Here is a 55,621-nt window from a genome sequence, read left to right as displayed (position 1 = left end):
CCATTTCCTCCATCCGCTGCCGGTTGGCCGGGCTGTCCTGGAAGGCCCGCACCACGCCGTGCCAGCGCGCCACGATCTCGGCCGGCATCTGGCGCTGACCCGCAATCCCCAGCCAGCTGCCGGCGTTGAGTTCCGGGTAGCCCACTTCGGACAGCGCGGGCACGTTGGGCAGGGCGCGTGAACGGCCCTTGCTCGTGACCGCCAGGGCGCGGATGCGGCCCGCGTTCAGGAATTCCTGGGCGGGGGCGATGCCGATGATGCCCAGGTTGACCTGCCCACCGGAGAGGTCGGTCAGCGCGTTGGCGCCGCCCCGGTAGGGGATGTGGGTGATGTCCACGCCGTAGTGCGCCTTGATCATCTCGAAGGTGAGGTGCATCGAGGTGCCCATGCCCGGCGTCGCGTAGTTCAGCTTGCCGGGGTTTTTCTTGGCATAGGCCACCAGCTCGGCCATGCTGTGGATCGGCATGGCGGCGTTCACCAGCACCACGTGGGGCGTGATGCTGACCATGGAGATGGGTGAAAAGTCCTTGGTCACGTCGTAGCCCGGCTTGGCGTAGAGGGACTTCGCGATCGCGTGGTTGCCGCCCAGCACGAGCAAGGTGTAGCCGTCGGGCGCCGCGTTGGCGACCCGCGCCGCGCCGATGTTGCCGCCGCTGCCCGCCACGTTTTCAACCACCACCGGCTGCTGCAGTTCCGTGCTGGCGAACTGCGCCAGCATGCGCGCGACGATGTCGAATTGGCCGCCCGCGCTGAACGGGATGATGAGTTTGATGGGGCGGTCCGGGTAGCGCCCCTGGGCGTGCGCGGGCAGTCCCAGGGCCAGCAGTCCGCCGGCGAGGCCGCCCAGAAGAAGAGTGCGTTTGGTCAGCATGCGTGAGGTCTCCAGAGAATTTTGATCTGGCTCGATTCTCTGGCGCCAGGGCCCATGGCGCGATTCCGCGGCGGGCGATATCGATGCCCCAGCGGCATGAGCGCGGCCATTCCCGGCGGGCATCGGGATCGCTCGGGGCCTTATCGGTCGGGCCTGTGGCCGATCCTACGATCCGTTCACTTTCATTCTTTGCGAGGAATCCCCGTGAACCAAGGCCGATTTTTGACCCGCAGCGCCCGCTACTGGCCGCAGCGCCCCGCCATTCTTTTTCACGACCGGGTGATCACCTACCGCGAACTCGACGAGCGCTCCAGCCGGCTCGCCAACGCGCTGATCGCCCTGGGCGCGCAGAAGGGCGATCGGGTGCTCGTCCAGTCGTTCAACCGCCCGGAGCTGATCGAGTTCGAGTGCGCCATGTACAAGGCCGGTCTGGTGAAGGTTGCCCTCAATGCGCGCCTCTCGCCCGAAGAGATGGTGGAGTCCGCCAACAGCTCGCAGGCGAAGATCATGCTCGTCGGGCCCGAGCACGTGGCTTCGGTGGTGCAGCAGGCCGGCCGGTTGACGGACATCCGCACCCTGGTGGCGCTGGAGAACGGGCCGCAAGGCTTTCTGGACTACGAGGCGCTGCTGGCGGCAGCCTCGCCGGTGTCGCCCGACGTGGAGATGGAGGCCTCCGATCTCGCGGTGCTGCATTTCACCTCGGGCTCGACCGGCAAGGTCAAGGCCTCGATGCAGACGGTGGGCAACCGCCTGGCGTCGCTGCGCAAGGTCGTCATGGGCCGGCTGCGGGCCAAGCCCGGCGACGTGCTGGCGCTGGCCGGGCCCGTCACGCACGCCAGCGGCATGTTCATCCAGCCCTTCCTGTTCCAGGGCGGCACCATCCTGCTGCACGACCGCTTCGATGCCGAGGTGTTCATGGCCTCCGTGCAAAAGCACCGCGTGACCGCCTGCTTCCTGGTGCCGACCATGATCAACATGATCCTCGCGCACCCGCGCCTGAAGGCGTTCGACCTCAGCTCGCTGCGCGATGTCACCTACGGCTCGGCCCCGATCGCGCCCTCGCGCATCAAGGAGGCGTGGAAGGCCTTCGGGCCGGTCCTGTCGCAAGGTTATGGCGCGGGCGAGACCACGGGCGGGCTGGTGATCCTGACGGCGGAGGACCACCGCATCGCGATCGAAGAAGGCCGCGAAGAACTGCTGCTCTCCTGTGGCCGCGCGTTCGGTGAATCCCGTGTGCGCCTGGTGGACGACGCCGGTCAGGAGGTGCCGCTGGGCGAGGTTGGCGAGATCGTGATCCAGGGCCCCGATGTGTTCGCCGGCTACTGGCGCGAGCCCGAGATCACCGCCGACACCTTGAAGAACGGGTGGCTGCACACCGGGGACCTGGCCCGCATGGACGAACTCGGCTACCTCTCGATCGTCGATCGCAAGAAGGAGATGATCATCTCCGGCGGCTTCAACGTGTACCCCAGTGAAGTGGAGCTGGCCTTGTACCGGCACCCCGCGGTCTACGAAGTCTGCGTGGTGGGGGTGCCCGATGCCACCTGGGGCGAAGCGATCAAGGCGGTGGTCGTCAAGCGCGAGGGGCACGAGGTGACCGCCGACGAGCTGGTGGACCACTGCCGCCAGTTCCTGGCGGACTTCAAGAAGCCCCGTTCGGTCGACTTCGTGTCGGAGCTGCCCAAGAACGCGAACGGCAAGCTCTCGCGCAAGGAGCTGAAGGAGCGCTACTGGGATGGGCAGGCCCGGCGCGTCGCGTGATGCCGGCCGCGCAGATCGAGCGCGTGGCCGCGCTGGCCGAGCGCCACACGGTGGACGCCCTGGGCGTGCGCGTGTGCTGGCGCCGCTTCGGTCGCGGCGGCCCGCCGCTGGTCCTGCTGCATGGCGGATATGGGAACTGGATGCACTGGATCCGCAATGTGGAGGCGCTGTCGGCGGCGCACGAGCTGTGGGTGCCCGACATGCCGGGCTTCGGCGAATCCGGCGCCTTGCCGCCCGAGGTGCCGAGGGCCGCACGGCTGGAGGCGCTGGTGGTGCACCTGACGGCCGCCCTGGACGCCTTGCTCGGGCCGGAGGCCCGGTTCGGTCTCGCGGGGTTTTCGTTCGGGTCGCTGGTGCGCATGGGCGTGGCCGAGCGCACCGGGCGGGTCCGGCGCCTGGCGCTGGTGGGGCCAGCGGGCCATGGGTCCGGGCGCCAGCGCGAGATCAGGCTCGTGGACTGGCGCCAGGCGGACGGCGCGGCGCGCACCCGCGACCTGCTTTGGCGCAATCTGGCCGAACTCATGATCGCCCCGGCCAGCGACATCGACGCGATGGCCCTGGACATCCACGAGCGCGCCTGCAGGGCCGCGCGCTTTCAGAGCCGGCACTTCTCGCAGTCGGCGCACCTGCCCACCGCTCTGGCGGCCTTCGATGCGCCGGTGCTCGGCGTCTGGGGACGGAGGACGCGACCGGCCTGGCCGAGCGCGTGGCATCGACCCTGGGCCTGGGCACGGCCGAACGGCCCTGGGCCGTGGTGGAAGGGGCGGGCCACTGGGTGCAATACCAGCGGCCCGATGAGGTCAACGACCTGCTGCTGAACTGGTTTGCGCCTTCAGACCAGGCCTAGCGCGCCCAGCAAGCCGCCCGCGCCGATCATCCACAGCAGGTGCATCTTCGTGCGCCACACCAGCACGGTGGTGACGGCGGTGAGCAGCCACAGCGGCCAGTCGCGCGCGGGGTGCTCGTGCGAGCCGGTGAGCAGCCAGCCGGTGGCGATCAGCAGCGCGATCACGATCGGGGCCATGCCGGTCTTGAAGGCGCGCACCGCGCGCAGCTCGCGGTTCTGGTGCGCCCAGCGCGTGGCGGTGTAGGTCAGCACCGACGAAGGCAGCAGGATCGCCACCATGGTGACCAGCACGCCGAACAGGCCGAGGGCCCAGGCCAGCCAGCCGGCCGACGGGCCACCGCCCGCGTTGAGGCCCACGTTCCAGCCCAGCACGGCGACGAACAGCACGTTCGGTCCGGGCGCGGCCTGCGAGATGGCGATGGACGAGGTGAACTGCGCCTCGCTCAGCCAGCCGTTCTGCAGGACGAGGTAGCGGTGCATGTCGGGCGCGGTGGTGATCGCGCCGCCCACGGCCAGCAGCGAGAGCGAGGCAAAGTGGGTGAAGAGGTCGAGCCAGTTGGCCGGGGTGGGCAGCATCATGCTCAGGCGTCTCCCTTCCTGGCGCGGTCGGCGTCGACGTCGCTCAACACCCGGTAGGCCCACAGGCAGGCCCCCCCGCCGATGCTGAGCAGCACCCACAGCAGGGGCCAGCGCAGCAGCCCGATGGCGATGAAGGTGAGCACCGCCAGGAAGACGCACATGCCCATGCCCAGGGCGTTCTTGTTCAGCGCCCCGATGAGTTTGATGCCGGTGGCGGCGACCAGGCCGGCCGCCACCGCGCCCATGCCGCGCAGCGCGTTCTGCGCCACGGCGCTGTCGGCCACGCTGCCGTAGAGCGCGGCCAGCAGCAGCACCAGCACCATGGGCGCGGTCAACATGCCGGCCAGCGCCGCCAGGGCGCCCGGCAGGCCGAAATAGCGCCCGCCGATCATCATGGAGAGGTTGACCACGTTGGGGCCCGGCATGATCTGCGCGACGGCCCAGTCCTCCACGAACTGCTCGCGGCTCATCCAGCGCTTCTTCTCCACCAGCTCGCGCTGCACCACCGCCAGCACACCGCCAAAACCCTGCAGGGCCAACCAGGTGAAGGAGACGAACAGGTCGGTTTTCGACTGCGGGTGCTGGAGAGGGAGGGTGTCGGGGGCGGTCTGGGCGGGCGGCATGCCCGGATTATCGGGCCGCGGTGGCCCGGGCCAGGGGCAGGCAGATGTCGGTGAGCAGGTCGGCCGGCGCGGTGTCGCGCGGGTTGTTGAGGTACTCCTCGAACACCGGCGCGTCGCCCACCTCGTGGCCGCTGTTCACGAGCCAGTGGCCGTACAGCCACTGGTAGGCCGCGCGCATGGTGGCGTAGGGCCCGCGGTGGCGCAGCACGGCGCAGGGTCCGCCACCCACCTCGAAGGCGACGAGGGGCGGCACCACCTCGGCGCTGTCGGGCACGGACAGGCCGGCGCGCGAGCACAGCTGGCGCTCGGGCACCGAGGACGGGTCGTCGAAATACTCGGCGATCCAGCGCGAGGCTGGCCCCACCTGGCCGCGCGCGGCCAGTTGCACGTAGCTGCGCTCGAACGCCTTGCCGATGGCGATGTACGAGCCCTTGTGGTCCAGGCCGGCCAGGCGCACGCGCGGGATCTCCCGCACGCTCACCTCGTAGCCCGCGGGCGCGGCGCTCGCCGCCTGCGCCGTGCGAAAGGCCACGTGGTTGCCATGCTGGCGGTACTGCAGCGGGCTCATGCCGTAGGCCGTGCGGAAGGCGCGCGCGAAGGACTGGGCATTGGGGTAGCCGCAGCGGCGCGCGAGCTGCTCCACCGGCAGGCTGGTGTTGGCCAGGTAGCCCGTGGCCCAGTGCAGGCGCAGCCGCCGAACGGTGACCGCGATGGTCTCGCCGTGCAGCGCGTGGTAGACGCGGTGCCAGTGGTAGGGCGAGAGGTGCGCCACCTCGGCCAGCCGGTGCAGGTCGAGCGGCTCGTCCAGGTGGTCGTGCAGGTAGGCGATCACGCGGCCCAGGCGCTGCTGGTAGTCGGTCCAGCCGTGGCCCGGGTTCATGCGTTGGCGCCGTGCCGCAGGCCGATGAGGATGTCGATCTGCCCGTCGGCGCGGTAGCGTTCGCAGTCGGCCACGTAGGCCTTGGGCAGGTCGTCGCGCTGCCAGACCGCCTGCCACGCGGGGCCCACCTGGTCGAAGCGGCCCTGGGGCACGGGGAAGACCGCGCGCGGCGAGGCCGGCAGCACGGCGTGGCTCATGCCGGGTGGCACGGCCTGCGTGCTGCTCACCGGCGCGCCGATGATGAGCGAATAGACGCCCTCGTTGTTCACGCCCGCGTTCTCGAAGTGCGTGTAGACCGCGTACACCTCGTCGGAGAGCTTGCCCGGGATGCGCGCGAGCACGCCTTCCTCGGTGAAGCGCTGCCAGTGCGGCGGGATGGTCCGCATGGCCTCGTGGTTGTCGGTCCTGAGTTCGATGCCGATGATGCGCACGGCGCGGTCTTGCTGTTCGAGGTGCATGGAAGGCTCCTGAAAGGGATCGGGGTCGAGGCCTTCAATCTAGCCGCGCCGGGCTGACATTTCTTGCGGAGTTGCGCCGCAGGCCCTCACAGCGTCAATTCCCAGGTCTCGCCCACCAGGTCCTTGCCATAGCCGTGGTGCGCCTCGCTGTGCACCAGCGTGAAGCCGCGCCTGGCATAGATGGCGCGCGCGGCGCTCAGGATGCTGTTGGTCCACAGCACCATTTTGCGGTAGCCCTTGGCGCGCGCGAAGGCCAGGCATTCGTCGGTGAGGCGCCCGCCCAGGCCCAGGCCGCGCGCGGCGGGGCTCAGGATGAGCAGGCGCAGCTGGGCCTCGGTCTCGCTCTTGCGCACCACGAAGACCGAACCCACGCGCTCGCCGTCGAGCTCGGCGATCCAGCCGCGTTCCCAGGCCGGGTCGTGCCGGCGGATCATGCCCGCCGCGATCTCGGCGACCAGGGCCTCGAACTCGCTGTTCCAGCCGTACTCGCGGGCGTAGATCTCGCCGTGCTGCTGCACCACCCAGCCCATGTCGCCGGGGCGCACGTCGCGCAGCACGGCGGTGCGGGCGGCGGGGGCGCTGCCGGCGTCGAGCAGGCCTTGCGCGCGCGCGAGCGCGGCCATGAGCGCCTGGCGCTGATCGGGCGCCAGCGGGGCCAGCAGGTGGGCGGCCTCGTCGCGCGAACGTTGCTGCAGGGGCTCGAAGGCGGTGCGGCCCTCGGCGGTCAGGCTCAGCGCGTGCTGCCGGGCGTCGTTGGGCAGCGGGGTGCGCGTGATCCAGCCGGCGCTGGTGAAGCGGCGCACGATGCGGCTGAGGTAACCGGCGTCGAGCACCAGTCGGCGCCCGAGCTCGCTGGCGGTGCAGGGCGCGTGGTGCGCCAGCTCGTAAAGCACGCGCACCTCGGTGAGCGAGAACGCGCTGCCCAGGTAGGGGTCGAGCAGGCCGGTGCGCTGGGTGTAGAAGCGGTTGAAGGCGCGCAGCGCGCGCACCTGGGCGGGGTCAACGGGGGATGTCATGCCCCCGATTCTGGTTCAGTTATTTGACTTTGGCAAGAAACTATTTGACGGTGGCAATATCAACCCCGCTGCAGCATCTCCCGCACGCGCTCCCGGGTGAGCGGCTTGGTGACGAAGCCCTGGATCACCGGCATGCCGCTGGCGCGCAGGCGGTCCTGCGGTGCGTCGGACGAGGTGAGCATCATCACCAGCATGGTGGGTTTGTCCTGCAGCAGCGGCTGGGCCTGGCGCGCGAACTCGAAGCCGTCCATCTGCGGCATGTTGATGTCGAGAAACAGGCAGGTGGGCATGGCCAGCGGGTCGCTGCGCAGGAAGTCCAGCGCCTCGGCGCCGCTTTCGAACACCCGCACCTCGCCGGTGAAGCCGGCGCGGCGGATCATGATCTCGTGGTAGACGTTGTCGGCCTCGTTGTCGTCGACCAGGATGAAACGTTGTGGAATGGTCATGGGGCGCCTCGGGACGGCGTGCCGTGCGGCACCGGCAGGTGCAGCGTGAAGCGGCTGCCTTCACCCGGCACCGACTGCACCGAGAGGTGGCCGCCGTGCAGCGCCGCGATGCGCCGGCAGATCGGCAGGCCCAGGCCCGAGCCGGCGTGCGTCTTGCGCGGGTGCAGGCGCTTGAACATGTCGAAGATGCTGGCCTGATGCTCGGGGGCGATGCCCAGGCCGTTGTCGAGCACGTGGATCTGGTCGAAGCCATGCTCGCGCGTGGCGCTCACGCGCACGTGCGGCGGCACGCCGGGCCGCGCGAAGGCCAGGCCGTTGGCCACCAGGTTCTGCAGCGCGATGCGAAGCAGGGACGGATCGGCCTGCACGGTGGGCAGCGAATCGCATTGCAGTTGGCCCTGGGTCTTCGTCAGCGCGTCGCCGAGGTCGTCGCCCACCTGGCCGACCAGCACGGTCACGTCCACCGGCCCGCTGTCGAGCGGGTGGCGGTCCAGGCGCACGTACTTCAGCAGGCTGTCCAGCAGGCAGGCCATGTGCTGGCCGCCCGTGCGCACGAAGCCCAGGTAGCGCCGCGCATCGGGCGAGAGTTCGTGCTGGTGGTCGGCCTCCAGCAGCGAGGTGAAGTTGTTGATGGCGTTGATGGGCTCGCGCAGGTCGTGCGACAGGATGTGGATGAAGCGCTCCTGCTCCAGCGTCTTCTTCTCGAGCTGGACGATGGTTTCGCCGAGCTGGCGTTCCTTGTTCTTGAGTTCCTGGATGTCGCGCCCGCGCATGACCACGCCGCTGACCTTCCCGTCCGCGCCGCGCACGGGCAGCAGGGCGATCTCCATGTGGCGGTTGCCGGCGACCTTGAAATGCGAGACGCGCTGGTAGATCACGGTCTCGCCGGCCATGGCGCGCGCCATCTTGGAGCCGACCATGTTGTTGTAGGTCGCCTCACCCAGGCGGTCCTTCACGGCCACCCCGATGACTTCGCTGCGCGTGCTGCCGATGTAGTTCAGGTAGGTCTGGTTGACGTGGCGGTAGACGCCGTCGGCATCGATGTAGGCCTGCAGGTCCAGCCCGGCGGCGGCCATCGCGGTGAGCTCCTCGTGCGCCTGCTGGGCCTCGTTGGCGGAGCGCCGGGTCTCGAGCTGGCGCGCCCGCTCGTGTTCGAGCAGCGTGGCAACCAGGGCCGAGAGGCGGCTCAGGGCGCTGAGTTGCACCGAATGCAGCGTGCGCGCCATCTGGTCGATGACGCACACCGTGCCCAGCGCGAAGCCGTCGCTGGTGACGATGGGCGCACCGGCGTAGAAACGCACGTTGGTCGGGCCGGTCACCAGCGGGTTGCATTGGAAGCGCGTGTCCTGGCTCATGTCCTCGACCACCATGACGTGCTCCGGGTCGAGGATGGCATGAGAGCAGAACGCCACCTCGCGCGGGGTTTCGCTCACGTCAACGCCGACGCGGGACTTGAACCACTGGCGATCGCGGTCGATGAGGGTGATCAACGCCACCGGCGTGCCGCAGATCACCTGCGCCAGGGCGGAGATGTCGTCAAACGCTTTCTGGGGCAGGGTGTCGAGCACGCCCAGGCCCCGCAACCGGGCCAGGCGTTGTTCCTCGTTGGAGGGAAGGGGAGCAGTCTGCATGCGGGCCGGAACGGAACGGGACGGAGCGAGGCCCCGATGATTGCATACCCGCCAGGGATGTGAGCCGCCGGCAGGCGGCCTGCGGCGGCACTGGGGCAGTCCCGCACGTGATTTCGTCACGTTCCTGACGCAATTCGCCGCCAGACCAAAAAAACCAGGCGAACGGCGCCAGCCTCCAGAGCACGTGGCGGCGCAGGGCGGCTCCTCTACACCGACATGCCGCCCGAGACCTCGATCACGGCGCCGTTGATGTAGCTGGCTTCGTCGCTGGCCAGGAAGGCGTAGACGTTGGCGATCTCCTCCGGCCGGCCCAGGCGGTGCAGCGGCACGCGGTGCTCCATCTCGGCGATGACCTTGGCCGGGATGGTGTCCAGGATGGGCGTGGCGATGAAGCCGGGTGCCACCGCGTTCACGCGCACGCCCTTGGGGCCGAGTTCGCGGCTCCAGGTCTTGGTGAAGCCGATCACGCCGAACTTGCTCGCGGCGTAGTTGGTCTGCCCGAAGTTGCCATAGATGCCGACCACCGACGAGGCGTTGAGGATCACGCCACTGCCTTGCGCGGTCATGGTGTCGGCCACGGCCTGCGCGCAATGGAACACGCCGCGCAGGTTGACGTCGATCACGCGGTCGAACTGCTCGAGCGTCATCTTCTGCAGGCGCGCGTCCTGCGTGATGCCGGCGTTGTTCACCAACACGTCGATGCGGCCGAAGCGCGCCTTCACCTGGGCCACCACCGCGTCGACCATCTCGCGCTGGGTCACGTCCATCACCAAGCCCAGGGCGGTGGCGCCCAGCGCCTCGCACTGCCGCACGGCGCTGTCCACCGCGGCCTGCTTCACGTCGCACACGATGACGGTGGCGCCTTCCTGCGCGAACTTGAGCGCGGTGGCCAGGCCGATGCCTTGCGCCGCACCGGTGATGAGGCTGACTTTTCCTTCGAGTCGTTTCATGGGGAAGAGGGGGAGGGTGGTTCAAAAAAACGCCGGCGGGGTGGCCGCCGGCGCGTGGGAGCGGACGTGTTCAGTACACCGGCTGGTGCTGGCGGATCGCGTTCTTCGCCGCCTCGTCGAGCGCGAAGCCCGCGCCGTGGCGCGCCGCCAGCTCGGCGCAGCGCCGTTCGAAGGCCTCGATGCCCATGCCGTAGATGAACTGCAGCGCACCGCCCGTCCAGGCCGGGAAGCCGATGCCGAAGATCGAGCCGATGTTGCCGTCGTGCACGGTGGTGAGCACGCCTTCGGCGAGGCAACGCGCGGTCTCCACCGACTGGCGGTAGATCAGGCGGTCCTTGACGTCCTGCAGGTCCCAGGCGGCGCCGGGCTTCTCGAAGCGCGCCTTGAGTTCGGGCCAGAGCTGCTTCTTCTGGCCCGCGGGGTAGTCGTAGAAGCCGCCGCCGGCGGCGCGGCCCGGCCGCTTGAATTCCTTGACCATGCGCTCGACCAGCAGCTCGCCCGGCGTGGCGGCGTAGCGGCGGCCTTCCTTCTCGAAATCGGCGCGGGTCTGGTCCATCACGTGCACCGAGAGCGAGAGCGCGGTCTCATCCAGCACGGCCAGCGGCCCCACCGGCATGCCCGCCTGCATGGCGGCGTTCTCGATCACCGGCGCCGGAATGCCTTCGCCCAGCATGGCCGCGCCTTCCATCACGAAGGTGCCGAAGGTGCGGCTGGTGTAGAAGCCGCGCGAGTCGTTCACCACGATGGGCAGCTTGCCCAGGGCCTGCACGTAGTCGAAGGCGCGCGCGATGGTCTCGTCGTCGGTCTCCTTGCCGCGGATGATCTCCACCAGCTTCATCTTGTCCACCGGGCTGAAGAAGTGGATGCCGACGAAGCGCTGCGGCCGGCTGCTGGCCTGTGCCAGGCCGGAGATGGGCAGGGTGGAGGTGTTGCTCGCGAAGAAGCCGCCGGCGGCCAGCATGGGCTCGGTTTCCTTGGTGACGGCGGCCTTGACCTCGCGGTTCTCGAACACCGCCTCGATGATCAGGTCGCAGCCCTTGAGGTCGCTAGGGTGGTCGGTGGGCAGGATGTGGTCGAGCAGCTCGCGCTGGTCGTAGGGGCTCATGCGGCCCTGGTCCACGCGGGTCTGGGTGAGCTTGAAGCTGTAGGACTTGCCGCGCTCGGCGGTTTCGATGCTCACGTCCTCCAGCACGGTGCGGATGCCCCGGCTGGCCTGCACGTAGGCGATGCCCGCGCCCATCATGCCGGCACCGAGCACGCCCACCTTCTTCGGCTTGTAGCGCGAGATCCCCTTGGGACGCGACTGGCCGCTCTTGATCGCGTTGAGGTTGAAGAAGAACGTGTTGATCATGTTCTTCGCCACCGGGCTCACGATGAGCTTCGCGAGGTAGCGGCTCTCGATGCGCAGCGCGGTGTCGAAGTCCACCATGGCGCCTTCGGCCATGGCGGCGAGCGCCGCCTCGGGCGCCGGGTAGAGCCCGCGCGTCTTCTGCTTGAGCATGGCCGGCGCCACGGTGAGCATGCCGGCGACCTTGGGGCTGCTCGGCGTGCCGCCGGGAATCTTGTGGTTCTTGTCGTCCCAGGGCTGGCGCGACTGCGGGTGCGCCGCGATCCAGTCCAGCGCGGCGTTGCGCAGCGCATGGGCCACGTCGCCCTCGGGCGAGACGAGTTCGTGCACCAGACCGAGCTCCTGCGCTTCGCGCGGGTTGAACAGCTTGCTCTCCAGGATGTAGGGCTGCGCGCCCATCAGGCCGAGCAGGCGCACCATCTTCGTGATGCCGCTGGCGCCGGGGATGAGGCCCAGCGTGATCTCGGGCAGGCCGAGCTGGATCTTGGGATCGTTCACCGCGATGCGGTGGTGGCCCACGAGCGCCACCTCCCAGCCACCGCCCAGCGCCGTGCCGTTGATGCAGCTCACCACCGGCACGCCCAGCGTCTCCAGCGTGCGGAAGTTCTTCTTGGTCTGCTCGATCTCGGCGAACACGCGCGGCGCGTCGCTGGGCTGCAGGCGCATCGTGCCCTTGAGGTCGGCGCCGGCGAAGAAGGTGCTCTTGGCCGAGGCCAGGATGATGCCCTTGATGTCGGCGCAGTCGCGCATCACCTGCGCCGTGACCTCGGTGAGGTCCTGCTGCCAGTCGGCGCACATGGTGTTGACGGGCGAGCCTTCCTCGTCGAAGGTGATGGTGGCGATGCCGTCGGCGAGTTCGTAGCGGATGGTTTTCATGCCTCAGATCCTTTCGACGATCGTGGCGATGCCCATGCCGCCGCCCACGCACAGCGTTGCGCAGGCCGTAGCGCAACTGGCGGCGGTGCAATTCGTCGATCAGCGTGCCCAGGATCATGGCGCCGGTGGCGCCCAGCGGGTGGCCCATGGCAATGGCGCCACCGTTCACGTTCACCTTCTCGTGGGGCACGCCCATCTCCTTCATGAACTTCATGGGCACGGCCGCGAAGGCCTCGTTGACCTCGAACAGGTCGATCTGCTCGATGGTCAGGCCGGCTTTCGCCAGGGCTTTGCGCGCCGCCGGCATGGGGCCGGTCAGCATGATGGTGGGGTCGGCGCCCGAGAGCGCCACCGAGACGATGCGCGCGCGCGGCGTGAGGCCGTGCGCCTTGCCCGCGCTGTCGCTGCCGATCAGCACGGCGGTCGCGCCGTCGACGATGCCCGAGGAGTTGCCCGCGTGATGCACGTGGTGGATGCGCTCGACCTGCGGGTAGCGCTGCAGCGCCACGGCGTCGAAGCCCATGCCGCCGAGGTGTTCGAACGCGGGCTTGAGCGAGGCCAGGCCGTCCATCGTGGTCTGCGGCTTGATGAACTCGTCCTCGTCCAGGATGGTCTGGCCCAGGAAGTCGGTGACGGGCACCACCGAGCCTTTGAAGTACCCGGCTGCGCGCGCCGCCGCCGCGCGCTTCTGCGATTCGAGGGCGAAGGCGTCCACGTCCTCGCGCGTGAAACCTTCGAGCGTGGCGATCAGGTCGGCACCAACGCCCTGCGGCACGAACAGGGTGTCGCTGTTGGTCTGCGGGTCTTGCGCCCAGGCGCCGCCGTCGGAGCCGATGGGCACGCGGCTCATGCTCTCCACGCCGCCGGCCACCACCAGGTCTTCCCAGCCGCTGCGCACCTTCATCGCCGCCATGTTCACCGCCTCGAGGCCGGAAGCGCAGAAGCGGTTGAGCTGCACGCCCGAGCAGCGCCAGTCCCAGCCGGCCTTGAGCGCGGCCACCTTGGCGATCACCGAACCCTGCTCGCCGATGGGCGAGACCACGCCCATGACCACGTCGTCCACCGCGCCGGTGTCGAAGCCATTGCGTTGCTGCAGCTGGGTGAGCACGCCGGCCAGCAGGTCGATCGGCTTGACCTCGTGCAGGCTGCCGTCTTTCTTGCCCTTGCCGCGCGGCGTGCGCACGGCATCGAATACGAATGCTTCGCTCATGGTGTCTCCTGGGGGAAGGCGGATGCCGCGAATCAGTATAGACTTTTGCCAAGCATTTGCTTTCTGTAATTCTTCGCCGCAGTCTGATAGGTGACACCATGATCGAACGCACCCTGTTCAACGCCGACCACGAGGCCTTTCGCGACAGTTTCCGCAAGTTCGTGGAGAAAGAGGTCGCGCCACACCACGAGGCCTGGGAGGAGCAGGGCTACGTGGACCGCGCGGTCTGGAGCAAGGCCGGCGAGAACGGTTTTCTCTGCATGACCTTGCCCGAGGCCTATGGTGGCTCGGAAGCCGACAAGCTCTATTCGGTGGTGCAGATGGAGGAGATCGCGCGCAGCGGCTTCAGCGGGATCGGCTTCGGCCTGCACAGCGAGATCGTGGCGCCGTACATCCTGCACTACGGCACCGAGGAACAGAAGAAAAAATACCTGCCCCGGCTCGCCACGGGCGAGATGGTCGGCGCGATCGCGATGAGCGAGCCCGCCGCCGGCAGCGACCTGCAGGGGGTCAAGAGCACCGCCATCAAGCAGCCTGACGGCAGCTACCTGCTCAACGGCAGCAAGACCTTCATCACCAACGGCTGGCACGCCGACCTCGTGATCGTGGTCGCCAAGACCGACCCGAGCGCGGGCGCCAAGGGCACCAGCCTGCTGCTGGTCGAGCGCGGCATGCCGGGTTTCGAAAAAGGCAAGCGCCTGAAGAAGCTGGGCATGAAGGCGCAGGACACCTCCGAGCTGTTCTTCGACAACGTGAAGGTGCCGGCCGAGAACCTGCTGGGTGGCCCGGCCATGGAAGGCCGGGGCTTCATCTGCCTCATGGAGCAACTGCCCTGGGAGCGGCTGCAGATCGCCATCGGCGCGGTGGCGTCGGCGCAGGCCGCGATCGACTGGACGGTGCAGTACACCAAGGACCGCAAGGTCTTCGGCCAGGCCGTGGCCCAGTACCAGAACACGCGCTACACCCTGGCCGAGTTGCAGACCGAGGTGCAGGTGGCGCGCGTGTTCGTCGACAAGTGCTGCGAGCTCATCGTGGACGGCAAGCTCGACACCGCCACCGCGAGCATCGCCAAGTACTGGTGCTCCGACCTGCAGTGCAAGGTGATGGACGAGTGCCTGCAGCTGCACGGCGGCTACGGCTACATGTGGGAGTACCCCATCACCCGTGCCTACGCCGACGCGCGCGTGCAGCGCATCTACGGCGGCACGAACGAGATCATGAAAGAGGTGATCTCGCGCGGGATGGGGCTGGGCGGGCGCTAGAGCGAGACCGTCTTCTTCAGAGCGATGCCTTCGGGCGCCTCGTGGTCCGCCAGCAGCCAGGCCCGGCTGGGGTGGTCGGCGGCGTCCTGCAGCAACTCGCGCAGGAAGCGGATCGAGGGCGCGTCGAGCGCGGCGAAGGGCTGGTCGATCAGCGTGAGCGGTGTGCCCGACGCGAACGCCGCAGTGAGCCAGACCTTGCGCCGGCTGCCGGTGGAGAGCATGTACATCGGCTTGGCCAGGTGCGGCCCCAGCCCGAAGCCCTGCACCAGTTCGGCCATGGAATCGGCGTCGAAGTTCGGGTAGTGGTGGCTCAGGCTGTCCAGGTAGCCCTTGGCCGCCAGTGCGTCGTGCGCCTCGGTCTGCGGGTCGATCCAGAACACCTGGTGGCGGTAAGCATCGTGGTGCTCATCGAGGTGGATGCCGTGGATCACCAGCGAGCCGGCATCGGCGTTCTGGGCACCTGCCAGCAGCCGCAGCAGGGTGCTCTTGCCGCTGCCGTCGTCGCCACGCACCAGGCTGACGCCGGGCGGGATGTCGAACGACAGCCGATCGAACAGGGGCGGCTCGGCCCAGCCGAAGCGCAGGCCCTTGACCTGCAGGACGGGTTCTTCCGGGTCGGCGTTCATGTCGTCAGTAGCCGATGGAGTAACGCAAGCCGTTGTGGTTGAGCACCGCGCTGCGCTGGCCGATGGTCTCCAGCTTGAAGCCGGGCGAGATTTCCTGGCCCTCCTGCAGCACCTTGCCGTTGACGATCAGCATGCGCAGGGCCGGGTTCTTGGAGTAGGTCGAGCCGCTCACGTTGACGGCCGGCAACTGCGCGCGGGCTTCGGGCGAGAGCTCGGCAAAGCTGCGCACGGGTGCGGCGTTGGCCTCCGGGGGGCTGGCGGCGGCCGGGGCCGCAGGCGGTGCCACGGCGGGCGCCTTGGCCGTCGCGGCGGGGGCTGGCGTGGCCGCCACAGGCGGCGCGTTGGCCGGTGATGACGCGGCAGGGGTGGCGGCCGGCGCGGGCGCCGGCGGGTTGCTGGCCTGGGGCCGCTTGGGTGCGGGTTCCACGCGGGGCGGCGCCAGGATGGGCTGCACCGGTTCGGGCGCGGGCATGGCGGGGCTGGGGGCCGCAGGGACTGGGGTCACGGCGGCCACCGGGGGCGTGGCGGGTGGCGGTGGCACGGCGGATGCCGGCGCTGGTGCGGCGACCGGCGTTTCGTCGGCCTGACCCAGCCACCACCACAGGCCGGCGGCGATCAGCAGCGCGGCCAGCACCGCCCCCGCCACGGCGGCGCGGGAGACGCCGCGACGGCGCACGGGTCTGGCCTTGCGGCTGGGGGGCGGCACGATCTGGCTGTTGAGGCCGGGCACGTGGCCGCGCTCGCGCTCCGCTTCGGCGCGTTGAAGGGCATCGAGGATGTAGGACATCGTGGAATGGCCCTCAGGAGCCGGGGCGCGAGAGCCGGGGCTCGTCCACGCCGCTGGCCAGGTTGACCTGCATGAAGGTGATGGGGCCGGCCAGCCCGGCGGCGTCGATGCCGTTGGCGCGCTGGAAGGCCTGGATGCGGGCGGAGAGCTGGTGGGCCGAAGGCGGCACCTTGCCCGCCGTCTGCAGGCCGGCGATGCGCTCACCCAGCCAGTCAGCGGCCGGGCCGGTGCGGCCGTCCACCAGGCGGGTGGTCTGGCCCGGCGGCGTGCGCCACAGGGTGGCGAAGTCGCCGCGCCAGCTCTCGGCCAGGGCGCTGAGCGGCATGCGCCAGCGCTGGTCGCCCGCCTGCAGCGTGGCGGTGTCGTTGGTGAGCGCGGTCACCAGCGCCAGGCCCGACCCTTGGCCTGCCTGGCGCAGGGTGATGATGCCGGGCCGGTCGAGCTGGCGCAGGCCGTTGAGGGTCATGCGGTCGGTGCGGTAGCACTGCAACTGGGCTTGTTGTGCGGCGGTGCAGGGCTCGCCCGAGGCCAGTGGCTGTCCCCAGAGCGGGCCCAGTTCGCGCCAGGCCTCGGTTTCGTTCTTGAGCAGGGCCGACGCCTCGGGTGGGCCGGGCAAGGGGTCGGGGCGGGGCGCCGCGACAGGCGCCGGTGCGGGCGTGTCGGCCGGGGCTGCTGCGCCGGGCGTTGGCGCGGGTGGGGCGGCCACCGCGGCGGGGGCGGGCAGAGGGGCGGCGGGGGCCGGTGTCGCCGCGGCCGTTCTGGGCGCACTGTGGCTCCAGAACCAGAACAGCGCGCCGGTCACCAGCGCGCCCACCACCAGGCCGATGCCCAGAGTGCCCAGCGGCGAAGCCCAGGCGGCCAGCGGCGCGGCGGCCTGCCCACGGCGGAGCTTGGGCATGGGCGCATCGGTCTCGAACACTTCGCTCGCCGCCTTTTCGACCACGGCGCGCTCCACACGGGCCTGGTGGGTGGCGTAGGCGCCGAGCAGGGCACGGTCGCACAGCAGGTTCACGCGCCGGGGCACGCCCCGCGTGATCTCGTGGATGCGCTGGATCGCCTGGTTGGAGAAGGGCAGTGGCCCGCGCAGACCGGCCACCTGCATGCGGTGCTGGATGTATTGGCGGGTTTCGGCTTCGTTGAGCGTGCCCAGGTGAAAGCGCGCGATCACGCGCTGCGCCAGCTGTTCCAGCTCGGGCCGCGCGAGCACCTCGCGCAGCTCGGGCTGGCCGATCAGGATGACCTGCAGCAGCTTGCGCTCGCTGGTTTCCAGGTTGGTCAGCAGGCGAAGCTGCTCCAGCACGTGGGGCGTGAGGTTCTGCGCTTCGTCGATGATGAGCACGTTGCGCTCGCCCTTGGCGTGGCTTTGCAACAGGTACTCGTTGAGCGGGTCCAGGTAGTCCTTGATCGTGGCCGGGCCGATGCCTTCGTGCTGGACCTCGATGTGGAACTCGCGGCAGATCGTCTTGAGCAGGTCGCCGACCGTGAGCTTGGGGTTGAAGATGTACGCCACCCGGCACTGCTCGGGGATCTGCTCCAGGAAGCAGCGGCAGAATGGTGGTCTTGCCGGCACCGATCTCGCCGCTGAGCAGCACGAAGCCGCCGCCGCCGCGGATGCCATAGAGCAGGTGCGCCAGGGCCTCCCGATGGCGCTCGCTCATGAAGAGGTAGCGCGGGTCGGGCGCGATGGAGAAGGGGTCCTGCTTCAACCCGAAGAATTCGGCGTACATGGCCCCGAGCATAACGGGGCCGCCGAGGGCGGGCAACGACGCCCGGCCGAGCCGGGCCGGGCGTGTGCCGCGGTGCTAGCGGACGGTCAGGCCGCCAGGGCCATGGAGCGCTGCGACGACGAGGCCGGGTACTTCGCGCTGGCCGAGGACGAGCATTCGATGTCGCCGGAGAGCTGGCCGCCTTCCTCGATCACGACCTTGCCGTAGCGGATCTTGCCGGTGACCTTGCCCGTGGCGTAGATCACCAGCTTCTGGCGCACCGTGAGGTTGCCATCGAACACGCCGCGGATTTCGGCGATGTCGATCTCGGCCGAGCCCTTGAATTCGCCCTGTTCCGCGATCTGGATCACGCGCGAATCCATGGTCGCCTCGACCAGGCCTTCCACCACGAGCGTGTCGCAGTCGGTGATCTCCACGCCCTTGAGCTTGATGTTCGGGCCGACGGTGAGCTTGCTGCCGCCTTCGGGGGTGGACGACGAGGCGCTGGCGCTGCTCGTGGCGGCGGGGGTGCGCCAGGTCCAGGTCGGGGGTGGAGGGGGCCGGGGTCTGCGGCTGGGCCTGCGAGGCGCTGGTGCTGCTGCTCGCGGGCTGGCCGTAACGTTGCGTTGGCCATGCCGGTGTTCAGGGTCTTGGGTTGATCGTCTCGTTTGCCAAAATGCAGTGCCATGCCAGCTCCTTCTGTAAATGAAGCGGTCATGCTAAGCGGCAGGCCGATTACATTCTCGGCCGTCCCGTAAGAGGGGTAACGAGATGAACCGTACATGCGGTTTCATTTTTTCGGGGATGACCTCTTGCGGTTTTCCATCTCGCGGATCAAGGCGCGCGCTTCGTCGCCTTCGGGAATCGGCCGGCCGCTGTCGCGCCATTGCACCGCGTCCTTGAAGCCCGCTTCCTGCGCATGACGGCGGAACCACAGGCCCTCGGGGTTGTGGCGCGTGATGCCGTCGAACAGCGTGCGCATCTGCTGCGTCTGTTCCAGGCCCATGGTGAGCATGACCTGGTTCACCACCATCTTGTGCATGGCCAGGTGCGAGCGCGGCACGCCCGCGATGCGCTCGGCCAGTTGCATGGTGGTGGCCTCCAGCTGGTCGGCCGGCACGGCCTCGTTGGCCAGGCCCCAGGCCGCGGCGGTGCGGCCGTCGATCACGTTGCCGGTGAACATCATCTGCTTGGCGCGCGCGGCGCCGAGGCGGTAGGTCCACATCGCGGTGGTGGGACAACCCCAGACGCGCGTGGGCATGTAGCCGATGCGCGCATCATCGGCCATCAGCAGCAGGTCGCAGCACAGCGCGATGTCGCTGCCGCCGGCCACCGCCGCGCCGTGCACCTTGGCGATGGTGGGCTTGGGGCTGCGCCACAGCGCCATGAAGTCTTCGGTGTTGCGCTTCATGAAGGCGTAGTCGTCCATCGGGTCCCAGGGGTGGCGTTCCTGCTGGCAGGGGTGGTCGATTTCGCCCTCGCCGAACATCGAGAGGTCGTAGCCGCCGCAGAAGCCCTTGCCGGCACCTTCGACCACGATCACGTGCACCTCGTCGTCGGCATTGGCCCATTCCACCGCCGCGCGGATCTCGCGCGGCGTTTCGTCGTTGATGGCGTTGAGGCGCTCGGGGCGGTTGAGCAGCAGGCGCGCGACGCGCGGCTGGTTCGCATCCTTCTCGATGCGCAGGGTGTTGAAGCTGGGCATGGTCATGTCTCCTGGGGTTGTTTTCCCCATGATAGGCAGCACCCGGGCCTGCCGCAGTTGCCTCGGAGACAGTGGTATCGATTTCATATGGTTGCGCACGCAACCGAAAATGGATAAAGTTGCGCACGCAACCATATGAACGCCATGAACCCAGAATTGCCTTCTTCCATTCCCGTGCTGATCGCTGGCGGCGGTCCCGTGGGCCTGACCCTTTCGGCCCTGCTCGCGCGAGAGGGCATCGCCCACCTCGTGATCGAAGCCGACGAGGGCTACTGCACCGGCAGCCGCGCCATCTGCATCTCGCGGCGGTCGCAGGAAATCCTGGGCTGGGTGGGTGCCGATGCGCCGCTGGTTGCGCAAGGGCCTGAGCTGGACGGGCGGCCGCAGCCACTGGCGCGACACCGAGGTGCTGCACTTCGAGATGCCCGCCGAACCCAGCCAGCGCTTCGCGCCCATGGTCAACATCCAGCAGTTCCATGTGGAAGCGTTCGCCCACCAGGCCGCCCAGGCACAAGGCGAGGCATCGCGCGTGCTCTGGGCCAGCCGCGTGGTGGCGGTGCGCCCGCAGACCGATGGCGTGCAGGTGGAGGTGGACACGCCGCAGGGGCGGCAGACGGTGCAGGCCGGCTTTGTCGTCGCCTGCGACGGCGGCCGCAGCACGGTGCGCGAGCAGCTCGGCCTGCAGCTCGAAGGCACGCAGTACGACGGCAAGTACGTGATCGTCGACGTGGTGCAGAAGACGCAGCGCCCGGTGGAGCGCCTGGCCTGGTTCGATCCGCCGTCCAACCCCGGCTCCACCATCCTCATGCACCGCCAGCCCGACGACGTCTGGCGCATCGACTACCAGATCCGCGACGACGAAGACCCGGTGGAGGCGGTCAAGCCCGAGAACGTGTTGCCGCGTGTGCGCAGCCACCTGGCCATGATCGGCGAGAACGAGCCCTGGGAACCGTTGTGGATCTCGATCTACAACGCCAAGTGCCTGACGCTGCCGAGCTACCGCCAGGGCCGTGTGTTCTTCGCCGGCGATGCCGCGCACCTGGTGCCCATCTTCGGTGTGCGAGGACTCAATTCAGGCCTGGACGATGCGGCCAACCTGGCCTGGAAGCTGGCCCGCGTGCTGCGCGGCGAATCGCCCGACGCCTTGCTCGACTCCTACTCCACCGAGCGCGTGCACGCCACGCGCGAGAACATCGCCTACGGCGCCAAGAGCACCGAGTTCATGGCACCGCCGAACTTCGCCTACCAGCTCATGCGCGAGGCCACGCTGCGCCTGGCGGTGAGCGACGAGCAGGTGCGCTCGCTGATCAACCCGCGCCAGTCCTCTCCCATCACCTACGTGGGCTCGCCGCTGAACGCGGCGCAGGCCGGCGAATGGGCGGACGACCGCGCGCGGCCCGGCGCGCCCGCCCCCGAAGCCCTGCTGCAGGGCCAGGGGGCCGCACCCTGGCATCTGAGTGGACGGTTCGGCCAGGGTTTCGTGTGCCTGGCTTTCGGGGGCGCGGGCCCTGGCCTGAGCGACGCCGGTGTCACGGTGCTGGAGATACCACCCGACATCGACACCCTCGGCCAGGCCTGGCGGCGCTACGGCCTGCGCCGTCCGGATGAACCCGCGCTGGTGCTCGTGCGGCCCGACGGCTATGTGATGGGCCGCTGGCACGGCCTGGACCCCGCGCCCCTGCGCGCCGCCCTGAAAGACACCGGAGTGTTCGCATGACCGATACCGATCTCGACCAGAGTTACAGCGCCGTCTGCGAGGCGCTCTCGCAAGTCGGCGAGGCGCGCGCGCCGCTGTTCCTCGCCATGCTCAGCCTCTCGCTCATGAGCCGATTCGAGCGCGCCGAGCAGGTGTTGCCGCTGATCGCGAACGCGTTGGCGCAAAGCGGGGAGGGGACGGACCATGGGCGCTGAAACCACCTCGCTGCAGGACTTCCTCACCTACCGCCTGCACAAGCTCAACAAGATCACCGACCGCCACAGCAGCGAGGCCTACGCGGCGATGGGCCTGGGTGTGAGCGAGGCGCGCTGCCTGGCCGCCATCGGTGAATTCGCGCCGTTGTCGGTGAACGACCTCGCGGCGCGCGCCAACCTGAACAAGGCCCAGGCCAGCCGGGCGGCGCAGATGCTGGTGGACCGCGAACTGGTGCTCAAGTCCACCAGCGACGCGGACGCGCGCGGTGTGGTGCTGGTGCCCACGCGCAGCGGGCGGGCCCTGTGGAAGAAGGTGATGCGCCTGATCGCGCAACGCAATGCCGACATCTTTGGTTGCTTGTCCGCGCACGAGCAGCGACAGTTGGAAACATTTTTTGACCGACTGATTGCCCATTCCCGGAAGGACTGCGCCAGCGAGTGACCTGACGCGGTTTATAAAAGCGGCATGAATCCGCTCAACGATCTCGGCTACAAGGCCGACGACCTTCTGGTCCAGGTCACCGAACTGCTGGTGCGCACCTCCGACGGCTCCGACGAACTCATCGACAACGCCGTCTCCGACGTGCTGCGCCTGCTGCGCGAACGCATGAAGATGGACGTGGTGTTCGTCTCCGAATTCACCGATGGCCAGCGCGTGTTCCGCCATGTGTCCCAGGCGCCCGACTCGCCCGTGATCGGCGAAGGCGGCTCGGAGCCGCTGGAGCGCTCCTGGTGCCAGCGTGTGGTCGATGGCCGCCTGCCCAGGTTCATCGCCGACGCCTCCGCCCATCCGCTCGCCTCGGAATTGCTCAGGAGCGTGCCTTTTCCCATCGGCACGCACATCAGCACGCCCATCGTGCTGGAGAACGGCGACATCTACGGCACGCTGTGCTGCTTCAGCTTCCATCCCCAGGACAAGCCCAACACGGAAGACCTGAAGAAACTGGAGTTCACGGCCCGGCTGGCGGCCCAGAAGCTCGATCAGCGGCGCGTGGTGCGCAAGGCGCCCGAGTCGGTGCCGGAATGGCAGCTCAGGCCCAAATGAAGGGGAATGGGGTTGAAGGCCCCTGAAAAGGGGGTGGGCACGTAAAATCAGGGGTTTTCCAGCCGCCCGCGCTCCGGGTCTGTGCCAGCCCCATGAACGCCCCCATCGACGTCTCCTTCTTCGCGCGCGCCGCCAAGCCGATCACCAGCTACCGCCCCTACTGGGCCAAGCGGTTCGGCGTGGCGCCGTTCCTGCCGATGAGCCGCGCCGAAATTGAGCAGCTGGGCTGGGACAGCTGCGACATCATCCTGGTGACGGGCGACGCCTATGTGGACCACCCCAGCTTCGGCATGGCCGTGGTGGGGCGTGTGCTGGAGGCGCAGGGCTTTCGCGTGGGCATCATCGCCCAGCCCGACTGGACCAGCGCCGAGGCCTTCAAGGCCCTGGGCAAGCCCAACCTGTTCTGGGGCGTGACCGCCGGGAACATGGATTCCATGATCAACCGCTACACGGCGGACCGCAAGATCCGCAGCGACGACGCCTACACGCCGGGCGACGTGGGCGGCAAGCGGCCCGATCGTGCCGCCATCGTCTACAGCCAGCGCTGCCGCGAGGCCTTCAAGGACGTGCCCATCGTGCTCGGCGGCATCGAAGGCAGCCTGCGCCGCATCGCCCACTACGACTACTGGAGCGACAAGGTGCGCCGCAGCGTGGTGGTCGACAGCAAGTGCGACCTGCTGCTGTACGGCAACGCCGAGCGCGCGCTGGTCGAGGTGGCGCACCGCATCGCGGCGCGCGAACCGATCGAGCAGATCACCGACGTGCGCGGCACCGCCTTCGTGCGCCGGCCCGGCGACCCGACGGCCGCGGGCTGGATCGAGATCGATTCGAGCGAGGTCGACACGCCCGGGCGCGTGGAAAGCCACATCAACCCCTACCAGACCACCAGCGAACAGGCCCAGGCCCAGGGGCAGAGCTGCGCCAAGGAAGAGGGCGAGGCCGCCGCGGCGCCGGCCGAGGTCAACCCGGCCATCCAGACGCTGAAGTTCGTGCCCAACCCCGCGCTGCAAGGCAAGGGCCGGCTCAAGGTGCCTCCGCGCGAGCGCTCGGTGATCCGCCTGCCCAGCTACGAGCAGGTCAAGAGCGACGCCGTGCTCTACGCCCACGCCAACCGCGTGCTGCACCTCGAGACCAACCCCGGCAATGCGCGCGCGCTCGTGCAGGCGCACGGCGAAGGCACGACCGCGCGCGACGTGTGGATCAACCCGCCGCCGATCCCGCTGACCACGGCCGAGATGGATCACGTGTTCGATCTGCCGTACGGGCGCAGCCCGCACCCGGCCTACGCCGACGAACACGGCAGGCACGACGGCGCGACCAAGATCCCGGCCTGGGAAATGATCCGCTTCAGCGTGAACATCATGCGCGGCTGTTTTCGGCGGCTGCACCTTCTGCTCGATCACCGAGCACGAGGGCCGCATCATCCAGAGCCGTTCCGAGGAGTCCATCATCAAGGAGGTGGAGGACATCCGCGACAAGGTGGAAGGCTTCACCGGCGTGGTGTCCGATCTCGGCGGCCCCACGGCCAACATGTACCGCCTGGGCTGCAAGTCGCCCGAGATCGAGGCCGCCTGCCGCAAGCCCAGCTGCGTCTACCCCGGCATCTGCTCCAACCTGCACACCGACCACGGCCCGCTGATCAAGATCTACCGCCGCGCGCGCGAGTTGCGCGGCATCAAGAAGATCCTGATCGGCTCGGGCCTGCGCTACGACCTTGCGGTCAAGAGCCCCGAGTACGTGAAGGAGCTGGTGCAGCACCACGTGGGGGGTTACCTCAAGATCGCGCCCGAGCACACCGAGGGCGGGCCGCTGTCGAAGATGATGAAGCCCGGCATCGGCAGCTACGACCGCTTCAAGCAGCTGTTCGAGAAGTTCAGCGAAGAGGCGGGCAAGAAGCAGTTCCTCATCCCGTATTTCATCGCGGCCCACCCGGGCACCAGCGACGAGGACATGATGAACCTCGCGATCTGGCTCAAGAAGAACGGGTTCCGCGCCGACCAGGTGCAGACCTTCTACCCCAGCCCCATGCGCACCGCGACGGCCATGTACCACACCAACCTGAACCCGCTCAAGGGCATCCACCGCGACGACCGCGCCGAGCGCGTGGACATCGTGCGCGGCGACAAGCGCCGCCGGTTGCACAAGGCCTTCCTGCGCTACCACGACCCGAACAACTGGCCGCTGCTGCGCGAAGCGCTCAAGACCATGGGCCGCGCCGACCTCATCGGCAACGGCAAGCACCACCTCATCCCCACCTTCCAGCCGATGACGGACGGCAGCTACCAGAGCGCGCGCCGCAAGAACAGCACGCCGGTGGGCAACAAGGTGCCGGGCGCCCAGCCGGGCAAGGGCCGCCTGCTCACGCAGCACACCGGCCTGCCGCCGCGTGTCACCGGTTCCGCGCCGGCCGGTGCGGGCAAGCGCAAGCCGCGCTGAAACTCAGGCGGCCGGCGCGCCGAGGAACGCCGGCCACAGGATCCAGGCCAGCAGGGCCAGCATGTTGACCGCCACCGTGCCCCAGTAGATCAGGCGGAACGGCCGCTTGCTCGTCTTGTGGCGCAGGATCTGCTGGGCGAACCACGCGCCCGGCCAGCCGCCGGCCACGGCCAGGCCGTGCAGCCAGTCTTCGGGCGTGCGCTGGACTTCGTTGATGGCCGCGTGCTTGTCGCGCCAGTACATGTAGAACGTGACCAGGTTGATCAGCACCACGGCGGTCAGGATCACCCAGGGGAAGCGCCCCATGCCGATGCCGACCAGCCACAGCAGCAGCCAGAAGGCGATCAGGCCCAGGCCGATCCACAAGGGGCGTTCCTCGCGCCGCTTCTGCCATTGCGAGCGCGAGCGGGCCGCCGGCTGGCGGGGTGGCAGCAGCTCGGCGCCGGCCGGCGGCGGAGGCGGCGCGGGCGCCTCGGTGACGATGGCGTTGCGGGCCGGCTCCACCGACAGCGCGCGCGGGCCTTTGCCGCCCACGTGGATGTCGTCGAACATCACCTGCATGCCTTCGCGCGGCTTGGACGGGCCGCTGTAATCGCGCAGGTGAAAGAAGACGTCGGCGGGGATCTGTGGGCAGCGGATGAAGCCGAAGGCCTTCTCGCTGTCCCAGCGCACCACGGTTCCCTGTTTTTTCATGATCGCGTGTGAAAGGTGTCGGGTGGAAAATCCGCTCGGTTGCCATGGTATCCGAAATGGCGCAAAATGCGCCATCCAGGAGATTTCCATGTCGTCTTCCAGCAGCAGCGCATTTTCCTCGGTCAAGTTGCCCGCCGGCCTGGTCCGGCAGGCGCGTGAGGCCGCGCAGCCCCAGCGCCGCTCGGTGGCGGGCCAGATCGAATACTGGGCCACGCTGGGCCGCATCGCCGAAGAAACGGGCCTGACGGTGCAGGAAGCCCGCGAAGCCATCGCCCGGTACGACGCCGCCGCCCGCCACGCCGAGGCGGCGGCCGATCCGGTCGATGCGATCGAGGCCCGCTTCCTGGCCGCCGAATCCAGCGGCCGCCTGGCCCAGGCCGTGCGCCAGACCGTGCTCGACAACCGCAGCAAGGCACCGGCCGCTCGCCGCGCCGCGTGACCCAGCCGGTTTTCTACCTGCTCGCCGGCCCCAACGGTGCCGGCAAGTCCACGCTGTACCGGGCCGCGCTGGCCACCGGGCTGATCCCGCCCGAGGCCGAGTTCGTCAACGCCGACCTGCACGAGGCCGCGCACCTGCAGCACATCAGCCACCCGTTGAAGCGTTCGCAGATGGCGCGGCAATGGGCCGACCAGCAGCGCGCGGCCTGCCTGGCGGCGGGTGAGTCCTTCGTGAGCGAAACTGTCTTCTCGCACCCGTCCAAGCTCGATCTGCTGGCGGCGGCGAAGGCGGCCGGTTTCGCGGTCGTGTTGCTGGTGGTCTGCGTGGACGAACCGCGGCAACTGCTCGCGCGCGTGCAGCAGCGCGAAAGCGAGGGCGGCCACAGCGTGCCGCCCGAGCGCATCCTGGCGCGTTACCCGCGCACGCTGGCGAACCTGGCGAAGGCGGTCGCGCTCGCCGACCTGGCCTTGCTGTACGACACCTCCGGCCCGCGCAACCGCGTGGTGCAGCCACCGCGCCTGGTGGCGCGCTGCCGTGCCGGGCGCGCGCTGTGGAAGAACCCGGTGCGCTGGCCGGCCTGGGCCGAGCAACTGCTGGCCGAGGTGCCCGAAGGCCCGCCGGCCGCCGCCCATTGATTACAGTGCGGCATGTCCGACGAATCGCAGATCGAAATTCCCCCGTCCTTCCTGGCGCTGTATGTGGCGCCCGGGCGCCAGAAACCCAGCCTGCCGCGCGACGAGCTGGCCGCGCGCTATGAGCTGTGCGAGGACATGGCGCAGATGCTCACCGAGACCGCGCGCAACATGGAATTCGGCCTCGGCATCACCGAGGCCGACGTGCTCGCGCGCTGCCTGCAGGGTTTGCGGGTGGAGCCCACGGTGGTGAGCGAGGCCGAGTCGGTGTGGGTGGTGCACCGCCTGGCCGAACTGCTGGATTGGCGAGCACCCGAGGGCGGTGCGCCCGTGGCCTGACGGCCGCGACTCAGCGCGACTTGGTGGCGCGCAGGCACACCAGGCAGGCGAAGGCGCTCAGGCCCAGTGCGCTGGAGATCCACAGCGCGCCTTCGCCCCAGCGCTCGAGGCAGGCGCCGAACACCAGCGGCGCAAAAGCCTGCGCCAGGCGCGAGGGCAGCATGATGAGGCCTTGCCGCCGGCCATAGCCCGCGGGGCCGAAGTACACCAGTGGCAGCGTGCCCTTGGCGATGGTCATGATGCCGTTGCCCGCGCCGTGCAGGATGGCGAACAGCGGCCCGGCCACCGGGCCCAGCAGCATCCAGCAGGCGACCCCCAGGGGATGGCCCAGGGCCGCGGCGCGCGCGGCGAACACCGGGTGCAGCCGCCGCAGCAGGCCGAACTCCAGCAGCCGGCCCGCCACCTGCGCGGGCCCGACCAGGGCGCCGATGGCAACCGCGCCGGCCAGGGTGGCACCCCCGGCCATCAGCAGGGCCGGCAGGTGCGCCGCCATGGCCGTGCTCACGAACCAGGTGGCGGCGAACACATAGGCCAGCACACCGGCCGTCCAGCGGTGCGGCGGTGCCTGCGGTGCGGGCGCATCGGGGGAGGGTGGCGCCGCGTTGCGGGCTGGCTCGGGCAAGGGGGAGGCGCGGGGCAGGCTGGCGTTCAGCGGCAGGCCGAGCAACAGGTGCAGGCCGGCCCAGCCCAGGCAGGCACCGCGCCAGCCCCAGGCAGTTTCCATCCAGCCGCTGAGTGCGCAAACCCACGGTGCTGGCGAAGCCGGCCAGCAGGGTGATGCCGGTGATGGACGCGCGGGCGTCATGTCCCTTGAGCCGCACCAGCGCGGCAAAGGCGGCTTCGTAGAGGCCGCTGCCCATGACGATGCCCAGCAGCAGCCAGCCCAGCACCAGCCCTGCCGTGCCCTGCGCTTGCGACAGCACCGCCAGGCCCGCGGCGGCGAGCAGGCTGGTGCCCGTGAGCACCGGGCGACCGCCCCAGCGGTCGATGGCGCGGCCGGCCCAGGGGCCCAGTGCCGCCGCCAGCAGCATCGCGGCCGTGACCGCGCCCCAGACGTGGGACGCCGGCACGCCCAGGCCCCGGGCCATCGGCGCGGCCAGCAGGGCCGGCAGGTAGTAGGTGGAGGCCCAGGCCAGCGTCTGCGCCGTGCCCAGGCGCAGCACCAGGGGCCAGTCGCGTGCCGAGCCCATGCCGCTGCTCAGGCGATGTCGAAGGCGTGGAAGCCGAAGCGGCCTTGCCGGCGATCGGCGAAGTAGTGTTCCAGGGTTTCCTTGACGGTGCGAAAGGCGATCTCGTCCCAGGGAATCTGGTCTTCGGTGAACAGCCGTGCCTCGATGGTTTCGTGGCCGGGGTCGAAGCGGTCGCTGAGCAGCCGGGCGCGGTAGTAGATGTGCACCTGGCCCACGCGCGCCACGTTCATCAGCGTGAAGATGTCGCCGAGTTCGAACTGCGCGCCGGCTTCTTCATCGGTCTCGCGGGCCGCGCCTTCGGCGGTGGTTTCACCGAGCTCCATGAAGCCGGCCGGCAGCGTCCATTTGCCCCAGCGCGGTTCGATGTTGCGCTTGCAGAGCAGCACGTACTCGCCCGTCTCGCCCCACACCGGCACGGTGCCGACGACGTTGAGCGGGTTCTCGTAATGCACCGTGTGGCAGGTGGGGCAGACGGCGCGGATCTTGGTATCGCCGTCGTCGGGCAGGCGCATGTCGACGGCGGTGCCGCAGTTGCGGCAGTGTTTGGGGGGTGTGCGCAGCATCAGCGCAGTTTAGCGGGCCGTCACAGGGCGAAAAAAAGCCGGGCTGGGCCCGGCTTTTCGAGGAGGGGAGACTCAGGCCTTCTTGCCGTGCTTGGCGATCAGGGCCTTGGCTGCGTTCAACAGCTCCTGGCCCTTGAAGCCGCGCTTGTCCATGTCCTGCACCCACTCCACTTCCACCAGGCGCGCCTTGCGCTTGAATTCCTGCGCTTCGGCCGAGGGGATGGTGTAGATGGTGTTGCCCTGCTTGACGGCGGCTTCACGGCCGGGCGCATCGCCGGCCTGCTGCACCTTGCCCAGCCAGCCGGAGGTCTCGATGCCCGAGTTCTTGTCGATGACGGCCTTGAGGTCGGGCGGCAGCGAGGCGTACTTGTTGCGGTTCATGCCCATCACGAAGGTGGTGGTGTAGAGCGCGCCGCCAGCGGGGTCGAACTCGCTGTGGAACTTGGTGAGCTCGTGCACCTTGACCGAGGGCACCACTTCCCAGGGGATCACGCAGCCGTCGATCACGCCCTTGGAGAGCGCATCGGGGATCTGCGGCAGCGGCATGCCCACGGGGATGGCGCCGAGGTAGCCCAGCATCTTGGTGATCTGGCGGGTCGGGCCGCGCACCTTGGAGCCGCGCAGGTCTTCCGCGGTCTTGATCTGCTTGCTGCGCATGTGGAACATGCCCGGGCCGTGCACCTGCAGGGCGATGGGCTGCACTTCCTTGTACTCGTCGGGGGCCATCGTGGTGATGTACTCCCAGAACGCCTTGGAAGTGGCTTCGGCGTTGTTCATCATGAACGGCAGCTCGAACACTTCGGTGCGCGGGAAGCGGCCCGGGGTGTTGCCCGGCAGCGTCCAGACGATGTCGACCACGCCGTCGCGCGCCTGGTCGAACAGCTGCACGGGCGTGCCGCCCAGCTGCATGGCGGGATAACCTTCGAACTTGATCCGGCCGCCGGAGTCCTTCTCGACCTTGTCCATCCATGCCTTGTGCATGTTGATGTACACGTTGGACTGAGGTGCCATGAACGTGTGGAACTTGAGCGTGACGCTTTGTTGGGCGAAGCCTGTGAGCGCGGGTGCGCCGAGGGCCACGGCCGCACCGGACTGGAGCAGGGTTCTGCGTTGAATCATGTTGAAAGTCTCCTGGGGTCAAAGAAAAACGGGAAAAGCATATGTCAGGCCAGGTCGTTTTCGTGAGAGGTCTAACCCTCGGATGCGACCTGCGTCACGTTCTCGTTCAGGCCACGCGCACCGAAATGGGTGTGAGGCCGTCCACGCCGCCGTGCAGGGTGTCGCCCTTCACCACGGCCGCCACGCCTTCGGGCGTGCCGGTGTAGATCAGGTCGCCGGGTTGCAGTTCCCAGGCGGCCGACAGGTGTTCGATGGTCTCGGCCACGTTCCAGATCAGCTTGGCCACGGTGCTGCGCTGGCGGTCCGCGCCATTGACCTGCAACCAGATCGGCGCCTCGTTCACGTTGCCGGCCTGCGCGGCCGGGGTGATGGGGCCGATGGGCGCGGACTGGTCGTAGGCCTTGCCGATGCACCAGGGGCGGCCCTGCTTCTTCATGTCGTTCTGCAGGTCGCGGCGCGTCATGTCCAGGCCCACGGCATAACCCCAGATGTGCTTCGCGGCGTCGGCGGCCTGGATGTTCTTGCCGCCCACGCCGATGGCGACCACGAGTTCGATCTCGTGGTGCAGGTTGCCGGTGAGGCTGGGGTAGGGCATGGAAGCGGTCTGGCCTGCCTCGGCGACCACGATGGCATCGGCCGGCTTGAGGAAGAAGAAGGGCGGCTCGCGGCCGGTGAAGCCCATCTCCTTGGCGTGCTCTTCGTAGTTGCGGCCCACGCAGTAGATGCGGTGCACGGGGAAGCGCTCGGCGCGCCCCACCACGGGCACGCTCACGGTGGCCGGGGGGGCGAAGAGGTAGGTGGTGTCTGGCATGGCAGGTGGTTTCGTTGGAATCGAAGATCACCAGTGTGCCATGGGCGCAGACCGCTTTTCGGTGCGTCCTCAGTGCTGGGACGCGGGCAGCCGGACCTCCATGCCATCCATCTCCGGCGTGAGCTTGACCTGGCAACTCAGGCGGCTGTCGGCCTCCACCGGGCTGGACGCGAAGTCCAGCATGTCGATCTCGTCAGGCACCGGGGCGCTCAGCATCGCGGCCCAGGGCGCCCCGATCATCACGTGGCAGGTGGCGCAGGTGAGGCTGCCGCCGCAGTCGGCCTCGATGCCCTGGATGTTCGCGTCCACCGCGGCCTTCATCAGGCTCTGGCCCGGCTCGGTCTGGATGGCCTGCACCGTGCCATCGGCGTTGAGGAATCGGATCGAGATCATGGGCGGGCTCAAGTCCTGGCGAAGTACTCGCGGCGCTCGAAGTCGGTCTTGTCCTCGGCTTGCGCGTGGCGGTCGATCTCGCTTTGCTTGATGCGGCAGAAGTAGCGCACGAAGTCCTCACCCAGCGCGGCGCACAGCGCGCTGTCGGCGCGCAGCGCATCCAGGCCTTCACCCAGCGAAGAGGGCAGCTTCTGGTTGTCGGCCGCGTAGGGCGATTCGCTCGCGGGCGGCGGCAGCGTGGCGCGCGCCAGGCCGTCGAGCCCCGCGTGGATCTGCGCGGCCATGTAGAGGTAGGGGTTGGCGGCGGGCTCACCCACGCGGTTCTCGATGCGGGTGGCGTTGTCGCCGGCCGCACCCACCACGCGCAGCATGGCGCCCCGGTTGTCCTGTCCCCACAGCGCGGCCTGCGGTGCCAGCGCGTTGGGCCGGAAGCGGGCAAAGCCGTTGATGGTGGGCGTGCACAGCACCGTCATGCCGCGCGCGTGTGACAGCAGGCCGGCGAGCCAGTGCGCACCGGCCTCGGACAGCGTGTGCGTGGCGTCGGTGCGGGTGGTGCCGGGTGCGGGCGTGTCGCGCACGCAGGCGTTGCGGCCGGTCTTCAGGTCCACCAGCGACTGGTGCAGGTGCCAGCCGCTGGACATGATGTTGGGGAACGGCGGGCGGCACATGAAGGTGGCGTGGTAGCCCGCGCGCCGCAGCGCCTGGCGCACGCCGTTGCGGAACAGCACCATCTGGTCGGCGGCGGTCAGGGCGTCGGTGGCGTCGAACACCGCCTCCACCTGGCTCGGGCCGAGTTCGATTTCCAGCGACTGCAGCGGCAGGCCCAACGCCTGCGCGGTGCGCTGCACGATGCGCAGCGGCTCGTCGCTCATGTCGCCCATGGCTTCGGCCTGCAGGTTGTAGCCGGGGTGGATCATCTCCACCGTGGGCGGCAGGCCGGGCCAGGCCGCGAGTTCGGGGTCGAGTTGGGGGCGGGTGTCGGTGATGCGGTAGATGTGGAACTCCACCTCCAGCCCGGTCTTGAGGCCGTAGCCGGCCTGGCCCAGTTTCGCCAGCGCGGTCTGCAGCATGCCGCGCGCGTCCAGCGGCACGGGCGTGCCGTCGGCGAACCAGGGCTGGCAGCGCAGCCAGCCGGTGCGCTCCAGCCAGGGCAGCACGGTGAAGCTCTGCGGATCGGGCATGAGCATGAGGTTGGCCGCGCCGGCGAAGCCGGGCAGGCCGTCGGCGCCACCGGGCTCGAACACCTTCCAGGCCGTGCGGTCGGCCGTGTCCTTGAGCATCAGCGTGCCCACCATGCCCACGCCGTCGTTCAGCGCGCGCAGCGCTGCCTTGGCGGTGAGCGTTTTGCCGCGCAGCATGCCGTGGGCGTCGCACCAGCCAAAGCGCACCAGCTCGATGCCGCTGGCTTCGATGAGTTGGGCCACGCGCCGGCATTCGGCGTCGCGTTCGGGGGATTCGAGGCCGCAGCGTTGGGCGAACGACGTCATTTGGCGCCCGCCGTTTCCTCGGCGGAGGCTTTCGCGTGCCAGGGCGCACCTTCGCGCTTGTCGCGCACCGCGTCCTGCCACCAGGTTTCCCAGCCCTGCGCGGGGGCGATGCCGTCCACCGTGTCGGGGCCTGCAATGGCGCCGTGCAAGGCCGGGTCGGCCACGCCGGGGGCCGTGCCGCCTTGCTCCACGGCGTCGATGGCCTGCAGCAGCATGCGGCGGTTGGCCATCACCACCTTGTCGGTGGTGCCCAGGTGTTCGCGCGTGCGGTCCTGGATCGGGCCCATGCTCTCGCAGGCCCACTGGTCGTGCACGTTGATGTCGTCCTCGCCCATGCCGAGGTAGGTGCGGGTCTGCTGCTCTTCGGCGTTGAAGCCCCAGTTGTTGTGGCGGCCCGACTTCGGGATGTAGTCGGGCAGGGTCACGGCCTGCAGGCGCGGCGTGCGCATGGCGTCCTTGTCCACCGGGCCGGTGAAGCTGGTGAAGAAGGCGTACCAGTAGTTGTGGGTGTCGTCCACCGGCACGTGCATCTGCGTGATCGTCATGGTCTCCGACAGCGGGATCACGAAGGTCTGCGGGAACACGGCATTGGTCACGCGCACGTGGGTCAGCTCGTCGGTCATGGGGCGCAGCGCGGTGAGCTGCAGGCCATAGGGCTTGGGCTCGAAGCTGATGAGGGGCTGGCCGAATTCGCGCATCACGCGCGTCATGGGCCAGCGCTCGCCGCCCACGTCACCGGCGCTGGCGCCGCGGAACTGCTTGCCGTAGCTGTCTTCCAGCGAGCCGTCGTTGAAGAAGCGGTGCAGGTAGGAGGCGTGCGCCGGATCGATGCCCACTTCCAGCGACTGCAGCCAGTTGCAGTGCCACAGGCCCTTGAAGGCGAAGGTGTGGCTTTCGGGCGCGGTGAAGCAGTCCAGCTCGGGGAAGGGCGGGGGCGTCTGGTCCTCGGGACCGAACCAGCCGAACAGCACGCCGCTGCGCTGCACCAGCGGGTAGCTGCGCTGCTTGATGCGCGTGCACATCTTGCTGCCGGCGGGCTCGGCCGGGGTGTCGATGCACTGGCCCGTGGTGTCGAACTTCCAGCCGTGGAAGGGGCAGCGGATGCCATCGCCTTCGTTGCGGCCGAAGGCGAGGTCGGCGCCGCGGTGCGGGCAGTCGCGATCGAGCAGGCCGAACTCGCCCAGGGCGTCGCGGAACAGCACGAAGTTCTGGCCCAGCACGCGCACCGCCTTCACGGGGCGCACGGCCATCTGGGGGTCCAGCGCGGGGTTGAATTCGTCCATCAGCGCCACCGGCTGCCAGTAGCGGCGCAGCAGCTCGCCACCGGGCGTGCCCGGTCCGACCTGGGTCATGCGTTGATTGAGTTCGGCTTTCATGTGGGGAATCTCCGGCAATAAAACGGGGTGGGGTATCGAAATGGTATACCGTTTTTTGATTTCGGTGTACATTTTGTGCCATGAGCCTGCAAGAAACCGTTTTGATGCAATTGCGCGACCTGATCCTGAGCGGTCAGTTCGAACCCGGCCAGCGCCTGGCCGAGCAACAGCTGGCCGAACGCCTGGGCGCCTCGCGCACGCCGGTGCGCGCCGCGCTGGTCACGCTGGAGCAGGAGGGGCTCGTGCAGGCCAACGAGACCGGCAAATACCTGGTGCGCCAGTTCACCGCGCAGGAGGTGATCGACGCCATCGCGGTGCGCGGCCACCTCGAAGGCATGGCCGCACGGCTGGTGGCCGAACACGGCGTGTCGCGCCAGTTGCAGGGCCAGTTGCAGACCGTGCTCGATGAGGGAGACCGCCTGCTCGCGGACAACCCGCTGACCATCGAAAGCTACGCGGCCTACGCCCTGATGAACGACCGCTTCCACGCGCTGATCCTCGATGCCTGCGGCAACCGGGCCCTGCAACGCTCGGTGGAACTCAACGACAAGCTGCCGTTCGCGCCGGCCTCGGCCATGCTGCCCATGCAGGGCACGGTGACCATGGACCGCGACTGGATGCTGTACGCGCACCGCCAGCACCACATGCTGTTCGATGCCCTGCGGCGCGGCGAAAGCGCGCGCGCCCAGGCGCTCGCGGTGGAACACACCGAAGTGGCGCAGATGAACATGCGCCTGGCGCTGGAGCGGCGCGCCGAGTCCGAGCAGGTGCTGCCCGGCATCCGCCTGGTGGTGGGCTGAGCGTTCAGCAGCACAAGCGCGGCGGGTTTGCAGGGACGGCCGCAACGACCTTGCGGCCGTGGGGATTTGCGCCATCCCGAGGAGTCGACGGGGGTGGCTGCGCACAATGGGCCATCGTTCAACCCCGCTGACCCATCCGCATGACCCGCCTTTTCGAACCCACCACCGCCGGCCAGCTGTCGCTGGCGAACCGCATCGTCATGGCACCGCTCACGCGCAACCGCGCGCCCAACGCCGTGCCCACGCCGCTCATTGCCACCTATTACCAGCAGCGCGCCAGCGCCGGCCTGTTGATCACCGAAGCAACCGCCATCAGCCACCAAGGCCAGGGTTATGCCGATGTGCCGGGCCTGTACGCGGCCGAACAGATCGAAGGCTGGAAACGCGTGACCGCGGCCGTGCACGCCGCCGGCGGCAAGATCGTCACCCAGCTCTGGCACGTGGGCCGCGTTTCGCACACCGAGCTGCAACCCAAGGGCGGTGCCCCCGTGGCGCCCTCGGCCATTGCCGCCAAGACCAAGACGGTGCTGATCAAGGACGGTGTGCCCACCTTCGTGGAAACCTCCGTGCCGCGCGCGCTCGACGCGGCCGAATTGCCTGGCATCGTCGAGGACTACCGCAAGGCCGCGCTGGCCGCCATCGAGGCTGGCTTCGACGGGGTGGAAATCCACGCGGCCAATGGCTACCTGATCGACCAGTTCCTGAAGACCGGCAGCAACCAGCGCACCGACGCCTACGGAGGCAGTATCGAGAACCGGGCGCGCCTGCTGCTGGAAGTGGTCCAGGCCGTGACCGATGCGATCGGCGCGGCGCGCACTGGCATCCGCCTCTCGCCCGTGACGCCGGCCAACGACGTGGTCGACGCCGACCCGCAGCCGCTCTTCACCTGCGTGGTGCGCGAGCTGGCGCGTTTCGATCTGGCTTATGTGCATGTCATCGAAGGCGCCACGGGTGGCCCGCGCGAGATTCCCGATCGCCCGTTCGACTACGCCGCGCTGCGCGCCGCCTACCGCGAGGCCGGCGGCCGTGCGGCCTGGATGGTCAACAACGGCTACGACCTCTCGCTGGCGCAAAACGCCCTGGACGACGGCGCCGACCTCGTGGCCTTTGGCAAGAGCTACATCGCCAACCCCGACCTCGTGGCCCGGCTCCAGCAGGGTGGCCCGTTCAACCAGCCCGACAAGACCACCTTCTACGGCGGCGGCGAAAAGGGCTACACGGACTACCCGGCGTTGACGGCCTGAGGGGCCTGGCCGCTGCGGGTTTATCCTTGGAGCCCATGAAGCTCTACAACTACTTCCGCTCCTCGGCCTCGTTCCGCGTGCGCATCGCGCTCGCGCTCAAGGGCATTGCCTACGACTACGTGCCCGTGCACATCGCGCGCGGCGACCACAAGCTGCCGGCCTTCACCGACAAGGCGGTCGAAGGCCTGGTGCCCCTGCTCGAGCTCGACGATGGCACGCGCCTGACGCAGTCGATGGCGATCATCGAGTACCTGGACGAGGTGCAGCCCGCGCCCGCGCTGCTGCCGGCCGATGCACTGGGCCGCGCGCGCGTGCGCGCGCTCTCGCAGATCGTGGCCTGCGAGATCCACCCCATCAACAACCTGCGCGTGCTCAAGTACCTGACCAAGGAACTGAAGGTGGAAGAGGAGCCCAAGAACGTCTGGTACCGCCACTGGGTGCGCAGCGGTCTGGAGTCCTTCGAGCGCCAGCTCGCGCTGCAGCCCCAGTCCACCTACTGCGCGGGCGACACGCCCACCATGGCCGATTGCTGCCTGGTGCCGCAGATCTTCAACGGCCAGCGCTTCAACACCGACTTCAGCGGCCTGCCGCGCACCATGGCCGCGTTCGAGGCCTGCATGGCCTTGCCCGCGTTTCAGCAGGCCCAGCCATCGGCCTGCCCGGACGCCGAGGCCTGATGCCCCAGTCCCCGGACAGCCTGGTTCCCGACTGGCCCGCACCACCGGGCGTGCGGGCGCTGTTCACCACGCGCGATGGTGGTGTGTCGGCCCCGCCGTTCGACCGCTTCAACTTGGGCGACCACGTGCGCGACGACCCGCTTGCGGTGGCCGCCAACCGCGCCCGCCTGGCCTCGCTGACCGCGCCCGCACGTCCCGTGTTTCTTCAGCAGGTGCATGGCACCGGGGTGGTGCGGCTGGACCGCGCGACGCCGGACGGCGCCGAGGCCGATGGCTGTGTGGTGCAAGGGCCCGGCCTGGCCGCCACCATCATGGTGGCCGATTGCCTGCCGGTGCTGTTCGCCCATGCCTCGGGCCAGGTGGTGGCCGCCGCGCACGCGGGCTGGCGCGGGCTGGCGAACGGTGTGCTCGAGGCCACGCTGCGCGCCTTGCGCGAAGCGGCGGGCGAGGGTGAGGTGGTGGCCTGGCTCGGCCCCTGCATCGGTCCGTCGGCGTTCGAAGTCGGCGCGGAAGTGAAGGGCGCCTTCGTGTCGGCCGATGTCGAAGCCGCTTCCTGTTTTCGGTCTCATGGGCGAGACGGCAAATCTTTGGCGGACCTGCCCGCGCTCGCGCGGCGCCGGCTTCAGGCCGCGGGCGTGGCACAGGTGCACGGCAACGACGGCAGCGCCGCGTGGTGCACCGTCACGCAGGCCTCACGGTTCTTTTCGCACCGGCGCGATGCCGTCCGCCTCGGCAGCACCGGGCGCATGGCCGCCTGCGTCTGGATCGACTGAGGCTGTGGTCGAGGTCGTCGCGGCCCGCTGTGCTTCGAGCTCCGCGGCCTCGCGTGCCTTGATCGCTTTGCGCCTTTGTGGCGTGAGCATCAGGTAAACCACCAGTGCGACCGGCAGCAAACCGTAAAGAAAAAAGGTCACAATGGCTCCCAGCACAGAGCCTGTGGTGTTGGTCGCTTCGGCCACCGACATCATGAGCACCACGTACATCCAACCGATCACCACCAGATACACAACATTCCTTGCAGCCCGGACCACCCGTGTCAGCCTGCTGGATGCTGATACGAAAAACCTGGGGAAGATCCGGAATCTCTCCCCCGAGGGCTGCCCATGATAAGTCGCAGGCAACACCCTAGGAGACCAGCATGACATCGGGCAAGAACCCTTCTTCAGACTGGCTGGAAACCGCGCAACAGTTCCAGCAGAACCTCGTTCAACAGTGGACGCAGATGGCCCAGGCTTTCCCCGGCGCCTCTGCCCCCCCATCCGCCGCCAGCGACCCCTTTGCCGCGTTCAAGGCGTTCATGCCGAAAGCGGGCGCGGCCAGCCCCTTCGGGATCGCCATGCCCACGGGCGCCGCCGGCTTCCCCGGCATGCCGGCCGTGGGCGACATCTTCAGCCAGGCCAGCCAGGGCCAGGCGGTCAGCTTCGACCCGGCCCAGCTGCTGGAGATCCAGAACACCTACCTCCAGGAACTGGCCGGGCTGTGGAACCAGGGGCCGAACGTGAAGCCCGCGGGCGATCGGCGCTTCGCGTCCGACGCCTGGGCCAGCAACCCCATGGCGGCCTTCGCGGCCGCGACCTACCTGCTCAACGCCCGCACCCTCATCGCCATGGCCGAGGCGATGCAGGGCGACGCCAAGGCGCGAACGCGCGTCCGTTTCGCCGTGCAGCAGTGGATCGACGCCAGCGCGCCCAGCAACTTCCTGGCGTTCAATGCGGAAGCGCAGAAGAAGGCGATCGAGACGCAGGGCGAGAGCATTGCCAAGGGCGTGGCGAACCTGCTGCACGACATGAAGCAGGGCCACGTGTCCATGACCGACGAGAGCGTGTTCGAGGTCGGCAAGAACGTCGCCACCACCGAAGGCGCCGTGGTGTTCGAGAACGAGCTGTTCCAACTCATCGAGTACAAGCCCTTGACCGCCAAGGTGTACGAGCGGCCTTTCCTGCTGGTGCCGCCTTGCATCAACAAGTTCTACATCCTCGACCTGCAGCCCGAGAACTCGCTGATCCGCTACTGCGTGGAGCAGGGCCACCGCACCTTCGTGGTGAGCTGGCGCAATCCCGACGAATCGCTGTCGAAGAAGACCTGGGACGAGTACATCGAAGACGCGGTCGTCAAGGCCATCGCGGTCACGCAGGACATCACCGGCGCCAAGACCATCAACGCCTTGGGCTTCTGCGTGGGCGGCACCATGCTGGGCACCGCGCTGGCCGTGCTGGCCGCGCGGGGCGAGACGCCGGTGAACAGCGCGACCTTCCTCACCACGCTGCTCGACTTCACCGACACCGGCATCCTCGACGTGTTCATCGACGAGAACTTCGTGAAGTTCCGCGAGATGCAGTTCGCCGATGGCGGCCTCATGCCCGGGCGCGACCTCGCCACCACCTTCAGCTTCCTGCGCCCGAACGACCTGGTGTGGAACTACGTGGTGGGCAACTACCTCAAGGGCGAGACGCCACCGCCATTCGACCTGCTGTACTGGAACTCCGACAGCACCAACCTGCCGGGCCCGTACTACGCCTGGTACCTGCGCCAGATGTACCTGGAGAACAACCTGGTGAAGCCGGGCAAGACCACGGTGTGCGGCGAGAAGATCGACTTCCGCCAGGTCAAGCTCCCCGTCTACATCTACGGCTCGCGCGAAGACCACATCGTGCCCATCGGCGGGTCCTACGGCAGCACGCAGATCTTCCCGGGCAAGAAGCGCTTCGTGATGGGCGCCTCGGGTCACATCGCGGGCGTGATCAACCCCGCGTCGAAGAACAAGCGCAGCCACTGGATCGGCCCGGCGGGCAAGTTCCCGGCCGACGTGAAGGACTGGATCGCCAGCGCCACCGAACACCCCGGCAGCTGGTGGACCGACTGGTCCGCCTGGCTCAAGCCGCTGGCTGGCAAGCAAATTGCTGCGCCCAAGGCGTATGGCAAGGCCAAGCGCTACACCGCCATCGAGCCCGCACCCGGCCGTTACGTCAAAGCCAAAGCCTGAACATTTTTTTTCATCCGCACCCCCAGGAGACATTGCATGGAAGACATCGTCATCGTTTCAGCCGCCCGCACCGCCGTGGGCAAGTTCGGCGGCACGCTCGCCAAGACACCGGCCACGGAGCTGGGCAGCATCGTCATCAAGGCGCTGCTGGAGCGCACCGGCCTGCCGGCCGACGCCATCGGTGAAGTGATCATGGGCCAGGTGCTGGCCGCTGGCGTGGGTCAGAACCCGGCCCGTCAGGCCATGATGAAGGCCGGGCGTGGCCAAGGAAACGCCGGCGCTCACCATCAACGCCGTGTGCGGCTCCGGCCTCAAGGCCGTGATGCTGGCCGCGCAGGCCGTGGCCTGGGGCGACAGCGAGATCGTGATCGCTGGTGGCCAGGAGAACATGAGCGCCTCGCCGCATGTGCTCAACGGCAGCCGCGACGGCCAGCGCATGGGCGACTGGAAGATGACCGACACCATGATCGTCGACGGCCTGTGGGACGTGTACAACCAGTACCACATGGGCATCACCGCCGAGAACGTGGCCAAGGAGCACGGCATCAGCCGCGACGCGCAGGACGCGCTCGCGCTGGGCAGCCAGCAGAAGGCCAGCGCCGCGCAGGACGCTGGCAAGTTCAAGGACGAGATCGTGGGCGTGAGCATTGCGCAGCGCAAGGGTGACCCCATCCTCTTCAATGCCGACGAGTTCATCAACAAGAAGACCAGCGCCGAAGCCCTGGCCGGCCTGCGCCCCGCGTTCGACAAGGCCGGCTCGGTGACGGCGGGCAACGCCTCGGGCATCAACGACGGCGCCGCCGCGGTGGTGGTGATGACCGCCAAGAAGGCCGCGGCGCTGGGCCTCAAGCCGCTGGCGCGCATCGCCGCCTTCGGCACCAGCGGCCTGGACCCGGCCACCATGGGCATGGGCCCGGTGCCGGCATCGAAGAAGGCCCTGGCGCGCGCTGGCTGGAAGGCCAGCGACGTGGACCTGTTCGAGCTCAACGAAGCCTTCGCGGCCCAGGCTTGCGCCGTCAACAAGGCGCTGGACATCGATCCGGCGCGCGTCAACGTCAACGGCGGTGCGATCGCCATCGGCCACCCCATCGGTGCGTCCGGCTGCCGCATCCTCGTGACGCTGCTGCATGAAATGCAGCGCCGCGATGCAAAGAAAGGTCTCGCGGCCCTGTGCATCGGTGGCGGCATGGGGGTTTCCCTCGCGGTCGAACGCTGAATTCACGGTTAAATCAACAACGGATGACCGGAGGGAGGGCCTTCCGGTCACCATCGCCAAAGGCACAAGGAGCACAAGAAATGAGCAAGAAAGTCGCGTACGTCACAGGCGGCATGGGTGGCATCGGAACGGCCATCTGCCAGCGCCTGCACAAGGAAGGTTTCACGGTCATTGCGGGCTGCGGCCCCACGCGCGACTTCAAGAAGTGGCTCGACGAGCAGAAGGCTCAGGGCTACAGCTTCCACGCCTCGGTCGGCAATGTCGGCGACTGGGATTCCACCGTGGAAGCCTTCACCAAGACCAAGGCGGAGCACGGCACGATCGACGTGCTGGTGAACAACGCCGGCATCACGCGCGATCGCATGTTCCTGAAAATGTCGCGCGACGACTGGGATGCGGTGATCGAGACCAACCTGAACTCCATGTTCAACGTGACCAAGCAGGTCGTGGCCGACATGGTGGAAAAGGGCTGGGGCCGCATCATCAACATCTCGTCGGTCAACGGCGAGAAGGGCCAGGCTGGGCAGACCAACTACTCGGCCGCCAAGGCCGGCATGCACGGCTTCTCGATGGCGCTGGCGCAGGAGCTGGCGACCAAGGGTGTCACGGTCAACACCGTGAGCCCGGGCTACATCGGCACTGACATGGTCAAGGCCATCCGGCCCGACGTGCTGGAGAAGATCGTGGCCACCGTGCCCGTCAAGCGCCTGGGTGAGCCGAGCGAGATCGCGTCCATCATCGCCTGGCTGGCCAGCGAGGAGGGCGGCTACGCCACCGGTGCGGACTTCTCTGTCAACGGCGGCCTGCACATGGGCTGAACACTCTCACGCGCTCCAAGAGAAACCCGCTTCGGCGGGTTTTTTGTTGCGGGCATGGTTCCTGCGAAAGCGTGGTGTAAATTCGACCGCACCCCCACCCCCTTTCCGCCAAGGAGTTTCCGGCCCATGCCGCACAGCGTTTCACTGATCAACACCATTGCTGCGGGCCTGGGTCTGGCACTGATCCTCGGCTTCCTGGCGGCCAAGGTGCGCCTGCCCGCGCTGGTGGGCTACCTGCTGGCGGGTGTGATCATCGGACCGTTCACGCCGGGCTTCGTGGCCGACGCCGGCATCGCCGCCCAGCTCGCCGAGATCGGTGTGATGCTGCTGATGTTCGGCGTGGGCCTGCATTTTTCCCTGGAAGACCTGCTCTCGGTGCGCAAGATCGCCTTGCCCGGCGCGGTGGTGCAGATGGCGGTCGCCACGCTGATGGGCATCGGCATGGCCATGTGGTGGTGGGACTGGAGCTTCGGCTCGGCGCTGGTCTTCGGCGTGTCGCTCTCGGTGCGCAGCACCGTGGTGCTGCTGCGGGCGCTGGAGAGCCTGGGCATTCTCGATTCCTTCACGGGCCGCATCGCGGTGGGCTGGCTGGTGGTGGAAGACCTGGCCATGGTGCTGGTGCTGGTGCTGCTGCCGCCGCTGGCGGGCTTTCTGGGCGGCAAGGGCTCGGACGGCGATCTCGATTCGATCTGGCGCACGCTGGGCTTCACCCTGCTGCAGGTGGGTGGCTTCGTGGCGCTGATGCTGGTGGTGGGGCGCCGGGTGTTCCCCTGGCTGCTGTGGCAGGTCACGCGCACCGGTTCGCGCGAGCTGTTCACGCTGTGCGTGGTGGCGGCGGCGGTGAGCATCGCGTTCGCCTCGGCGGCGCTGTTCGGCGTGTCGTTCGCGCTGGGTGCCTTCTTCGCCGGCATGGTGCTGCGCGAATCGGAGTTCAGCCACCGCGCGGCCGAAGAGTCGCTGCCGTTGCGCGACGCCTTCGCGGTGCTGTTCTTCGTCTCGGTGGGCATGCTGTTCAACCCCGCCGTGTTGATCGAGCGTCCGCTGCAGGTGCTCGGCGTGGTGCTGATCATCATCGTGGGCAAGTCGGTGGCCGCCGCCGCCCTGGTGGTGGCGATGCGCTACCCGCTCAACACCGCGCTCACCGTCTCCGCCAGCCTGGCGCAGATCGGCGAGTTCTCCTTCATCCTGGTCGGCCTGGGGGCATCGCTGGGCCTGCTGCCGCCCGAGGGGCAGAGCCTGGTGCTGGCGGGTGCGCTCATCTCCATCGCCACCAACCCGCTGTGGTTCAAGGCCATCAACCCGCTGCAGGAATGGCTGCGCAAGAACTCCGAGTTCGCGCGCAAGCTGGAACAGCGCGACGACCCGTTGGCCGAACTGCCCATGACCACGCACGAGAAATTTCTCTCGCGCCAGGTGGTGTTGGTGGGTTACGGCCGGGTGGGGCGGCGCATCGCCGCCGCGCTGGATGAACAGCATTTGCCCTATGTGGTGGCCGAAGAGAACCGCGACATCGTCGAGCGGCTGCGCGAGCGCGGCATTGCCGCCGTGTTCGGCGACGCGGCGGACCCGGCGGTGCTGATCCAGGCCCACATCGCGCGCGCCGGCATGCTGGTGATCGCCACGCCCGACACGCTCAACGTGCGGCAGATGATCGCCACCGCCCGCGCCCTCAATCCCGAGATTCAGACCGTGGTGCGCACGCACAGCGAGGAAGAGGCCGGCCTGCTCGAGAAAGAAGTCGCCGGCAAGGTCTTCCTGGGTGAGGAAGAGCTGGCGCAGTCGATGACGCGCTACGTGATCGAGCATTCCAAGCTCGCGAACCCGGGCGCGCGCGCCGCGGCCTGACCTCGGATCGGCACCAGGGCCGGTCCTACACGCCTTCGCGCACCCGTCCGACAGGCGCCCATGAGGACGCCACCCATGATGGCCTGACATTCCAACAGGAGGCCCATCATGGCATTGACCCATTCGCCCACATTCGACGACATCGCCGTGGCGCCGGCATCCGAGCACGCGGTGTCCTGGCCCGCGGTGTTCGCCGGCGCGGCCGGCGCGGCCGCGCTCTCGCTGATCCTGCTCATCCTGGGCACGGGCCTGGGGCTGGCATCGGTCTCGCCCTGGGTGCAGCAGGGCATCGGTGCCGCCACCTTCGGCGTCTCGACCATCCTCTGGATTTCCTTCACCCAACTGGTGGCCTCTGGCATGGGCGGCTATCTGGCCGGTCGGCTGCGCACGCGCTGGGCCGGCACGCAGGCCGACGAGGTCTACTTCCGCGACACCGCGCACGGCTTCCTGGCCTGGGCGGTGGCGACCCTGGCCACGGCAACGCTGCTCACCTCGGTGATCGGTGCGATCGTGGGCACCGGTGTGAACGCCGGCGCCACGGTGGCGGCCGGTGGCGCGGGTGCGGCGGTGGCCCAGGTGGCGGACAAGGCCGATGGTGAAAAGGACGGCGAGGCCGATCTGGACTACTTTGTCGGCACGCTGTTCCGGACCGACGCGGCGGCGGCGTCGACGGCCGGCGCCCCGGGCTTGCTGATGGTGAACCCGTCGCCTGCCGCGATCGCTGCCGATGCTTCGGGCATCTTCCTCACGGCCCTGAAGAACGGCGCCTTGCCGCCCGAGGACGCCAGCTACCTCGGCCAGCAGGTGGCCTTGCGCACCGGCGTCAGCGCGCAGGACGCACAGAAGCGCGTGACCGACACCTTCGGGCGGATGCAGATCAAGGCCCGCGAAGCCGAAACCGCCGCGCGCGAGGCGGCCGACAAGGCGCGCAAGGCGTCGGCCTATGGCGCGCTGTGGCTGTTCGTCTCCTTGCTGATCGGCGCCTTCTTTGCCAGCCTGGCCGCGACCTTCGGTGGCCGCCAGCGCGATCGGGCCTGAGTTCCCGCCCTGCACACCCTTTTACCTTTCCAAGGAGCCTTCCATGCAATCCCTGCTGCTGTTTTTCCTCGGTGTCCCCATTCCCATCATCATCCTGATCGCCCTGATGTTCTGATCGGACGATCACGAAGGCGGGCAGCCTAGCGGCTGCCCGTCGGCGCGTTGATGTCCCTGGCGTGGGCTTCCAGGCATTGCGAGACGATGAGCTGGACCGCGCTGGTGGCATCGGGTGTCAGCCGGGCGTTGTTGTGCACCCGGGTGCGCACGGGCCGCCCCACCTCACCACCCACGCGCACCTGCGATTCCACGGTGCAGGACAGTTCGTCTCCCGAGGCCAGGCCGCCCTGGTGCTGCAGCTCCAGGCGCTGCAAGCCCACGTAAAAGGGTTGAGGCCCGGTGTAGCTGGCGGCCACCCAGTTCCGCAGGGCCTCGGCGACCGGGGGCCGGATCTCGACAGGCAGGGTGCCGGTGTCCGTCTTGAGTTTCAGATCGGTGTCATGCCGCGAGTCCTGCACCTGCACACCGGCACCGCTGGCCACAGGCGGTTGCAGATCCACCCTTTGTTCTGCGGCGGCACAGCCGGCCAGCGCCAGCGCGGCGAGGGCGCAAGCCAAGAGGTTCAGATGGGGTCGTGTTGGTGTATGCATGGCCCATTGTGGTGGTGCAACCCGGCCGCTTCCACCCCTGGCGCGGCGAATCTCCTCCCGTCCTACAAGCGCGTCGGCAACTCTCCGACAAGGGGCCTGCGGCAGCGCCGGAATACTGGCGTGACTGTCACACCAAGTCTCCGAAGCTCCCTCCCCCCCGAGCTTCCCTCCGCCAGGAGGTTCAACCCGCTTCGGCGGGTTTTCTTTTGCCTGCTCGCCGGGGTGAGAAAATACCGGGGTGCAACCACATCCCACCCTGCAAGCTCCGAGTCCCTGGCGCCTGTCCGTCGCGCCCATGATGGACTGGACCGACCGCCACTGCCGCTACCTGCATCGCCTGCTCTCGAAGCACACCCTGCTGTACACCGAGATGGTGACCACGGGCGCGCTCACCCACGGCAGCGTGCAACGCCACCTGCGTTTCAACGCCGAGGAACACCCGGTGGCCTTGCAGCTGGGGGGCAGCGACGCCGCCGAGCTGGCAAGCGCCGCGCGCCTGGGCGAGCAATGGGGCTACGACGAAATCAACCTCAACTGCGGCTGCCCGAGCGACCGCGTGCAGCGCGGGGCCTTCGGCGCCTGCCTGATGGCCGAGCCGCAAACCGTGGCCGACGGGGTCAAGGCCATGGTGGACGCGGTCTCGATTCCCGTCACCGTCAAACACCGCATCGGTATCGACCGGGTCGAGAGCTACGACTTCGTGCGCGATTTCGTCGGGACCGTGAGCGAGGCCGGCTGCGGCGTGTTCCTGGTGCACGCGCGCAACGCCTGGCTGGACGGCCTCTCGCCGAAAGAGAACCGCGAGATTCCGCCGCTGCGCTACGAACTCGCGCACCGCCTCAAGCAGGACTTTCCGCAACTCACCTTTGCCATCAATGGCGGCTTCACCACCAACGCGCAGATCGCCGAGCACCTGAGTGCGGTCGATGGCGTGATGGTCGGCCGCGAGGCGTACCACAACCCCTGGGTGCTCACCGGCTGGGACGAGGCCTTCTTCGGCGCCGCGCCGTCCACCGTGACGCGCGAAGCGGTGGAAGAGCAGATGGTGGCCTACATGGAGCGAGCCTTCCTGGAAGACGGTTGCCCCTGGTACGCGATCGCGCGCCACATGCTGGGCCTGCGCCACGGGTTTCGCGGCGCGCGCCGCTGGCGCCAGGTCTGGAGCGACCACCGCCTGAAACCACTGCCTCCGCGCGAGGTGTGGGCCATGGCCCAGGCCCACGTGGGCCAGGAAGCCGAAACCGACGGCCTGGTGGGCGCCTGAGGCTCAGAGCCCCACGGCGCGCAGGTCGATGCGGCCCTGGTGCAGGGGCGGGCACCAGAAGTAGGCCCCGGTTTCCGGTTCCGTGAAGGAGAAGAGGGCGTCGACCACGCCGTCCTCCGCGCCCGACATGCGGCGCAGCAGGGCTTCGTAGGCATCGAACGAGTGGCCGAAGGCGGTGAACATGGAGCCGCCTTCGTTGCCCTCCGCCCAGGGCATGGCACGGCGCAGCACGAACGCCGGCGGCTCGAAGTCTTCCTGGGCCGTGCGCTTCACGTGCGCCGAGGCCGGTGCGTCGTCGAGTTCTTCGTTGTTGTGGTGGGCGCGGCCGAAGACGTGGTCGCGTTGCAGCTCGGGCATGGCGGCGAAATGGCTCAACTGGTGGCGCCAGCGCTGCACCGCCAGGAAGCTGCTGCCCGCGAGCGGGCCCTGGGCCACCAGGGCCGCGGCGAGCGCGTCCTCGCCCTGCGGGTTTTCCGTGCCGTCTTCGTAGCCGCTGAGGTCGTGGTTGGTGCGGTGGCTGAAGGCGTCGGTGATGGCGCGCAGCTCGAAGGCCGGCGCCAGCAAGGCCTCCAGCTGGCGGCTGCGCAGCAACAGTTCCCCGCGGTCGCTGCCACGCAACCAGATCAGGAGGTCGATGGGCGTGGCCGGCAGTTTGACGAGCGCGCCCTCGATCTGAGGGAAGCTTTTGAGCCCAGGGACCTGCGTGCCGAGCGCACGCACCAGCGACTCGCCCAGGCCGACGACGGTCGCTTCGCCATCGGCGAAAGCAGCGAGTTCGCGCAGCACGGCCTGGGGGGTGGCGCCGATGCGCAATTGGCAACTGAGGTAGCGGGCCTGGGTGGGAATGGGCTGGAGGATGCCGGGTTGGGCAGGGAGTGGAACGGACATGGGTTGTTCTGGGAATGGGGCGATGGCGGCGCGCCGCGCGGGCGCAAGCCGCGCGGCAGAAAGGCAGGCGGGACTTTACCAGCGGCCCGTGGGCCGGGACCGGTCAGGCCGCGGCTTCCAGGCCGTTCTCGAAGTGCTCGCGCATGCGCTGCACCGTCAACGCGGCGTCGCGCTGCGTGAGCGCGGCCACGATGGCGCGGTGCTCGGCCAGCGACTCTTCGATGCGCCCGCTCTTGAGCAGCGAGTTGTGGCGGTTGAGCTTCATCACCTTGCGCAGGTCGGCCACCATCTGCTCGCGCCAGCGGTTGCGCGCGAGTTCGAGCACGCGCATGTGGAACTGCTCGTTGAGCGCGAAGAAGCGGTCGCGCTCGCCCACGGCGGCTTCCAGTTCCTGGTGCAAGGCCTGCAGGCTGGCCAGCTCCTCGTCGCTGGCGCGCGCGGCCACCACGCCGGCCGCGTCCGACTCCAGCAGGGCCAGCAGGTGGTAGACATCCGCAAGGTCTTTCTCGGACACTTCGGTGACGTAGGCGCCGCGCCGCACCTTCATCGTGACCAGGCCTTCGGCGGCCAGCACCTTGAGCGCTTCGCGCAGCGGGGTGCGGCTGATGCCGTATTCCTCGGCGAGCTTGAGCTCGTCGATCCAGCTGCCGGGCTCGAGCTCGCGGCGGAAGATGCGCTGGCGCAGCAGCTCGGCGACTTCTTCGTACAGGGCGCGGGGCGAAAGCGACAAAGCGGACATGGTCAGGGAGGGGTCAATCGGGGGTGTGGGACACAGGCCGGCATTGTAAGCCAATAGGAATATTTTGCATCAATAATTATGAATCATGTAGAATCTCGGCGGTCCTGATCCCGTCCAAACCGAGTTTTGCCATGAGCCAGAAACAGCCCGAATTCAACGCAGCCACCTTGGAAGCCTGGGCTCAGGCGGCCCGCAAATCCGCGCCCGGTGGCGATGTCTCGGCGTTGGACTGGGTCACGCCCGACGGCATTCGCGTCAAGCCGCTGTACACCGCCGAAGACACGGCCGGGCTGCCGCACACCAACACCCTGCCGGGCTTCGAGCCCTTCATCCGTGGCCCGCAGGCCACCATGTACGCGGTGCGGCCGTGGACGATCCGCCAATACGCGGGCTTCTCCACCGCCGAAGAGAGCAACGCCTTCTACCGCAAGGCCCTGGCCGCGGGCGGGCAGGGCGTCTCGGTCGCGTTCGACCTGGCGACGCACCGGGGCTACGACAGCGACCACCCGCGCGTCACCGGCGACGTGGGCAAGGCCGGCGTGGCGATCGACAGCGTGGAGGACATGAAGATCCTGTTCGACCAGATCCCGCTGGACAAGGTGAGCGTGTCCATGACCATGAACGGCGCGGTGCTGCCGGTGCTGGCGGGTTATGTGGTGGCGGCGGAGGAGCAGGGGGTGGGGCAGGACCAGCTCAGCGGCACCATCCAGAACGACATCCTCAAGGAGTTCATGGTCCGCAACACCTACATCTTCCCGCCCGAGCCGTCGATGAAGATCATCGGCGACATCATCGAGTACACGGCGCAGCACATGCCGAAGTTCAACTCGATCTCGATCTCGGGCTACCACATGCAGGAAGCCGGCGCCAACCAGGCGCTGGAGCTGGCCTTCACGCTGGCCGATGGCAAGGAGTATGTGAAGACCGCGATCGCCAAGGGCATGGACGTGGACGACTTCGCCGGGCGCCTGTCCTTCTTCTGGGCGATCGGCATGAACTTCTACCTGGAGATCGCCAAGATGCGCGCCGCCCGCCTGCTGTGGACGCGCATCATGAAGGGCTTCAACGCCAGGAACCCCAAGAGCCTGATGCTGCGCACGCACTGCCAGACCTCGGGCTGGTCGCTCACCGAACAGGACCCTTACAACAACGTGGTGCGCACCGCCATCGAGGCCATGGCCGCGGTGTTCGGCGGCACGCAGTCGCTGCACACCAACTCGTTCGACGAAGCCATCGCGCTGCCCACCGAGTTCAGCGCGCGCATCGCGCGCAACACGCAGCTCATCATCCAGGAAGAGACGCACATCACCAACGTGGTGGATCCCTGGGCCGGCAGCTACATGATGGAGAGCCTCACGCAGGAGATGGCCGACAAGGCCTGGGCCATCATCGAGGAGGTCGAGGCCATGGGCGGCATGACCAAGGCGGTGGACAGCGGCTGGGCCAAGCTCAAGATCGAAGCCGCCGCCGCCGAGAAGCAGGCGCGCATCGACTCCGGCAAGGACGTGATCGTCGGCGTCAACAAGTACAAGCTCAAGCAGGAAGACCCGATCGAGGCGCGCGACATCGACAACGTGGCGGTGCGCGACGGGCAGATCGCCCGCCTGAAACAGATCAAGGCCACGCGCGACGCGGCGAAGGTGCAGGCCGCGCTGGAGGCGCTGACCGCTGCGGCCGACAGCGGCGAGGGCAACCTGCTGGACCTGTCGATCCAGGCCATCCGCCTGCGCGCCACGGTGGGCGAGGTGAGCGATGCGCTGGAGAAGATTTACGGGCGCCACCGCGCCGATACGCAAAAGGTGACCGGTGTGTACGCAGCTGCCTACGATTCCGCCGAGGGCTGGGAAGCCCTCAAGACCGAGATCAACACCTTCGCCGAGGAGCAGGGCCGCCGGCCGCGCGTGATGATCAGCAAGCTCGGGCAGGACGGCCACGACCGGGGCGCCAAGGTGGTGGCGCACGGCGTTCGCCGACCTCGGCTTCGACGTCGACATGGGTCCGCTGTTCCAGACGCCCGAAGAATGCGCGCGCCAGGCGATCGAGAACGACGTGCACGCGGTGGGCGTGTCCACCCTGGCCGCCGGCCACAAGACCCTGGTGCCGGCCATCATCGCCGAGCTGAAGAAGCAGGGCGCGGACGACATCATCGTGTTCGTGGGCGGCGTGATCCCGCGCCAGGACTACGACTTCCTGTACGAGTCGGGCGTCAAGGGCATCTACGGCCCGGGCACGCCGATCCCGGCGAGCGCGAAAGACGTGCTGGAGCAGATCCGGAAGGCTTTGGGGTGACCCCTCAGGCATTGCTGGAAGGCATCGTGCGTGGCGCGCCTGCCACGCAGCGCCGCGCCATCGCCAAGGCCATCACGCTGCTGGAGTCCACCCGCGCGGACCACCGTGCCCAGGGCGACGAGCTGCTCACCGCCTTGCTGCCGCACACCGGGAACGCATTGCGCCTGGGCATCAGCGGCGTGCCGGGCGTGGGCAAGAGCACCTTCATCGAGGCGCTGGGCCTGTACCTGATCGGGAAGGGGCACCGCGTGGCGGTGCTGACCATCGACCCGTCCTCTTCCGTCTCGGGCGGCTCGATCCTGGGCGACAAGACGCGCATGGAAAAACTCTCGGTGCACGACCAGGCCTACATCCGGCCCAGCCCGAGCAGCGGCACGCTGGGCGGCGTGGCCGAAAAGACGCGCGAGGCCATGATGGTCTGCGAAGCGGCCGGCCACGACATCGTGATCGTCGAGACCGTGGGCGTGGGCCAGAGCGAGACCGCGGTGAGCGGCATGACGGACATGTTCGTGCTGATGCAGCTGCCCAACGCGGGCGACGACCTGCAGGCGATCAAGAAGGGCGTGATGGAGCTGGCCGACCTGGTGGTCATCAACAAGGCCGACCTGGACCCCGACGCCGCCACGCGCGCGCGCGCGCAGATCACCTCCTCGCTGCGCCTGCTCGGCCTGCATGCGCACCCCGAGCACGCGCACCACAACGACGGCCTCTGGCACCCGCAGGTGATCCAGCTCAGCGCGCTGCAAGGCCGGGGCGTGGACGCCTTCTGGGCCGAAGTCTCGCGTTTTCGCGCGCTGCAGACCGGCAACGGCCAGCTCGCCCAGCGCCGCCAGCAACAGGCCCGCGCCTGGATGTGGGAACGCATCGACGCCGGCCTCAAACAACGCTTCCGCGCGCACCCCCAGGTGCGCGCCGACCTCGACGAGACCACCCGCCGGGTGCTGGCGGGCGAACTGCCGCCGTCCACCGCGGCGCGCCAGCTGCTCGACCTCTTTGACTGACCGACCGTTTCCTCCGGAGAACCACCATGCAGGACATCCTTGAACAACTCGAACGCAAGCGCGCCGCGGCGCGGCTGGGCGGTGGCGAGAAGCGCATCGCCGCGCAGCACGCCAAGGGCAAGCTGAGCGCGCGCGAGCGGCTGGAGGTGCTGCTCGACGAGGGCACTTTCGAAGAGTGGGACATGTTCGTCGAGCACCGCTGCACTGACTTCGGCATGCAGGACAACAAGATCCCCGGCGACGGCGTGGTGACGGGCTACGGCATGATCAACGGCCGCCTGGTGTTCGTGTTCAGCCAGGACTTCACCGTCTTCGGCGGCGCGCTGTCCGAAGCGCACGCGGAGAAGATCTGCAAGGTGATGGACCAGGCGATGAAGGTCGGCGCGCCGGTGATCGGCCTGAACGACTCGGGCGGCGCGCGCATCCAGGAAGGCGTGGCCTCGCTCGGCGGTTATGCCGACGTGTTCCAGCGCAACGTGATGGCCTCGGGCGTGGTGCCGCAGATCAGCATGATCATGGGCCCCTCGGCCGGCGGCGCGGTGTACTCACCCGCCATGACCGACTTCATCTTCATGGTCAAGGACTCGAGCTACATGTTCGTCACCGGCCCCGAGGTGGTGAAGACGGTGACGCACGAGGAGGTGACCTCCGAGGAACTGGGCGGTGCCATCACGCACACCACCAAGAGCGGTGTGGCCGACCTGGCCTTCGAGAACGACGTGGAGGCGCTGCTGATGCTGCGCCGCCTCTACAACTACCTGCCGCTCAACAACCGCGAGAAGGCGCCGGTGCGCCCCAGCGGCGACCCGATCGACCGCATGGAACTGAGCCTGGACTCGCTGGTGCCCGAGAACCCGAACAAGCCGTACGACATGAAGGAGCTCATCGTCAAGACGGTGGACGACGGCGACTTCTTCGAGCTGCAGCCCGAGTACGCCAAGAACATCCTGATCGGCTTCGCCCGCATGGACGGCCAGACCGTGGGCATCGTCGCGCAACCAGCCGCTGGTGCTGGCCGGCTGCCTGGACATCAAGAGCTCGATCAAGGCCGCGCGCTTCGTGCGCTTCTGCGATGCCTTCAACATCCCGGTGGTTACCTTCGTGGACGTGCCCGGCTTCATGCCCGGCACCTCGCAGGAGTACGGCGGCATCATCAAGCACGGCGCCAAGCTGCTCTACGCGTACGCCGAGTGCACAGTGCCCAAGATCACCGTGATCACGCGCAAGGCCTACGGCGGCGCCTACGACGTGATGAGCTCCAAGCACCTGCGCGGCGACGTGAATTTCGCCTGGCCCAACGCCGAGATCGCGGTGATGGGCGCCAAGGGCGCGGTGGAGATCATCTTCCGCGAAGAGAAGAAGGACCCGGTCAAGCTCGCGCAGCGCGAGGCCGAGTACAAGGCCCGCTTCGCCAACCCCTTCGTGGCGGGCGCGCGCGGCTTCATCGACGACGTCATCCTGCCGCACGAGACGCGCAAGCGCATCTGCCGCAGCCTGGTGATGCTGAAGGACAAGAAGCTCGAGAACCCGTGGCGCAAGCACGGCAACATTCCGCTGTGAACAGGCCCACCACCGCGCCGCGCTTCGCGCGTCACCCCCTCAAGGGGGCAGCGCCAGCGGCCCGGCAAAGCCGGTTCCGCGGCACTTCTGGAATGTTGCTCCGGACATGAGTCGGTAAAGAACAGATTGGACAAATGATGTTTACCAAGATCCTGATTGCCAACCGCGGCGAGATCGCCTGCCGCGTGATCGCCACCGCGAAGAAGATGGGCATCGCCACGGTGGCGGTGTATTCCGAGGCCGACAAGGAGGCGCGCCACGTGCAGCTGGCCGACGAGGCCGTGCTGCTCGGCCCCGCGCCCTCGCGCGAGTCCTACCTGGTCGCGGACAAGATCATCGAGGCCGCCAAGCGCACCGGCGCCCAGGCCATCCACCCGGGCTATGGCTTCCTGTCGGAGAACGAGGCCTTCGCCAAGCGCGTGGAAGACGAGGGCATGGCCTTCATCGGTCCCAAGCACTTCAGCATCGCGGCCATGGGCGACAAGATCGCTTCGAAGAAGCTGGCCAACGCCGCCAAGGTCAACACCATCCCGGGCTGGAACGACGCGATCGAATCCGCCGACCGCGCGGTGGAGATCGCCCGCGACATCGGCTACCCCGTGATGATCAAGGCCAGCGCGGGCGGCGGCGGCAAGGGCCTGCGCGTGGCCTTCAACGACAAGGAAGCGCTGGAGGGCTTCACCAGTTGCCGCAACGAGGCGCGCAACAGCTTCGGCGACGACCGCATCTTCATCGAGAAGTTCGTGCAGGAGCCGCGCCACATCGAGATCCAGGTGCTGGGCGATTCGCACGGCAACGTGATCTACCTCAACGAGCGTGAATGCTCCATCCAGCGCCGCCACCAGAAGGTGATCGAAGAGGCGCCATCGCCCTTCATCTCGGAGGCCACGCGCAAGGCCATGGGCGAGCAGGCCGTGGCCCTGGCCAAGGCGGTGAAGTACCAGAGCGCGGGCACGGTGGAGTTCGTGGTCGGCAAGAACCAGGACTTCTACTTCCTGGAGATGAACACGCGCCTGCAGGTCGAGCACCCGGTGACGGAGTGCATCACCGGGCTGGACCTGGTGGAGCTGATGATCCGCGTGGCGGCCGGCGAGAAGCTGCCGCTGACGCAGGCCCAGGTGCAGCGCAACGGCTGGGCCATCGAATGCCGCATCAACGCCGAGGACCCGTTCCGCAACTTCCTGCCCAGCACCGGCCGTCTGGTGCGTTTCGCGCCGCCGGCGCAGACCATGTTCCAGGGCAACACCGCCGATCTGCTCGGCGTGCGCGTGGACACCGGTGTGCAGGACGGTGGCGAGATTCCGATGTTCTACGACTCGATGATCGCCAAGCTCATCGTGCACGGCAAGGACCGGCTGGACGCGATTGCCAAGATGCGCGAGGCGCTCAATGGCTTCGTGATCCGGGGCATCAGCAGCAACATTCCCTTCCAGGCCGCGCTGCTGGCGCACCCGAAATTCGTCGCGGGCGACTTCAACACCGGTTTCATCGCCGAGCACTATGGCCAGGGTTTCCGCGCCGAAGACGTGCCGCACAGCGACCCGGACTTCCTCGTCGCCCTGGCCGCCTTCGTGCGGCGCAAGTCGCGCGAGCGCGCGGCTGGCCTGTCGGGCCAGTTGCCCGGCTATGGCGTGAAGGTGGGCCACGACTACTCGGTGATCGTGCTCGACGCCCAGGGCGAACACGCCTACAAGTCCGTGCATGTGGACGAGGTGGTGGGCCAGCTCGGCTCGGCCGTGGTGACCGTGGACGGCAAGCGCTACGCGATGTCCAGCCCCTCGCGCCTGAACGACATCTGCGTGACCGGCACCTGCAACGGCCAGCCCTACACGGCGCAGATCGAGCGCGGCACGCCGCGCAACCCGCTGGCCCTGGTGGTGCAGCACAACGGCACGCGCATCGAGACCATGGTGGTGTCGCCGCGCATGGCCGAGCTGCACGCCCTCATGCCGTTCAAGGCGCCGGCCGACATGAGCAAATACGTGCTCTCGCCCATGCCGGGCCTGCTGGTCGAGGTGGCGGTGCAGCCGGGCCAGAAGGTGCAGGCCGGCGAGCGCGTGGCCGTGATCGAGGCCATGAAGATGGAAAACGTGCTGTTCGCCGCCGCCGACGGCGTGGTCTCCAAGGTGCTGGCGAAGATGGGCGAGTCGCTGGTGGTGGACCAGCCGATCGTCGAATTCGGTTGAGGCGCGGGTGGGCACCTTTGGATACGGACAGCGGGCCGTGAAATGCGCTAACCTGCAAAGCCACCCGGCTCTGAAGGATTCGCATGAAGCATGGTCTGGCTTTCGCCCTGGGATGTTTGCGCGATCCGCGCCGCATGGGTGCCATCGCACCGGCTTCCCGGGCACTGGCCCGGGCCATCGTGAGCGAGGTCTGGCGCAGCCAGCCTGGCGTGCTGATCGAGGTGGGCGCGGGCACCGGTGCCATCACGCGCGAGCTGGCCATGTCGTTCGCGGCGCTGGAGCGTTTCGTGGTGATCGAGCGCGACCCCGACTTCGCCCGCCTGCTGCGCCACGCCTTCCCGCTGGCCGAGGTGCTCAACCACTGTGCCTCCGACGTGAACCAGCTCACGATCGAGGCGCGCTCGCCCGTC

Annotated in this window: 47 protein-coding genes and 7 pseudogenes (2 of these 54 cut by a window edge); 26 read left to right on the top strand and 28 right to left on the bottom strand. The window is 68.4% G+C overall.

All coding sequences use genetic code 11. The annotated features are described in order from the left end of the window. On the bottom strand, nucleotides 1-871 hold the 5' portion of the coding sequence (locus ACFJGX_RS18905) for a Bug family tripartite tricarboxylate transporter substrate binding protein (RefSeq protein ID WP_382324465.1). 107 nt of this gene lie to the left of the window's left edge; 871 of the gene's 978 nt are visible here — the first part of the coding sequence; its start codon is at nucleotides 869-871; its stop codon lies beyond the left edge, outside the window. 204 nt (nucleotides 872-1,075) lie between these two features. Here ACFJGX_RS18905 and ACFJGX_RS18900 point away from each other — a divergent pair, with 204 nt between their 5' ends. Continuing rightward, nucleotides 1,076-2,632 carry a long-chain fatty acid--CoA ligase gene (locus tag ACFJGX_RS18900; RefSeq protein WP_382324467.1) on the top strand — a complete coding sequence of 519 codons (1,557 nt, stop codon included), beginning with the start codon at nucleotides 1,076-1,078 and terminating at the stop codon, nucleotides 2,630-2,632. Next, a complete protein-coding gene (locus ACFJGX_RS18895; RefSeq protein WP_382326788.1) occupies nucleotides 2,632-3,450 on the top strand; it encodes an alpha/beta fold hydrolase in 819 nt (272 codons plus the stop codon). Before ACFJGX_RS18900 ends, ACFJGX_RS18895 begins: the two co-directional genes overlap by 1 nt. Before the next feature lie 14 nt (nucleotides 3,451-3,464). On the opposite strand, the gene ACFJGX_RS18890 is transcribed toward ACFJGX_RS18895, so the two are convergent. The 10 genes and pseudogenes from ACFJGX_RS18890 to ACFJGX_RS18845 form a co-directional block, all read right to left on the bottom strand. Further along, the gene (locus tag ACFJGX_RS18890) at nucleotides 3,465-4,058 is read right to left on the bottom strand and encodes a chromate transporter (protein ID WP_382158369.1); all 594 of its coding nucleotides are present in this window, start codon (nucleotides 4,056-4,058) and stop codon (nucleotides 3,465-3,467) included. 2 nt (nucleotides 4,059-4,060) lie between these two features. Beyond that, nucleotides 4,061-4,681: a chromate transporter gene (locus ACFJGX_RS18885; protein WP_382324469.1), complete on the bottom strand. Its 621-nt coding sequence runs from the start codon at nucleotides 4,679-4,681 to the stop codon at nucleotides 4,061-4,063. A gap of 7 nt (nucleotides 4,682-4,688) precedes the next feature. Continuing rightward, on the bottom strand, nucleotides 4,689-5,561 hold the full coding sequence (locus tag ACFJGX_RS18880; protein ID WP_382326787.1) for a GyrI-like domain-containing protein: 873 nt from the start codon (nucleotides 5,559-5,561) through the stop codon (nucleotides 4,689-4,691). Beyond that, nucleotides 5,558-6,019: a GyrI-like domain-containing protein gene (locus ACFJGX_RS18875; protein ID WP_382324473.1), complete on the bottom strand. Its 462-nt coding sequence runs from the start codon at nucleotides 6,017-6,019 to the stop codon at nucleotides 5,558-5,560. Before ACFJGX_RS18875 ends, ACFJGX_RS18880 begins: the two co-directional genes overlap by 4 nt. Before the next feature lie 86 nt (nucleotides 6,020-6,105). Next, nucleotides 6,106-7,035, bottom strand: a complete 930-nt coding sequence (locus tag ACFJGX_RS18870; protein ID WP_382324475.1) for a GNAT family N-acetyltransferase — start codon at nucleotides 7,033-7,035, stop codon at nucleotides 6,106-6,108. Between the two features lie 59 nt (nucleotides 7,036-7,094). Further along, nucleotides 7,095-7,481, bottom strand: coding sequence for a response regulator (locus ACFJGX_RS18865; RefSeq protein ID WP_382324477.1), 387 nt, complete (start codon nucleotides 7,479-7,481; stop codon nucleotides 7,095-7,097). Continuing rightward, nucleotides 7,478-9,112 carry an ATP-binding protein gene (locus ACFJGX_RS18860; RefSeq protein ID WP_382324479.1) on the bottom strand — a complete coding sequence of 545 codons (1,635 nt, stop codon included), beginning with the start codon at nucleotides 9,110-9,112 and terminating at the stop codon, nucleotides 7,478-7,480. Before ACFJGX_RS18860 ends, ACFJGX_RS18865 begins: the two co-directional genes overlap by 4 nt. A gap of 206 nt (nucleotides 9,113-9,318) precedes the next feature. Then, nucleotides 9,319-10,062: a 3-oxoacyl-ACP reductase FabG gene (gene fabG / locus ACFJGX_RS18855; protein ID WP_382324481.1), complete on the bottom strand. Its 744-nt coding sequence runs from the start codon at nucleotides 10,060-10,062 to the stop codon at nucleotides 9,319-9,321. 70 nt (nucleotides 10,063-10,132) lie between these two features. Next, a complete protein-coding gene (locus ACFJGX_RS18850) occupies nucleotides 10,133-12,286 on the bottom strand; it encodes a 3-hydroxyacyl-CoA dehydrogenase NAD-binding domain-containing protein (RefSeq protein ID WP_382324483.1) in 2,154 nt (717 codons plus the stop codon). 3 nt (nucleotides 12,287-12,289) lie between these two features. Beyond that, nucleotides 12,290-13,496 (bottom strand): annotated as a pseudogene (locus ACFJGX_RS18845) (acetyl-CoA C-acetyltransferase). 98 nt (nucleotides 13,497-13,594) lie between these two features. On the opposite strand from ACFJGX_RS18845, the gene ACFJGX_RS18840 reads away from it, so the two are divergent. Continuing rightward, entirely contained in the window at nucleotides 13,595-14,758 is a 1,164-nt protein-coding gene (locus ACFJGX_RS18840; protein ID WP_382324487.1) for an acyl-CoA dehydrogenase family protein, read from the top strand. Here the strand turns inward: ACFJGX_RS18840 and ACFJGX_RS18835 are convergent. The 5 genes from ACFJGX_RS18835 to ACFJGX_RS18815 all read right to left on the bottom strand — a co-directional run bounded on the left by ACFJGX_RS18835 (nucleotide 14,755) and on the right by ACFJGX_RS18815 (nucleotide 19,582). Beyond that, nucleotides 14,755-15,384, bottom strand: a complete 630-nt coding sequence (locus ACFJGX_RS18835; RefSeq protein WP_382324489.1) for an ATP-binding cassette domain-containing protein — start codon at nucleotides 15,382-15,384, stop codon at nucleotides 14,755-14,757. The genes ACFJGX_RS18840 and ACFJGX_RS18835 overlap by 4 nt on opposite strands. 4 nt (nucleotides 15,385-15,388) lie before the next feature. Beyond that, nucleotides 15,389-16,171 (bottom strand): general secretion pathway protein GspB, encoded by a 783-nt coding sequence (locus ACFJGX_RS18830; protein WP_382324491.1) that lies wholly within the window; start codon nucleotides 16,169-16,171, stop codon nucleotides 15,389-15,391. A gap of 13 nt (nucleotides 16,172-16,184) precedes the next feature. Then, complete coding sequence (locus ACFJGX_RS18825) at nucleotides 16,185-17,681, bottom strand: ExeA family protein (protein ID WP_382326785.1); 1,497 nt, start codon at nucleotides 17,679-17,681, stop codon at nucleotides 16,185-16,187. Between the two features lie 303 nt (nucleotides 17,682-17,984). Next, nucleotides 17,985-18,584, bottom strand: a complete 600-nt coding sequence (locus ACFJGX_RS18820) for a polymer-forming cytoskeletal protein (protein ID WP_382328743.1) — start codon at nucleotides 18,582-18,584, stop codon at nucleotides 17,985-17,987. Between the two features lie 83 nt (nucleotides 18,585-18,667). Beyond that, entirely contained in the window at nucleotides 18,668-19,582 is a 915-nt protein-coding gene (locus ACFJGX_RS18815) for a crotonase/enoyl-CoA hydratase family protein (RefSeq protein WP_382326783.1), read from the bottom strand. A gap of 135 nt (nucleotides 19,583-19,717) precedes the next feature. Between ACFJGX_RS18815 and ACFJGX_RS18810 the strand changes: the two are divergent. The 5 genes and pseudogenes from ACFJGX_RS18810 (at nucleotide 19,718) to ACFJGX_RS18790 (ending at nucleotide 24,974) form a co-directional block, all read left to right on the top strand. Beyond that, nucleotides 19,718-21,299, top strand: a pseudogene (locus tag ACFJGX_RS18810) (FAD-dependent monooxygenase). Next, nucleotides 21,296-21,493, top strand: coding sequence for a hypothetical protein (locus ACFJGX_RS18805; RefSeq protein WP_382324501.1), 198 nt, complete (start codon nucleotides 21,296-21,298; stop codon nucleotides 21,491-21,493). The pseudogene ACFJGX_RS18810 and the gene ACFJGX_RS18805 overlap by 4 nt, the downstream one beginning before the upstream one ends. Next, on the top strand, nucleotides 21,483-21,935 hold the full coding sequence (locus ACFJGX_RS18800; protein WP_382158340.1) for a MarR family winged helix-turn-helix transcriptional regulator: 453 nt from the start codon (nucleotides 21,483-21,485) through the stop codon (nucleotides 21,933-21,935). The genes ACFJGX_RS18805 and ACFJGX_RS18800 overlap by 11 nt, the downstream gene beginning before the upstream one ends. A gap of 24 nt (nucleotides 21,936-21,959) precedes the next feature. Beyond that, nucleotides 21,960-22,538 (top strand): GAF domain-containing protein, encoded by a 579-nt coding sequence (locus ACFJGX_RS18795; protein WP_382326781.1) that lies wholly within the window; start codon nucleotides 21,960-21,962, stop codon nucleotides 22,536-22,538. Between the two features lie 92 nt (nucleotides 22,539-22,630). Further along, a pseudogene (locus tag ACFJGX_RS18790) lies at nucleotides 22,631-24,974 on the top strand (YgiQ family radical SAM protein). Between the two features lie 3 nt (nucleotides 24,975-24,977). On the opposite strand, the gene ACFJGX_RS18785 reads toward ACFJGX_RS18790, so the two are convergent. After that, nucleotides 24,978-25,667 (bottom strand): DUF1294 domain-containing protein, encoded by a 690-nt coding sequence (locus tag ACFJGX_RS18785; protein WP_382324507.1) that lies wholly within the window; start codon nucleotides 25,665-25,667, stop codon nucleotides 24,978-24,980. Between the two features lie 88 nt (nucleotides 25,668-25,755). Between ACFJGX_RS18785 and ACFJGX_RS18780 the strand changes: the two genes are divergently transcribed. Genes ACFJGX_RS18780 through ACFJGX_RS18770 form a run of 3 tightly spaced genes read left to right on the top strand, consistent with a single transcriptional unit; the run spans nucleotide 25,756 to nucleotide 27,077 of the window. Beyond that, nucleotides 25,756-26,106, top strand: coding sequence for a hypothetical protein (locus ACFJGX_RS18780; protein WP_382158332.1), 351 nt, complete (start codon nucleotides 25,756-25,758; stop codon nucleotides 26,104-26,106). Beyond that, complete coding sequence (locus ACFJGX_RS18775) at nucleotides 26,103-26,741, top strand: AAA family ATPase (RefSeq protein WP_382324509.1); 639 nt, start codon at nucleotides 26,103-26,105, stop codon at nucleotides 26,739-26,741. The genes ACFJGX_RS18780 and ACFJGX_RS18775 overlap by 4 nt, the downstream gene beginning before the upstream one ends. Before the next feature lie 12 nt (nucleotides 26,742-26,753). Then, a complete protein-coding gene (locus ACFJGX_RS18770) occupies nucleotides 26,754-27,077 on the top strand; it encodes an ATPase with chaperone activity (protein ID WP_100054371.1) in 324 nt (107 codons plus the stop codon). 10 nt (nucleotides 27,078-27,087) lie between these two features. Here the strand turns inward: ACFJGX_RS18770 and ACFJGX_RS18765 are convergent. The 7 genes and pseudogenes from ACFJGX_RS18765 to ACFJGX_RS18735 form a co-directional block, all read right to left on the bottom strand. After that, a pseudogene (locus ACFJGX_RS18765) lies at nucleotides 27,088-28,267 on the bottom strand (MFS transporter). Nucleotides 28,268-28,275: 8 nt separating this feature from the next. Next, a complete protein-coding gene (locus tag ACFJGX_RS18760) occupies nucleotides 28,276-28,830 on the bottom strand; it encodes an NUDIX hydrolase (RefSeq protein WP_291116575.1) in 555 nt (184 codons plus the stop codon). A gap of 72 nt (nucleotides 28,831-28,902) precedes the next feature. After that, entirely contained in the window at nucleotides 28,903-29,949 is a 1,047-nt protein-coding gene (locus ACFJGX_RS18755) for a TRAP transporter substrate-binding protein (RefSeq protein WP_382324511.1), read from the bottom strand. Between the two features lie 106 nt (nucleotides 29,950-30,055). After that, nucleotides 30,056-30,760 (bottom strand): fumarylacetoacetate hydrolase family protein, encoded by a 705-nt coding sequence (locus tag ACFJGX_RS18750; RefSeq protein ID WP_382324513.1) that lies wholly within the window; start codon nucleotides 30,758-30,760, stop codon nucleotides 30,056-30,058. 69 nt (nucleotides 30,761-30,829) lie between these two features. Beyond that, the gene (locus tag ACFJGX_RS18745; RefSeq protein WP_382324515.1) at nucleotides 30,830-31,153 is read right to left on the bottom strand and encodes a 2Fe-2S iron-sulfur cluster-binding protein; all 324 of its coding nucleotides are present in this window, start codon (nucleotides 31,151-31,153) and stop codon (nucleotides 30,830-30,832) included. An 8-nt stretch (nucleotides 31,154-31,161) separates the two neighbouring features. Next, complete coding sequence (locus tag ACFJGX_RS18740; RefSeq protein WP_382324517.1) at nucleotides 31,162-32,640, bottom strand: glutamine synthetase family protein; 1,479 nt, start codon at nucleotides 32,638-32,640, stop codon at nucleotides 31,162-31,164. Then, a complete protein-coding gene (locus ACFJGX_RS18735) occupies nucleotides 32,637-34,016 on the bottom strand; it encodes a Rieske 2Fe-2S domain-containing protein (RefSeq protein ID WP_382324519.1) in 1,380 nt (459 codons plus the stop codon). The genes ACFJGX_RS18740 and ACFJGX_RS18735 overlap by 4 nt, the downstream gene beginning before the upstream one ends. Before the next feature lie 80 nt (nucleotides 34,017-34,096). Between ACFJGX_RS18735 and ACFJGX_RS18730 the strand changes: the two genes are divergently transcribed. The 4 genes from ACFJGX_RS18730 (at nucleotide 34,097) to pgeF (ending at nucleotide 37,510) form a co-directional block, all read left to right on the top strand. Next, nucleotides 34,097-34,816, top strand: coding sequence for a GntR family transcriptional regulator (locus ACFJGX_RS18730; RefSeq protein ID WP_291116596.1), 720 nt, complete (start codon nucleotides 34,097-34,099; stop codon nucleotides 34,814-34,816). A 140-nt stretch (nucleotides 34,817-34,956) separates the two neighbouring features. Beyond that, on the top strand, nucleotides 34,957-36,060 hold the full coding sequence (locus tag ACFJGX_RS18725) for an alkene reductase (protein WP_382326779.1): 1,104 nt from the start codon (nucleotides 34,957-34,959) through the stop codon (nucleotides 36,058-36,060). Nucleotides 36,061-36,095: 35 nt separating this feature from the next. Next, nucleotides 36,096-36,737: a maleylacetoacetate isomerase gene (maiA, locus tag ACFJGX_RS18720; RefSeq protein ID WP_382324523.1), complete on the top strand. Its 642-nt coding sequence runs from the start codon at nucleotides 36,096-36,098 to the stop codon at nucleotides 36,735-36,737. Continuing rightward, complete coding sequence (gene pgeF, locus ACFJGX_RS18715) at nucleotides 36,737-37,510, top strand: peptidoglycan editing factor PgeF (RefSeq protein ID WP_382324525.1); 774 nt, start codon at nucleotides 36,737-36,739, stop codon at nucleotides 37,508-37,510. The genes maiA and pgeF overlap by 1 nt, the downstream gene beginning before the upstream one ends. Here the strand turns inward: pgeF and ACFJGX_RS18710 are convergent. Next, the gene (locus ACFJGX_RS18710; RefSeq protein ID WP_382158306.1) at nucleotides 37,430-37,744 is read right to left on the bottom strand and encodes a hypothetical protein; all 315 of its coding nucleotides are present in this window, start codon (nucleotides 37,742-37,744) and stop codon (nucleotides 37,430-37,432) included. The genes pgeF and ACFJGX_RS18710 overlap by 81 nt on opposite strands. 131 nt (nucleotides 37,745-37,875) lie before the next feature. On the opposite strand from ACFJGX_RS18710, the gene ACFJGX_RS18705 reads away from it, so the two are divergent. The 5 genes and pseudogenes from ACFJGX_RS18705 to ACFJGX_RS18685 all read left to right on the top strand — a co-directional run bounded on the left by ACFJGX_RS18705 (nucleotide 37,876) and on the right by ACFJGX_RS18685 (nucleotide 44,637). Further along, complete coding sequence (locus ACFJGX_RS18705; RefSeq protein ID WP_382326777.1) at nucleotides 37,876-39,720, top strand: PHA/PHB synthase family protein; 1,845 nt, start codon at nucleotides 37,876-37,878, stop codon at nucleotides 39,718-39,720. A 36-nt stretch (nucleotides 39,721-39,756) separates the two neighbouring features. Continuing rightward, a pseudogene (locus ACFJGX_RS18700) lies at nucleotides 39,757-40,936 on the top strand (acetyl-CoA C-acetyltransferase). A gap of 80 nt (nucleotides 40,937-41,016) precedes the next feature. Further along, nucleotides 41,017-41,754: an acetoacetyl-CoA reductase gene (gene phbB, locus ACFJGX_RS18695; protein ID WP_382326775.1), complete on the top strand. Its 738-nt coding sequence runs from the start codon at nucleotides 41,017-41,019 to the stop codon at nucleotides 41,752-41,754. A gap of 126 nt (nucleotides 41,755-41,880) precedes the next feature. Further along, nucleotides 41,881-43,599, top strand: a complete 1,719-nt coding sequence (gene ybaL / locus ACFJGX_RS18690) for a YbaL family putative K(+) efflux transporter (RefSeq protein WP_382326773.1) — start codon at nucleotides 41,881-41,883, stop codon at nucleotides 43,597-43,599. A gap of 108 nt (nucleotides 43,600-43,707) precedes the next feature. Further along, nucleotides 43,708-44,637: a hypothetical protein gene (locus ACFJGX_RS18685; RefSeq protein WP_382324529.1), complete on the top strand. Its 930-nt coding sequence runs from the start codon at nucleotides 43,708-43,710 to the stop codon at nucleotides 44,635-44,637. 140 nt (nucleotides 44,638-44,777) lie between these two features. Here the strand turns inward: ACFJGX_RS18685 and ACFJGX_RS18680 are convergent, their stop codons facing one another. Beyond that, entirely contained in the window at nucleotides 44,778-45,251 is a 474-nt protein-coding gene (locus ACFJGX_RS18680; protein ID WP_382324531.1) for a hypothetical protein, read from the bottom strand. Between the two features lie 328 nt (nucleotides 45,252-45,579). On the opposite strand from ACFJGX_RS18680, the gene dusA reads away from it, so the two are divergent. After that, complete coding sequence (dusA, locus tag ACFJGX_RS18675; RefSeq protein ID WP_382328741.1) at nucleotides 45,580-46,548, top strand: tRNA dihydrouridine(20/20a) synthase DusA; 969 nt, start codon at nucleotides 45,580-45,582, stop codon at nucleotides 46,546-46,548. Between the two features lie 3 nt (nucleotides 46,549-46,551). Here dusA and ACFJGX_RS18670 read toward each other — a convergent pair whose 3' ends face one another. Together ACFJGX_RS18670 and ACFJGX_RS18665 are read right to left on the bottom strand one after the other, a co-directional pair. Next, nucleotides 46,552-47,436: a Dyp-type peroxidase gene (locus ACFJGX_RS18670; RefSeq protein WP_382324535.1), complete on the bottom strand. Its 885-nt coding sequence runs from the start codon at nucleotides 47,434-47,436 to the stop codon at nucleotides 46,552-46,554. Nucleotides 47,437-47,539: 103 nt separating this feature from the next. Then, a complete protein-coding gene (locus tag ACFJGX_RS18665; protein ID WP_382324537.1) occupies nucleotides 47,540-48,175 on the bottom strand; it encodes a GntR family transcriptional regulator in 636 nt (211 codons plus the stop codon). Between the two features lie 131 nt (nucleotides 48,176-48,306). On the opposite strand from ACFJGX_RS18665, the pseudogene scpA reads away from it, so the two are divergent. The 5 genes and pseudogenes from scpA to ACFJGX_RS18640 form a co-directional block, all read left to right on the top strand. After that, nucleotides 48,307-50,464, top strand: a pseudogene (gene scpA, locus ACFJGX_RS18660) (methylmalonyl-CoA mutase). Beyond that, complete coding sequence (gene meaB / locus ACFJGX_RS18655) at nucleotides 50,461-51,465, top strand: methylmalonyl Co-A mutase-associated GTPase MeaB (protein WP_382326771.1); 1,005 nt, start codon at nucleotides 50,461-50,463, stop codon at nucleotides 51,463-51,465. Before scpA ends, meaB begins: the two are co-directional and overlap by 4 nt. A gap of 26 nt (nucleotides 51,466-51,491) precedes the next feature. After that, nucleotides 51,492-53,025 (top strand): annotated as a pseudogene (locus tag ACFJGX_RS18650) (acyl-CoA carboxylase subunit beta). 137 nt (nucleotides 53,026-53,162) lie between these two features. Next, a complete protein-coding gene (locus ACFJGX_RS18645) occupies nucleotides 53,163-55,211 on the top strand; it encodes an acetyl-CoA carboxylase biotin carboxylase subunit (protein WP_382324539.1) in 2,049 nt (682 codons plus the stop codon). 134 nt (nucleotides 55,212-55,345) lie between these two features. Continuing rightward, nucleotides 55,346-55,621 carry the 5' portion of a class I SAM-dependent methyltransferase gene (locus tag ACFJGX_RS18640; RefSeq protein ID WP_382324541.1) on the top strand. The gene runs 261 nt beyond the window's last position, so 276 of the gene's 537 nt are visible here — the first part of the coding sequence; the start codon lies at nucleotides 55,346-55,348; the stop codon falls past the right edge of the window.

Source organism: Hydrogenophaga sp. UC242_50 (genome assembly GCF_042697355.1).
Lineage (GTDB): Bacteria > Pseudomonadota > Gammaproteobacteria > Burkholderiales > Burkholderiaceae_C > Hydrogenophaga.
Note: the sequence above shows the minus strand (reverse complement) of the source record. Positions and strands in the feature narration are given on the sequence as shown.

Bases quoted from the DNA above. Each gene is read 5' to 3' on its own strand.
- ACFJGX_RS18735 (WP_382324519.1), bottom strand. From the start codon at position 34,016: ATGAAAGCCGAACTCAATCAACGCATGACCCAGGTCGGACCGGGCACG.
- ACFJGX_RS18780 (WP_382158332.1), top strand. From the start codon at position 25,756: ATGTCGTCTTCCAGCAGCAGCGCATTTTCCTCGGTCAAGTTGCCCGCC.
- ACFJGX_RS18670 (WP_382324535.1), bottom strand. From the start codon at position 47,436: ATGTCCGTTCCACTCCCTGCCCAACCCGGCATCCTCCAGCCCATTCCC.
- ACFJGX_RS18770 (WP_100054371.1), top strand. From the start codon at position 26,754: ATGTCCGACGAATCGCAGATCGAAATTCCCCCGTCCTTCCTGGCGCTG.
- ACFJGX_RS18730 (WP_291116596.1), top strand. From the start codon at position 34,097: ATGAGCCTGCAAGAAACCGTTTTGATGCAATTGCGCGACCTGATCCTG.
- ACFJGX_RS18800 (WP_382158340.1), top strand. From the start codon at position 21,483: ATGGGCGCTGAAACCACCTCGCTGCAGGACTTCCTCACCTACCGCCTG.
- ACFJGX_RS18760 (WP_291116575.1), bottom strand. From the start codon at position 28,830: ATGCTGCGCACACCCCCCAAACACTGCCGCAACTGCGGCACCGCCGTC.
- ACFJGX_RS18795 (WP_382326781.1), top strand. From the start codon at position 21,960: ATGAATCCGCTCAACGATCTCGGCTACAAGGCCGACGACCTTCTGGTC.
- ACFJGX_RS18850 (WP_382324483.1), bottom strand. From the start codon at position 12,286: ATGAAAACCATCCGCTACGAACTCGCCGACGGCATCGCCACCATCACC.
- ACFJGX_RS18840 (WP_382324487.1), top strand. From the start codon at position 13,595: ATGATCGAACGCACCCTGTTCAACGCCGACCACGAGGCCTTTCGCGAC.
- ACFJGX_RS18860 (WP_382324479.1), bottom strand. From the start codon at position 9,112: ATGCAGACTGCTCCCCTTCCCTCCAACGAGGAACAACGCCTGGCCCGG.
- ACFJGX_RS18865 (WP_382324477.1), bottom strand. From the start codon at position 7,481: ATGACCATTCCACAACGTTTCATCCTGGTCGACGACAACGAGGCCGAC.
- ACFJGX_RS18685 (WP_382324529.1), top strand. From the start codon at position 43,708: ATGGCATTGACCCATTCGCCCACATTCGACGACATCGCCGTGGCGCCG.
- ACFJGX_RS18895 (WP_382326788.1), top strand. From the start codon at position 2,632: ATGCCGGCCGCGCAGATCGAGCGCGTGGCCGCGCTGGCCGAGCGCCAC.
- fabG (WP_382324481.1), bottom strand. From the start codon at position 10,062: ATGAAACGACTCGAAGGAAAAGTCAGCCTCATCACCGGTGCGGCGCAA.
- dusA (WP_382328741.1), top strand. From the start codon at position 45,580: ATGATGGACTGGACCGACCGCCACTGCCGCTACCTGCATCGCCTGCTC.
- ACFJGX_RS18890 (WP_382158369.1), bottom strand. From the start codon at position 4,058: ATGATGCTGCCCACCCCGGCCAACTGGCTCGACCTCTTCACCCACTTT.
- ACFJGX_RS18740 (WP_382324517.1), bottom strand. From the start codon at position 32,640: ATGACGTCGTTCGCCCAACGCTGCGGCCTCGAATCCCCCGAACGCGAC.
- ACFJGX_RS18835 (WP_382324489.1), bottom strand. From the start codon at position 15,384: ATGAACGCCGACCCGGAAGAACCCGTCCTGCAGGTCAAGGGCCTGCGC.
- ACFJGX_RS18645 (WP_382324539.1), top strand. From the start codon at position 53,163: ATGTTTACCAAGATCCTGATTGCCAACCGCGGCGAGATCGCCTGCCGC.
- ACFJGX_RS18705 (WP_382326777.1), top strand. From the start codon at position 37,876: ATGACATCGGGCAAGAACCCTTCTTCAGACTGGCTGGAAACCGCGCAA.
- ACFJGX_RS18805 (WP_382324501.1), top strand. From the start codon at position 21,296: ATGACCGATACCGATCTCGACCAGAGTTACAGCGCCGTCTGCGAGGCG.
- ACFJGX_RS18870 (WP_382324475.1), bottom strand. From the start codon at position 7,035: ATGACATCCCCCGTTGACCCCGCCCAGGTGCGCGCGCTGCGCGCCTTC.
- ACFJGX_RS18725 (WP_382326779.1), top strand. From the start codon at position 34,957: ATGACCCGCCTTTTCGAACCCACCACCGCCGGCCAGCTGTCGCTGGCG.
- phbB (WP_382326775.1), top strand. From the start codon at position 41,017: ATGAGCAAGAAAGTCGCGTACGTCACAGGCGGCATGGGTGGCATCGGA.
- maiA (WP_382324523.1), top strand. From the start codon at position 36,096: ATGAAGCTCTACAACTACTTCCGCTCCTCGGCCTCGTTCCGCGTGCGC.
- ACFJGX_RS18815 (WP_382326783.1), bottom strand. From the start codon at position 19,582: ATGCCCAGCTTCAACACCCTGCGCATCGAGAAGGATGCGAACCAGCCG.
- ACFJGX_RS18885 (WP_382324469.1), bottom strand. From the start codon at position 4,681: ATGCCGCCCGCCCAGACCGCCCCCGACACCCTCCCTCTCCAGCACCCG.
- ACFJGX_RS18745 (WP_382324515.1), bottom strand. From the start codon at position 31,153: ATGATCTCGATCCGATTCCTCAACGCCGATGGCACGGTGCAGGCCATC.
- ACFJGX_RS18875 (WP_382324473.1), bottom strand. From the start codon at position 6,019: ATGCACCTCGAACAGCAAGACCGCGCCGTGCGCATCATCGGCATCGAA.
- pgeF (WP_382324525.1), top strand. From the start codon at position 36,737: ATGCCCCAGTCCCCGGACAGCCTGGTTCCCGACTGGCCCGCACCACCG.
- ACFJGX_RS18755 (WP_382324511.1), bottom strand. From the start codon at position 29,949: ATGATTCAACGCAGAACCCTGCTCCAGTCCGGTGCGGCCGTGGCCCTC.
- ACFJGX_RS18830 (WP_382324491.1), bottom strand. From the start codon at position 16,171: ATGTCCTACATCCTCGATGCCCTTCAACGCGCCGAAGCGGAGCGCGAG.
- ACFJGX_RS18880 (WP_382326787.1), bottom strand. From the start codon at position 5,561: ATGAACCCGGGCCACGGCTGGACCGACTACCAGCAGCGCCTGGGCCGC.
- ybaL (WP_382326773.1), top strand. From the start codon at position 41,881: ATGCCGCACAGCGTTTCACTGATCAACACCATTGCTGCGGGCCTGGGT.
- ACFJGX_RS18665 (WP_382324537.1), bottom strand. From the start codon at position 48,175: ATGTCCGCTTTGTCGCTTTCGCCCCGCGCCCTGTACGAAGAAGTCGCC.
- ACFJGX_RS18785 (WP_382324507.1), bottom strand. From the start codon at position 25,667: ATGAAAAAACAGGGAACCGTGGTGCGCTGGGACAGCGAGAAGGCCTTC.
- ACFJGX_RS18750 (WP_382324513.1), bottom strand. From the start codon at position 30,760: ATGCCAGACACCACCTACCTCTTCGCCCCCCCGGCCACCGTGAGCGTG.